This window comes from Streptomyces hygroscopicus (assembly GCF_026168105.1).
GTDB lineage: Bacteria > Actinomycetota > Actinomycetes > Streptomycetales > Streptomycetaceae > Streptomyces > Streptomyces hygroscopicus_D.
Genome location: NZ_LBMW01000003.1, coordinates 283,014 through 326,533, shown reverse-complemented (window position 1 = coordinate 326,533; position 43,520 = coordinate 283,014). Strand labels below are relative to the sequence as shown.

Here is a 43,520-nt window from a genome sequence, read left to right as displayed (position 1 = left end):
CGAAGGGAGTGATCGGGCCCAGTTCGATCCGGTCCTGGGACATGCCGACCATCACGAGGCGGCCGCGGTGGCCGAGCGCGCGGCCCGCCTGGGTGACGCTGATCCCCCGGCCGACGGCGTCGATCGCCACGTCGAGGCCGCGGCCGCCGGTGAGCCGCGCAATCTGATCCAGGGCGTCGTCGGCGGTCGGGTCGACCGCGTGGTCGGCGCCGAGCTCCAGGGCGCGCTGCCGGGCCGCGGGGAGAGGGTCCAGCGCGATCACCGGGGCGGCGCCGGCCATCCGGGCGGTCTGCACGGCGTGCGTGCCGATGCCGCCGAGACCCCAGACGCCGACGGTCTCGGCGGGGCGCACGGCCGCGGTGTCGACGACCGCGGCATAGGGCGTGGACACCGGCACCAGCACGTACTCCGCCCAGGCGCCGTCGAAATCGAACGCCATGATCTCGATGCGTTCGCAGTCGTCGAGTGCCGCTCCGGAGACGCAGGCTGCACAGGTCCGACAAGCCCGTCCGGCGTGCAGCACGACGCGGTCTCCCACCTCCCAGCCCGGAGTAGGGCCGCCCAACCGCGCGACGGTGCCCGCGGCCTCGTGACCGGGGGTGATCGTGGGCAGCTCGGTGCGGAAGATGCCGTTCAGCAGGCTGAGGTCGGAGTGGCAGATGCCGCAGGCGGCCACCTTCACCAGGGCCTGACCCGGTGCGGGTGAGGGTGTCGGCACGTCCTGGACGGTGAGCCGACGGGTGGCAGGGTCGAAGCGCGCGGCGCGCATGGTGTTCATCGCTGGTCTCCTCAGTGCCCCGGGCAAGGGGCTCGAGCACACTTGTTGAGCAATGCTCAATACCGTTGTACGGCCTCTATTAAGCAACTGTCAACAAGGGTCGGGGTGTGCTCGAACACAGGTGCCCGCGCTGTCGCAGCCCTCGCGGGGACCGACCGGGGTCCGTGATCGTTCCGGTCGCGCGGGCTCATAGACTGCGTGCATGCCCGGCAAACGCATCACTCGTCTCAGCCCCGAACTGCGCAGACAGCAGCTCGTCGGCATCGGGCTGGAGATGCTCGCGGAACGCTCCCTGGACGAACTGTCCACCGACGAGGTCGCACGCCGGGCCGGTATCTCCCGGGGACTGCTCTTCCACTACTTCGACTCCAAGCGGGACTTCTACCGCGCGGTGGTCCGTACGGAGTGCGAACGGTTCATGACGGCCGTGGAACCGGACAGCCTGCTGGAACCGGAGGCCTGGCGACGGGAATTCATCTCCGGTTTCGTCGCGTATGTGCTTCGGCACCGCCAGGTGTACCTGTCGCTGGTGCGAGGTGCCGCGGGCAGCCATCCCGCGGTCGAGGACATCGTGAACGAGACCCGGGAGGCCGTCGCCCGGCGCGTGATGGACGGTGCGCTCCGCCTCGGGATGCCCGACACGCCGCGGCTGCGCACCGCCACGCGCGCGTGGATGGCCTTCGCGGAAGAGGCGATGACGAACTGGCCGGTGGACGAGGCAGGAGCGCGGGACGAACTCCGTGTGTTCCTCGACGCCAGCTTCGTCAGCCTGCTGGGCATCCTCGACGACGGGCGGCCTTCTCCCGTGGCCGAGGAGTGATGGGCCGCCCCCCGTCTGAGCGGCGGAACAGGCTCGTGGTCGTCATGTTGTTGTCGTAGGGCACAGCCGTGAACTGATCAACCCGCCAGCCTTCCGCTTCGACCGCTTCGATCATCTCGGCGACGTCTGCGACCGGCCGGGACAGTTTCGGTGAGTGCGACACCGCGCCACGGAACTCGGCCACGAATGCCTTTCGCCCCTCGGCCGCCGCACCCTCAGGAGGCCAACGGATGCAAGCGCCCTCTCGTCCGCCGCTGCGGACACGCTCCTGGCGTCCTCACCCCCCGAGGACCAGGTTCAGGCCGCCTGACTGGCCAGCCTGTGCAGGGACCGCGCGGCAGATGATCCGGGGTCGGCCGTGATCAGGACGACTTCCTGGTCGTCCTCGGGCACGAGCAGGACGTCGCAGTTCAACCGCAGCGTGCCGGCCTGCGGGTGGTCGAGGGTCTTGGTGCGGTGCCCGGGAGCGTGGACGGGACGCGTCTGCCAGATCTGCCGGAACTCCTCGCTGCCTGCGTGCAGTTCGGCCAGCAGGCCGGTCAACTGCAGGTCATGCGGGTAGCGGTCGGCGGCCCGGCGCAGCCGCGCCACCACGATGTGCCCGAACTCCTCGGCGCTGGAGCTCTCGTACATCCGCCCCAGGCCCAGGAAGCGGCGCCGGGCCAGGTTCCGCGTCCCGCCTGCGAGGTCGCCGCCGAGCAGTGCCTGGGCCAGGGGGTTCCAGGCGACGACGCCGTACGCCGCGTCCGTGACGATGGCGCCGGTCTCCGGGAGCCGCTCCAGCATCCGGGCCACGTGCGGGCGTACCCGCCGCACGGCGCTGATGCCGGGCGGCGCGCTCGAGCCCGCCAGGTGGAACAGGTGGCTGCGCTCGGCCGGCGTGAGCCGCAGCGCCTGGGCCAGCGCGTCCAGGATCCGGGCCGATGGCCGCGGTCCCCGGGCCTGCTCCAGCCGCGTGTAGTAGTCGACCGACATATGGGCGAGCTCCGCCACCTCCTCGCGGCGCAAGCCCGGCGTACGGCGAGCGGTGCCCGTCGCCGGCAGCCCGATCTCGTGCGGCCGCAGGCCCGCCCGGCGGTCCCGGAGGAAGCGGGCCAACTCCTGCCGCGCCATGCCACCTCCTGCCACTGCCTGGTACAGGCTGTCCCTGGCAGGGCGCCCACAGCCAGGGAACCGTAGTTGCCATGAACGATCGCACAGCTCTGGTCACCGGCGCCAACAAGGGTATCGGCAAGCACATCGCCCGGCTGCTCGCTGCCGAAGGCCTCATGGTGTACGTGGGCGCCCGCGACCCCGGGCGCGGACAGCGGGCCGTCGAGGAGATCGGTGCCGGCGCCCGCCTGCTGATCCTCGACGTGACGGATCCCGACGGCATCGCACAGGCCGCGGCTGGGGTGGACCGCCTGGACGTGCTGGTCAACAACGCCGGCATCGCACCGTCACTCGCCCCGCCGGCCGACACCGGCGTCGAGGAGTACCGGCACACGTACGAGACCAACGTGTTCGGGGTGGTGGCGGTGACCAATGCCTTCCTGCCCGCCCTGCGCCGGTCCCCGGACCCGCGCATCGTCAACATCTCCAGTGGCACCGCATCACTGACCTGGAGCACCAACCCCAACCCCCAGTTCACTCCGGGAAGCGGTGGTGCCGCCGCCTACCGGTCGTCCAAGGCCGCCCTCAACGCCCTCACCGTCCTCTACGCCCAGACGCTGGCCGAGGACGGCTTCAAGGTCAACGCGCTCGCCCCCGGCCTGCGGGCCACCGATCTCAACCCACGGGCCGCCGCTGCCGGCGGCGACCCGGCCGAAGCCGCCCAGGGTGCCCTCCGCCTGGCCCTGCTGCCGGACGACGGTCCCACCGGTGGCTTGTTCTCCTGGGACGGAACGCCCGTGCCCTGGTGAGCGCCGGCATCCGGAAGCGCTCGGCGGGGCGCCTTCACCGCGCGCGGCGTAGCCACCGTCGACCAACTGGAGGCTGCTGCAGACGCCGCGCGGCCGGACAGCAGCGCTCATGGCCGCTCAGCGACGGTGTGTCGACGAAGCCGGGGGGCGACGGCGTTGACTCGTACTCCCCGGGAGGCGTACTCCAGGGCGGCCGTCCTCCTCAGGCCGACGACACCGTCCTTGGCAGCAGAGGAACACCGGCCCTTCCGTTTCAGCGGTGCGACTGAGCGTCAGGCCGCCTGCTGGGCCAACTCGCGCACCGTCGCGGCAAAGGCGTCAGGCTTGGCGGCGTTGGCGGTCGTTGCATGGGGCGTGAGTTCTCGTCGTCCGTACCGCAGTGTCGTGTCCGACACCCGCCGGGCTTTGATCGAACCGGTCTTCACCGCCTGGCGGGCGCGACGGACCGGACCCGGCACGGCGGCCCGGGTGCACGACCTACGAGAGATCGTCAACGCTGGCCACGTCCGGCCCCTTGCTCTCGGCGTTCACGTGGGCGACGGAGCACGTGCGCTGTGCCTGCCAGGCCGCGCACCCGCCGGTCAAGCTGAGCGGCCGGCGTTGCAGCGCTCCTTCTTGCCGCGGCATCACCTGTGTCCCAGGGGGAACCCAAGAAGCAGGGGTAGTCCGAGGCATGTTCTCCGGTGACGGGAGGCAGTCCATGATGGGCTCGGGTGGTCCTCAGGAGGCGGTTGCCAGGGCACTGGAGGCCCTCGGCACGGGCGCTTACCTGGTGGACGAGCAGGGCTCCATCGTCGCCATCAACACGCGCGGTGAACGACTCCTGGCGCGCCCCGCCTCTGGTCTGGTCGGCCAGAACGCCCACGACCTGCTGCACCGCACCAGCTCCGGGGAACACGTGCCGAGGGCTCAGTGCCGGATGCTGGAGAGCATCCTCGGCGGGCGCACGGAGCAGGGTGGCGACGAGTGGCTCGAGCGCGGCGACGGCACGCTGCTGCCCGTGTCATGGCTGGCCACTCCCTGCGACATCGGTATCCGTCCGTCAGCCACGCTCGTCCTCTTTCACTCCGCTGGACGCTCCGCGCCACCCGCTCAGCGGCCACCGGCCAGCGGACGGCTCTCCGAACTGGAACGGCTCGCGCTCCTCGCCGAGACGACCACCCTGCTCACCTCGACTCTGGACATCAACGAGGCGCTGCGCCACCTGATCAACCTCGTCGTGCCCCGCCTCGCCGACTGGGCCGTCATCGACCTGATCAGCGAGCGGGACGAAGTATGGCGCTTCGCCGTCGCCCACGCCGAGGGCGACACCGTGGTGTTCCGGGAGGATCTTCAGGGGCCCATGCCGCCAGTGCCGCAGGACTCCTCGCGGCCCCTGTCCCGCGCCCTGCGCGGCGTGGCGTCCTCCCTCGCCGGTCCCGAGACCTATCAGGGCCCGCCCGACTCCGGCATCGCGGTGGAGCAGCGGCGCTTGTTCGAGGCGACCGGCATGCACTCCGCATTCATGGTCCCCCTTCGCAGTCTGCACGACATACTGGGGGCCCTCACCCTCGGCCGCGCCGACCAGCCCGAGCGGTTCACCGCGACCGACACCGCCCTGCTGGAGGACATCGCCCGCCGCGCCAGCCTCGCCTTGGAGAACGCCCGCCTCTACCAGCGCCAGCGCAAGGTCGCCGAGACCATGCAGCGCCATCTCCTGCCGAAGCTCCCGCGGACACCCGGCCGCGGCATGACCGCCCGCTACCAGCCCGCGCCGGACGCCTCCCAGGTCGGCGGCGACTGGTACGACGCGTTCACCTTGCCGGACGGCGCCACCGCCCTCGCCATCGGCGACGTCGTCGGCCACGACCTGGACGCGGCAGCCGGCATGGCCCAGCTGCGCAACATGCTCCGCGCGTACGCCCTGTCCCAGCACAAGCCTCCGAGCAAGATCGTGGAACGGCTCGACCGGGCGGCCCTGGAGATCACGGAGGTCTCCATGGCAACGCTGATCTTCGCTCGCATGACGGAGAACGACGCCGGCCAGTGCGAGCTGTCCTGGACCAACGCGGGCCATCCACCTCCGCTGCTGGTCACCCGCGAGGGCGTGGCCCGCTACCTGACCGACGGCCACGGGATCCTGCTGGGCGTCGCGCCTGGACAGGCCCGTCCCGACGCGACGGCGGAGCTGCCGCCCGGAGCGACCCTGATCCTCTACACCGACGGTCTGATCGAGTCCCCCGGTCACACCCTGGACGAGGGCCTGAACCGCCTGCGGCGGCATGCCGCATCCCTGGCCCACCGCCCTCTGGAATCCTTCACGGATCAGTTGCTGGCACGGGCGCGCCCACCTGACAACGACGACGACGTGGCCCTGCTGGCCGTGCGGCACGTGACCAGCTCGTCTTCTTGAGGCCTTCGGGCAGTGCTTCGTCACAAGGCACAGGGCCGTCTCGGCGCCCGTGGACAGCAACTGGCGTTCATCGTCAGTCAGTTCCCAAGGCGGCGGCTCCAGCAGCAGTCGGCCGCCAGCTCTTGATACCGCACCCTGCTGTCCCGAACCTTCTCCACGCCCTCCGAAGCCGGGTCCGCAGAGTACGGCGTGACGCTCTCGGGTGGGCAATGGCAGCGCCTCGCGCTCGCGCGGGCGCTCCTGCCCGAGCGTCACGAGTTCGTGATCCTCGACGAACCCTCCGCGGGGCTCGACGCGGCGGCGGAGCAGGAGATCCACTCCTGCCTCAGGCAGCATCGAAGCGGGCGCACAAGCCTGCTCATATCGCACCGGCTCAGCGCCGTACGCGACGCGGACTTGATCATCGTCCTTGGGGACGGCCAGGTCATCGAGCACGGTGATCACCGGTCCCTCGTCACGTCCGGCGGCGCGTACGCCCACCTCTTCGCCCTGCAGGCCGACGGCTACGGGCCGCGGGAGACGGCCACGCCGGTGGACGCACCCGCGCTGGGGCGACCGTGACCACTGGGTACGGCCGCAGGGCACTCGTCGGGCTGTGCTGCCTGGGGGCCGCGTGGGCCGTGCTGCGGCGCAGCATCATCCGCGTCACCGTGCTCGGCGCGAGCATGGAGCCGACCTATCATGACGGCGATCGCCTGCTGGCACGGCGCGGTCAGCCACTCCTTCCGGGGCAGGCGGTGGTCGTGGAACAGCCCCGTCCGGATGGGCGTTGGCCGAGGCCGCCCGTCTCCTGGCGCGACGGTCCGGCCGAGGTGCGCAAGCGCACCTGGATGATCAAGCGCGTCGCGGCTCTCCCGAGGGACCCCGTGCCACGCAACGAGTTCCCGGCCCTGTCCGGCGCGACGGCGGGCCGGGTACCGCCGGGCGCGCTGCTCGTGCTGGGGGACAACCGGGAGTTCAGCGTCGACTCGCGGGTGATGGGCTTCCTCCCGGTCGAACGCGTGCTGGGTGTCGTCCACCGGGCGCGCGGCCACACTCGCCTGGAACGATGGCTCTCCGCGGCCGGCGCTCTGCAAATGCGTCAGCGGAACCCGCGTGGTATCCCCGCCCGGAACCACCACACCTCTGGCAGGAGTCCGTCAGGGCTTCCTGCCGGGCCTGTTCAGGGGCATGCGGCGGACCACCCGAGATCGAACATGCCACACGCCTCGCAACATCCCGGCTCAACGCCCGAGCACGACCCTGGGTACGGGGAAGACCCGCACCACCAACCCGCCTGCTACGACGCCGATATGTGTACACCGTTTGAGGCATCCAGCACTACGCGGTTCCGAGGGCGTTGCGCAGGAACGCGGTTGCCTGGTCGATGGCTCCGCGTGCGGCTTTGGACCGACTCAGCGAGTTGAGCATCATGAAGTCGTGGACCGTGCCGTCGTAGCGCACCGTGGTCACCGGAACGCCGGCTGCTCGGAGCTTGGCGGCGTACGCCTCGCCCTCGTCGCGCAGCACGTCGGCCTCGTCGACGATCAGCAGAGCGGGCGGCAGGCCGGAAAGCTGCTCGATGGTGGCGTGGTTGGGAGACGCGGTGATCTCGGCGCGTTGGTTCGGGTCGGTCGTGTAGGCGTCCCAGAACCATTCCATCAGCTCGCGGCTCAGGTAGTAGCCGGTGGCGAACTGGTCGTAGGAATCGGTGTTCATGGCGGCATCCGTGACCGGGTAGTACATCGACTGCTGTACGAACTTGAGGTCACCGCGCTCCTTGGCCATGAGGGCGAGTGCGGCGGTCATGTTCCCGCCGACCGATTCCCCCGCCACTGCCATGCGCTGTGCATCCAACCCCTTGGACGCCCCCTCGCGGACGATCCACTGCGCGGTGGCGTAGCCCTGCTCGATGGCCACAGGGTAGTGCGCCTCGGGAGACGGTGTGTACTCCACGAAGGCCACTGCCGCACGGGCGCCGACCGCCAACTCGCGCACCAGGCGGTCGTGAGTACCGGCATTGCCGAGCACCCAGCCACCGCCGTGCATGTACAACACGACAGGCAGCGTTCCGATGGCGCCCTGCGGCTTGACGATGCGTACCCGTACATCGCCCACGGCTGCCGGAACCGTGACCCACTCCTCGTCGACCGGCAGCTTGTCGACCGGCGCGGCCTGGAGGTCGTCGAGCACCTTGCGCGCTGCGGTCGGATCCAGCTCGTACAGGAACGGATGTTGCGAGGTTGCGTCGGCGAGCTCCTGCGCCTCGGGCTCAAGGACGATTGAGGCGATTTGACCAGCCATGGGAATGCTCCCTGGGAAATCCGAGAAGCGCAGGGTGACGAGCACGCGGCGCTGAAGAGCGCCGCTGTGCGCTCGCGCTGCGGGGCGGCCGGCAGAGCCTCCGCCCTTATTCCAGCCCGTGACGGGAATATGTCCATATTAGTTGCCCATCCCCGCAGATGCATTCCAAGGAACCGCCCACTTCGTCCCGCGCCAGGGCTCGGCTCGGTGACGACACGGCCCCCTCGGCGACACGCTCACCGACGAGCGGATACGCCGACCGACCGTCACTGGCGCCGCGTGGGATCCAACTGTCTCCCCGTCGTCTCCCCGTCGTAAGGGAGCGCACCGACTCCGACCCGGGCTCCCGCACCCCTCACGCTGCCCTCCTCAACACCCTGACGGACGGATGAGTTCGGTGAGATCCATGTGCGGGTCGCACCTCCACAGCAAGTGGCGAATCGCGGCCCGCACACGGGGCTCGGACCGGTGAGGCAGTCGCCCGGCATCGGCCCCACCGAACAGGCCACGCTCGTCGAACAGCTCGCCTCTCGTCTCGTTGCGGGGACCTGCGGTGCGCCGACTGCTGGTCTTGCGGCGTGAGCAGAAGCTGACGGCCTGCCATGTGCGGTTGATGGCAGAGCCGTTGGGGGTGACCGAGCACACGGTGTGGCGTGGTCGGCTGTTGCCGAGCGTGATGAGGCCGCGGCCGACGAGCCCGGGGCGCAGGCCCGGACCAGGCAGGAACCGGTCAGTCGTCACCCTGGGTGGGAGCGCAGCCCATATAGGACCCGGATTCGTAGGCCGCCCTGTCGCTGTCGCGGTCACGGAGGGCCTCGACGAGGCGTGAGTGGTCCTGGAACTGCTCGGGGCGTAGTTCCTCACCGAAGTGGTCCAGGAGCGAGGCCCGGATCACTTCGCCCAGGTCCGCGTGCAACTGGGCCAGGACCGTGTTGTGGGACGCGGCGACGACAGCCAGGTGAAAGGCCACGTCCGAGTTGACGAAAGCGACCCGGTCCCCGTCCGACCAGGCCTTGTCCCGTTGGGTCAGCAGGGCGTCCAGCCGCTCCAGGTCCTCCAGCGTGCGGCGTGCGCAGGCCAGGCGGGCCGCGCGGACTTCCAGGGCGCCGCGCACTTCGGCGATGTCGTCCGTGTGCGCCTTCTCGAAACGGGTCCGCATCATTCCGGCCAGTTCGCTGGTCGCTCGGACATACGACCCGGAGCCGTGGCGGATGTCCAGCAGGCCCGTATGGGCCAGGGCCCGCACCGCCTCGCGCACCGTGTTGCGCGCCACACCGAGCTGCTCGACGAGCTCCGTCTCGGTGGGGATGCGCGAGCCCACGGGCCAGGTGCCGGAGGTGATCTGCCGTCGGAGGCGGGCAATCACCTGGTTTGACAGTGGTTCACGGCGAACGGGATCCATAGTCATCCCATCATCATATGAGCCTGCATGAAAGTTGTATGAATCACTAGACCTAGAGTCATGGGATGAGTCTATGATCTGCCGTGTGACGAAGGAAGAGCTCAAGAACACCGTCTTACGCACCGGCCCGGCGGCGTACCCCGACCGCTCACAGCGGGTGCGCAGACTGACGCTCGTGGCGCTTGTGATCGCGGCGCTGAACCTGCGCCCGGGCGTCACCAGCCTTGGGCCCGTCCTCGAAGAGGTCCGTCACAGCCTTGCCATGAGCGGCACGGTCGCCGGGCTGCTGACGTCCATCCCGGCCGTGTGCTTCGCCCTGGTCGGCTCCACGGCTCCCGCCCTCGCCCGGCGGTACGGCGCGAGCGGCGCGATCGCGGCCGGTGCCGCGTTGGTGACGGCCGGGCTCGTGACACGTCCGTTCGCCACCGACGCCGCCCTGTTCGTCGCGCTGACCGCCCTGTCACTGGCCGGCATCGCCATCGCGAACGTGCTGCTCCCGGCCGTTGTCAAGCATCGCTTCCCCGACCGGGTGGGCGCGGTGACGGGGCTGTACTCCATGGCACTGAACGTCGGCGCCTCGACCGCTGCCGCCGTCACCGTGCCCCTGACCGAGGCTTTCGGCCACGACTGGCGATACGGCCTGGGGGTCTGGGCCATCCTGGCCGCGATCGCCGTTCCGCCCTGGCTCGCCGCCGCCCGCCTCCAGGGACGGGCGGCGGCAGGTGCGGCGGACGACGGAGGCGAATCGCAGACACATCCGCGAAGCCGGATCTCCCGCGACCCCACCGCCTGGGCGCTCACCGCCTACTTCGGGCTGCAGGCGAGTTCCGCCTACGTCATCATCGGCTGGCTGCCACAGATGTTCCGCGATGCCGGACTGTCCGCACAGAGTGCCGGCCTGTTGTTCTCCGGCACCTCGCTCCTCGGCGTACCGCTGTCCTTCGCCCTGTCGGCCGCGGCCGGAAAGCTGCGCAGCCAGAGCGGGATCGCGGCGGGAATCGGCCTGTGCGGCCTGGCTGGATTCGCGGGGCTGTGGGCCTCCGCCTCCACCACGCCCTGGCTGTGGGCGTTCCTGCTCGGCGTGGCCAACTGTTCCTTCCCACTGGCCCTGACGATGATCAGCATGCGCGGCCGCGACAGCGCCACCGTCGTCCGGCTCTCCGGGTTCGTGCAGAGCTTCGGCTACCTGCTCTCGATTCCCGGCCCCCTCGTCGTCGGCGTCCTCTACGGCCACACGGGCGGCTGGCGTGCGCCCCTGGCCTTCATCCTGGTGATGACCCTGATGCAGATCGGAGCCGGTCTGCTCGCCGGCCGCAACCGCCAGATCGGCTGAGCAGCTCTCGTCGCCACAGCGAATTTCACACCGGCTCGACCTCCGTCAAGGGACCGAAATAATTGTTCCCTTGTTTCCCGCCCTGCCATGCAGAGGGCGTGAATTTGCTTCGCCATGCCCGGAATTAACAGCCGCGCTCGCGCGGTGAATTCCCGAAGAAGTCGGGGTCAATTTCCGCGAACGCGCACAGAATTTATTGACCTGGCCGGAAAATTCGTCCTAGCCTTCCATCAGCGATGAGCTCAGGGCACCACAAGTGCGCGAGTTCCCGGGAAATGCCCGCTACTGCGGAAAAGAGAGGTCCATGAGCCCCCACGTGATTCCCCATACTCAACGTGGTGACGTCTGCCTGACCGCGCTGCTCGCCGAACAGGCGAGTGCCGCACCACATCGGACCGCCGTGGTCCACGAGGACCAGAGCCTGACGTTCGCCCAACTGCTGGACCACAGCCGCTTACTGGGAGCCCGCCTGAGGCGCGCCGGAGTGACCAGAGGCAGCCGTGTCGGCGTGTTCATGGAACCCTCGCTGGAGCTGATGACGAACGTCTGGGGAATCCTCTGGGCCGGCGGTTCGTATGTCCCGCTCTCCCCGGAATACCCCGAGGAGCGGATCGCGTACATGATGGCGGACGCGGGGGTGGAAGTCGTCCTTACCCAGGAATTCTTGCGTTCCCGCCTCCAGGAACTGTCGCCGGCCGGAGTCCGCACCATCACTTCGGATGAAGTTTTCCATTCGGTGGAGAGTGCCGACGAGGAAATTTCGTCAGCAGGTTTGGAATCCTGCCAAGCCGCCCGTCCAGAAGACCTCGCGTACGTCATCTACACGTCCGGCAGCACCGGAAAACCGAAGGGGGTGATGATCGAGCACCGTAGCATCGTCAGCCAGATGCGCTGGCTGACGGAAGCCTGCGGAATCGACGGCGGAAGGACGATCCTCCAGAAGACCCCCCTGAGTTTCGACGCCGCCCAGTGGGAGATCCTCGCCCCCGCCTGCGGCAGCACCGTGGTGATGGGTGCCCCCGGAATCTACCGGGACCCCGAGGCGATCGTGGCCACCATCCAACGGCACGGTGTGACCACCCTCCAGTGCGTCCCCACGCTCCTGCAGGCACTCCTCGACACCGAGACCCTCGCCGGGTGCGGCTCGCTGCGCCAGGTATTCAGCGGGGGCGAGGCGCTGTCCCGCAGCCTCGCCGCTCAGTTCCTCGACACCATGCCGGACTGCTCGCTCGTCAACCTCTACGGCCCGACCGAGTGCACCATCAACGCCTCCGCCTTCGTCGTGGACCGTACCGCGGTGGAGGACGGCCCCCGGGTCATGCCGATCGGCACGCCGGTCAGCGGCACCACCTTCCACGTCCTGGACTCGGCCGGACGGGAGGCGACGGTCGGCGAGGTCGGCGAACTGCACATCGGCGGCATCCAGGTGGCCCGCGGCTACCTCGGCCGCCCCGACCTCACGGCCGAGAGGTTCGTGCAGGACACCTTCTCGTCCGTCCCCGGCGCCCGCCTGTACCGCACCGGCGACCTCGCCCACTTCAACGCCGACGGCACGGTGCAGTTCGTCGGGCGGACGGACAACCAGGTCAAGCTGCGCGGCTACCGGGTCGAGCTGGACGAGATACGCCAGGCGATCGAGACGCACGACTGGGTCCGCAGCTCGGCCGTCCTGCTCAGGGACGACGAGGCCACCGGCTTCCAGAACCTGGTCGCCTTCGTGGAGCTGAACCCCAAGGAAGCCGCCCTGATGGACCAGGGCAACCACGGCGCCCACCACCAGTCCAAGCGCAGCAGGCTCCAGGTCAGGGCCCAGCTGTCTCACGCGGGCTGCCGTGACGCCGCGGACCTGGCCGGCCGCTCGGTGACCGCACTCCCCGGCGCCGAGGCCACACCCGAGCAGCGGGCCCGGGCCTTCGCCCGCAAGACGTACCGCTTCTACGAGGGCGGACAGGTGAGCCGGGAGGACATCCTGCGCCTGCTGGCCCCGCCCGGCCGGCCGGGCGTCGCCCCGCGCAACCCGGGGAGCCTGAGCCGGGCCGAACTCGGCGGGATCCTGCGGAACTTCGGCCAGTACCTCAGCGACCAGCGGCTGCTGCCCAAGTACGCCTACGCCTCGCCCGGCTCTCTCTACGCCACCCAGCTGTACCTCGAACTCGACGGCATCGGCGGCATCGGCCCGGGCCTGTACTACTACCACCCGCTCCACCACCACCTGGTGCTGATCGGCCCCACCCCCCGGCAGTCCGGCCCCCGGGCGAGTATCCACCTGCTCGGCAAGCACAGCGCGATCGAGCCGGTCTACCGCAACAACATCCGGGAGGTCCTGGAGATCGAGGCCGGGCACATGGTCGGCCTGTTCGAGGAGGTGCTCCCCGACTACGGCCTCGGTATCGCCGCCGAGTACCGGCCCGCGGTCCTGCACCGACTCGAGGGCGCCGAGGAAGACCACTACTTGGGCACGATCGATCTCGTACCGTACGACGCGAACGAGAGCGCCGACGAGTTGGACATCTACGTCCAGGCGCACGCGGGCCGGGTCGACGGCCTGCGGGCCGGGCAGTACCGGTACGCCGACGGCTCCCTGGTGCGCATCTCGGACGACTTGGTGCTCAAGAAGCACGTCATCGCCATCAACCAGCGGGTCTACGAGCGGGCGGGCCTCGGCATCAGCCTGGTCGCCACCGGCCCGGACTCCTGGCGGCACTACCTCGACCTGGGCCGCAAGCTGCAGCGCCTGCAGATGAACGGCCTGAACCTCGGCTTCATGTCCTCGGGCTACAGCTCCAAGAGCGGCAACGACCTGCCCGCGGCCAAGCGGCTGAACAGGATCCTCACCGACTGCGGACTGCCCACGGGACCGTCGTACTTCTTCGTCGGCGGGCGCGTCAGCGACGAGCAGCTGCGCGGCGAGGACATGAAGGAGGACGTGGTCCATATGCAGGGACCGGCCGAGCTGATCAAGGAAGACCTCGCCGGACTGCTGCCCCGCTACATGCTGCCCAACCGGATCGTCGTCCTGGACAGGCTGCCCCTGACCGCCAACGGGAAGATCGACAGCAAGGCCCTGGAGGCCTCGCAGCAAGCCGACCTCGCACTGGCCGCACGGACGTTCATCGCCCCCCGCACCCGCGTCGAGCGTCGCGTCCGCGATCTCTGGCAGACCGTCCTCAAGCAGGAGCAGATCTCTGTCAGGGACGACTTCTTCGAGCTGGGCGGCAACTCCCTGCTCGCCGTGGCGCTCGTCAACCGGATGAACAAGGCGTTCGAAGGAACGGTTCCTCTCCAGGTGCTGTTCGACGCCCCTACCGTCGAGAAGCTCGCCGCCCGGCTGGACGCCGAGCCGTCAGGGCCCCTCACCCGGCTCGTCCCGCTCCAGCCGGAGGGCACCGGCACGCCGATCCACTGCTGGCCCGGCCTCGGCGGCTACCCCATGAACCTGCGCCCGCTGGCCGCCGCCCTGGGCAAGGACCGGCCCGTCCACGGCATCCAGGCACACGGCATCAACCGCGGCGAGGACCCCTACGCCACGGTCCGCGAGATGGCGACGGCGGACGTCGAGGCCATCCGCAGCGCACAGCCCGAAGGCCCCTACATCCTGTGCGGCTATTCGTTCGGCGCCCGGGTCGCCTTCGAGGCGGCCCGACAGCTGGAGCAGGCCGGCCAGCGGGTGGAACACCTCTTCCTCATCGCCCCGGGCATGCCGCGCCTGCGCGAGGAGGACACGGCCGGCCCGACGGGCCGGGCGGACTTCGCCGACCGGGCCTTCGTCGCCCTCCTCCACTCCGTCTTCGCCGGGACCCTCAGCGGCCCGCAACTGGACGACTGCCTGCGCACCGTCACCGACGAGGACAGCTTCGTCGACTTCGTCACCAGCCGCTTTCCCGGCCTCGGCACGGAACTGGTCCAGGCCGTCACCGGCATAGTCAAGCGCACCTACTCCCCGACGTACGAGTTCCACGAGCTGACCGGACGACGTCTGAACGCCCCCGTGACCCTCGTCAAGGCCAACGACGACAACTACTCCTTCATCGAGCACCAGGACGCCTTCTCCGTCCGGCCGCCGTCTGTCCACCAACTGCCGTCCGGCCACTACGAACTGCTGCGCGAGCCGCACGTCACCGAACTCGCCGCGCTGGTCAACGACCGGCTGCGCACCGCTGCCGGGTCACCGTTTCCGGGCCAGGTGTCCCTGTCCCGCGTCATCTCCCAGGAGGCCGGAGTGCCCCACATCAACATCAAGCACTTCCCCGTCGCCCTCAGCGAGGCACAGGAGAAGGAACTCCTCGCCGCACTCACCTCCGCGGTGAGCAACGCCTTCGGATGCAAGGAGGACGTCGTCTCCATCGCCATCGAGCCGGTCGAGCAGGAGGCCTGGCACGAGCGGGTCTACGAGCCCGAGATCGTCCGCCGCCAGGACCTGCTCCGCAAGACGCCCAACTACTGACCGCCGCACCCCGGTTCCTGGAAGGAAACCCATGACCACACGAACACCCGGCCCGCATTCCGTCCCCCTGGTCTTCACGGATGAGGTGGCCGCGGCCCTCGCCGACGGCGAGCCGGTGGTGGCCCTGGAGTCGAACGTCATCACCCACGGACTCCCTTACCCGGACAACGCGGCCACCGCCCGCAAGGTGGAGGAAGCCGTAAGGGCCGGCGGCGCGGTACCCGCCACCATCGGCATCGACGACGGCCGGATCCTGATCGGGATGACCGACACGGACATCGAGCGCTTCGCCTCGACCCCCGGCATCCCCAAGGTCAGCAGCAGGGACCTGCCGGCCGTCCTCGCTTCCGGCGGCACGGGCGCCAGCACCGTCGCCTCCTCGCTGGTGGCGGCGGAACTCGCCGGCATCACCTTCTTCTCCTCCGCCGGCATCGGCGGCGTCCACCGCGGCGCCGAGACCACCATGGACATCTCCTCGGATCTGATTCAGTTCACCCGCTCCAAGGTGGCGGTGGTCTGCGCCGGCGCGAAGAAGATCCTCGACCTCCGCCTGACCATGGAGTTCCTGGAGACCCACTGCGTTCCCGTCATCTCCTACGGCTTCGACGACTTCCCAGCCTTCTACTGCCGTTCCAGCGGGCTGCGCGCCCCGCACCGGCTGGACGACGAAACTCAGATCGCCAGGGCCGTGGACACCCACTGGGCCCTGGGCAACCCCGGCGGTGTCCTCATCACCAGCCCCACCCGCGAGGAGGACGCCATCGACGGGGACGACATCGAGGAAGCCATCGCCGCGGCGCTGCGCGGTGCCGAGGCCGACGGGGTGCGGGGCGGCGCCGTGACGAAGTACGTCATGCGCGCCGTGGACCGCGCCACCGAGGGCCGCTCCGCCACGGCCAACATGGCCGTCCTCATCAACACCGCCGAGGTCGGCGGCCGGCTCGCCGCCGCCCACGCCCGGCTCCGACGCGAGGAGACGCCGTGAGCACCGCCAGGGAAACGGAGAGGGAAGAGGCAGCTGTGACACACGTGGCGATGTTCGACCTGGACGGGACGCTCGTCGACTCCCCGCGCGCGATCGTCGAGACCTTCGCCGCGGCCTTCGAGGCGCTCGGCGAGAGCCCCCGGGACGAGGCGGACGTCCGGGCCACCATCGGCCTCCCACTGGAGCAGGCGTTCGCCAAGCTGCTGGGCGTCCCGCAGGACGACCCCCGCGTCGCCGACGGCATCGCGCGCTACCAGGAGGCGTTCCGCACCGTCATCCTGCCCCGCGCCCGCTCGCTGGTCTTCCCCGGCGTCGCCGAGGGACTGGCCGAACTGCGGCGCCACGGCCTGACGTTGACGGTGGCCACGAGCAAGTTCCACGCCAGCGCCGACGCCCTGCTCACCGCGGCCGGACTGCGTGACCACTTCGCCGTGCTGATCGGCGCGGACGACGTCACCCACCCCAAGCCGCACCCCGAGTCGGGGCTGCGCATCCTCCAACAGCTGGGCGCCCGCCCCGAGCACGCCGTGATGGTCGGTGACACCACCCACGACCTGAAGATGGCGCACGCGGCCGGGACCAGATCGGTCGCGGTCACCTACGGAGTGCACGGGCGGGCGGAACTCGCGTCGGCCCGGCCGTCGTACACGGCCGAGACCTTCCCCGAGGTCGTGGCGTACATCACCGGCACGCTGCCCGACAGCGACGTGGTCGACCGGCTGCTGAACGACCGCACGTACCACATCGAGTTCAACGGTCACCTGACCAACCACGTCAAACACGCCGTCGTCGCGCTCGCCGGCCTCGGCGTCGCGCCGGAGCGGATCAAGGACTATCACGACAACTACATCAGGATGACGCCGTACGGCTGCGCGGTCGAACCGGCCAGGGCGCCCGGGCGGACCATCGACGACGACAACTGGCTCCAACTCGTCGGCAGGCGCCAGGACTGGGCCGCCTACTGCGAGTTCTTCGACCGGCGCGAGCGGGAGCTCGGGATGCCCGAACTGCTGCGCCGCTACCTGCCGCACCTGCTCCCCGGCTGGGCCGGAGCGCTCCAGCACGCGACCATCCACCTGGGCTGGGCACTGGCCGCCCACCACCGGTGGATGGCCATCGAGGGCATCTCCTACCTGGCCTTCTCCTCTGTGAGTTGCCACCCCGAGCGCTCAGTCCCCTCGGGCGCACACGGCGCGGAAGAGCCGAAGGAGTCGCTGCTGCGCATCGCCGGCCACTGGGAGGCAAACCAGCCGCAGCTCGGCGCATGGGTGGAGAACCTGGTCGGCGAGACCTCGCCCGAGATCCACCCGGAGCTGCTCAGGTCCGGACTCCAGTACCGGATCGCCCGGGTGCTCGGCGAGGGCCACCCGCTGATCCACGACACCCCCGGCTGGATCGAGGGACAAGACCCTGCTGACAGTTGGGACCAGCTCGCCTACCTGGTCACCCTGCTGTATCTGGCGGAACCAGGGGACTTCCTGCTCCTGCACCTCATCACCGCACTGCACGCGATGCGGGCCATCTCGGACGCCCTCCCCGCCGCCCAGCGCCCCGACGTGGTCAAGGTCTACTGGACCGGCATCCTGGGCGTGCTGTTCTCCCGCGGACACTTCTCACGCCCCGGAAAGCTGACCGCGCTCGACGACCTCTTCGACACCGCGACGGACGACGTCTCCGACCCCCGCTGGGCCCGCGAATGGGACTGGCACATCGCCAGGGCCGTCGAGGAGGAGGAAGAGCACAACCCCAAGCTCGTCCACGTGATGCGCGAGCTGTGGCAACGCACGGGCGGCAGGTCGATCTACCGGGTCGCCGCGGGCCAGTTCACCGCGACCCCGGAGCTTCCGCCCACCTTCGAACAGCCGCCGGCCGACTGACCACCCTCCCCACGCAAGGACCACAGATGACCAGCGCACTCCAGCAGACCACCGACGTGACCGCGTGGACCGGCCCCGCGCCCGTCGCCTCCATCGAGCAGTACCTCGGCCGCAACGTCCACCTGCTGCCCCAGACGAACCAGCTGCGCGCCCTGCACACCGTCATCCGCAACCGTGAAGCCAGCCGTCAGGACTTCGTCTTCCACGCCGGCCGGATCATCCGCCTCCTGACCGAGGCCGCCCTCGACCTCCTGCCCTTCGAGCCGTACGACGTCCGGACTCCCGTCGGCAGCACGTACCACGGGCTGCGCTTCACCGACGGGCTGCTCGCAGTGCCCATCGTGCGTGCCGGGGAGAGCATGGAGAGCGAACTGCGCGCGGTGATCCCGGGGATCAGGATCGGCAAAATCCTCATTCAGCGGAACAAAACGACCAAGCGACCGCACCTGTACTACCAGGCGCTCCCCGACGACATCGCCGACCGCCACGTCCTCCTGCTCGACCCGATGCTGGCGACCGGCGGCACGGCGGTGGCCGCCATCGAGCTGCTGCTCGAACTCGGCGTGCCCGAGGAGCACATCGTCTTCGTCAACTTCATCACCGTGCCGGAAGGCATCACGGCAGTGTGCGAGCGCTTCGGCCGGGTGCGGATCGTGACCTCCGCAATCGAGGAGAGGCTCAACGAGAACGCCTACATGGTGCCCGGCATCGGCGACTTCGGAGACCGCTACTTCGGAACGGACCGATAGCCCACGCACGAACATGTCCTCGCGCCGCTGCACGGCACCGGGCAGCGGCGCGAGCCCGTCACGCCACCGGTGGACCGGCACAGGCACCGGGAGCACCCATCGCTGCCTGAACAAGGCTGCCGACGTCCTGGCCCCAGTACCCCGTCCCTGCCCGAGGCTCCTCGAGCCGACCACCGCGGCCATCGGGTCCGCACCCCACTCACGAAGACGACGCACAGGATGGTCTCGACGGCCCGATCCCCGCACTCTCCTCGAAGAACTCCCGACGAAAGGATCTCCGAAGCGGTGGGACCGCTCCGGGATCCGCCGCAGGAACTCGGCTCCGGCCCGGGCAAGGCCTGTGGCGCCGTCCGGTTCACCGCCCCACTCCTGCTCGTCGTCCCGCCGCCACTCCCCCAGTGGATCTGCGACACCGACGCCTCCGGCCACGCCAAGGGCCCTGTCCCGCGAGATGTCCCGGCACAGCTCCGGTTCTGCGCATGCCCCCAATGACGCGCCGTTCAAGGCGGCCCGTGGAGGGACCAGCTGAGGACCGTGAGCAGCGTCATGTGGTCCCACAACGGCTTTCTTCGGCCCTGAGGTCGTCTGGGCTGCAGTCCGTCACTCGTCGACTTCGGCGCCCCGTGTCTGTGCGGGCGTCGTCCGCGGCCGCCGGGTCCTGCCGCGCTGGGCGTCGTGCCGGGCGAGGACGGACAGGAGAGCCGCCACGGTCAGACCGGCTTCGACCTCCGCGGGATGCCTGAGGGTGGCCCCCTTTTCGATGCGGTAGGCGTTGGAGCGTCCCTGCCGGGTGTGGGAGAGGTACCCGTCCTGCTCCAGGTCGGAGATGATCTTCTGGACGGCACGCTCGGTGAGCCTGCAGTGCGCCGCGAGATCGCGGATGCGCGTGTTGGGATCGTCGGCGATCGCAGCCAGCACGCGGGCGTGATTGGTCAGGAACGTCCAGCCTGTGTGTGTCTCCGGCACTGCACCCATGCACCCGAGGATAGGGCCTGGCATTCACGTAAACAAAAAGGTGAAAGTTATTTCATGTAAGACTTGACGGGTGACATGCGGGAAGCCGAAGCTGAGACAGGAAGGAGCGGAGACGTGCTTCAGGAGCGGCAGCCATGTCCGAACAAGCACCTACCGTGCAGCTCAGAGATCCAGGCGCCGTTGGCGCCCAGCAGGTCTGCCCGGCCCGGCCCGAGCTGCCCGGCCTGCTGGTCGAGACGTACCCGCACGGTGAGCGGATACGTGCGGTGGTGTCCGGGGAGATCGACCTCCAAACCGACCAGCTGCTGGACCATGCCCTCCAGGCTGCTGTCAGCCGATCGCACAGTGGCGTCGACCTCGATCTGAGCGGCGTGGAGTTCTGTGACTGCACCGGACTCAACGTCCTGCTGCGGCTGCGCCGGCATGCGCTGAAGGACGGCAAGACCATCACCATCCGGAAGATCAGCCCCATCGTGATGAGGGTGCTGACAGCCACCCGCACCCTGCCCCTGTTCACCCTCGACCGGGACACATCGCCGACCATGAACCGCCCCCCTGTGCCCCAGGAGACACAGTCCGACGAGGACGCGGAGCACGACCTGCACACAGAAGTCGTCCAACTGCGCCGGGCCATGCAGACCCGCCCGATCATCGATCTCGCCCGAGGAGTCCTGATGGCCTCCTTCCGCCTCACCCCGGAAGAGGCCTGGAACGTCCTGGTCGCGGTCTCCCAGCACACCAACACAAAGCTTCACCGCCTGGCCCGGGACGTGCTCGCCACCATCGACGGACAGCCCCTGCCCGAAGCAGTGCAACAGCACCTCAACGCCGCGGTCGCCGGCCTCGACACGCTGCCGGCCGTACCCGCCCCCTCCGACTCGAAGGCCTGACCTTGTCCTGATGAAGGGCGTGGCCGCCGTCATGCCGGGCAGGCCGCGTGCGAAAGTACGGTGCGGCACGAACAGCATGCCCGCCGTATGACGACACCGGCGAAAGGAACCTCGCAGCCTGGGCACGAACAGTCCGCGTCGCAGGTCGTTTCCGAGCCCACGCCGCCTTACGACTCCGACAGGCAGAAGCAGCCCGGCTGGCCCCGGTACCGGGCCTGATGCGACTGTGTGGCCGGGATGCGTGGCTGTCCACCGCGGGTGACGCTGGTGCCATGCCCGAGCACCGCATCATCGTCTACCCGCCGACTGCGACCGGTGGCCGCAGGGTGCGCTTCGGCGATCGGATCCTGGGCACCGCGTACAGCCTTCACGAGCTGACCGGGTTCCTGCAGAATGCCGGCCTGACTGGCTGGAACGAACTCGATGTCATTGAGTCGGATTTTGTCGAATGGCATGAAGGCGGGCCCGAAGTGTGGAGCTGAACGCACGAGCACCCGCCGCGTGGCTTTGTTCGGTTCTGACGACGGCGTCTGCTGACGACATTGGACGTCAGTGATGGTGCCGTCAGGCGGTGGGATATCCATCGGAAGTGACAGCACCTTCGGCCGACAGGTGTGTCAGAGGGTGGCGGCCAGGTAAGCGTTGCGCGACCGGACGAGCCTGGGCATGTACCAGTTGAGGACGGTCACGTCGGCGAGTCGGCCGAGGGGGCCCAGTGGCGAGGCGAAATCGATGACGTCGGTCATCAGGGTGTCGCCTTGGCCATGCGGCTCGAAGTGGTGAACGTGTCGCCAATACTGGAACGGCCCGGCTTCTTGCTCGTCGACAAAGGAGTGCGGGGGGTTCCAGGAGGTGATCCGGGCGGTCAGCTGCCAGGTCACCCCGAAGTGGCGGGCCTGGAAGGTGACCATTTCGCCCACGGCGAGCCTGCCCCGGGTGTTGCCGCCAACTGCACGTTCTCTCGAAGACGCCATCGATCGCGTGTGTGCTTCAACGTCCAGACAGGCGTCGAAGACCTGGCTCGGAGACGCCGAGAGCACGGTGGTGATCTCGAAGTGCGACACGACGCCCCCCATCCAATTCCGGCGATCTTCCCTCACTGTAAGCGGTCCTCTGTCGGGCGAGCGCCGGGGTGTGGAGCGGGCCGCCCTGGACACTCTGCTCGAGGCTTGAGCTCAGCCGACCCGACTGGCTGTTCGCTTCGTGCTCGGGTGGTGGCCAGACGGTAGGAGTCCGTGCCCGTTTCGATGATGGTGGTTCTCGGTGTCAGGTCCGAAGTCACCGTTGATGGTGAGGCCGAGCAGGCACTGCACCTGGGCAGCAATGCGCGAAGTTGCAGGGGGAACACATGGCTGACCGACTGATCGTTTCAGGATGAGTCGATGTGGCGGCCGGGATTTGGAACACCCGTCGGGCAGGGTCTGACGCGTGGTTGACGATCTTGTTCTTGATGACCTGTGGGAGCGGTGGCCCCGCTGATCCCACCCCGGCCGCCGCGTCGGCACCGATTCCCCGGCCAAGACCCGTTGGACTACCGGATCGGCCCGGCCGGCATCGTGTACGTGCTCCGCAAGGACGCCGCCCCGACGCGACGCTGACAGCGTCGCCACGTGGTTACGCGAGGACTCCGGTGTCGAGATCCATACGCGAGTACGCCCGCGCGCCCAGCCCATAGGCGATGCTGAACGGCCAACGGCGGAACCGGATCAGCAAGCTCAACACGTTCAAGCCCTACCTCGAAAAGCACCCATTGCCCACAGCAATCGCCGATCCTGACGAGACGACTCGCCGTGGCTGGTCACCACAGACCACCATCAGGCGAGACCTGCCGAGGTTGCCGTTGAAGGCGAGCAGTGGACGGCGCGGTGCTGGACTTGCCCAGCTGACGGCCACAGGCCGGGCCCGGTGTACGGCGTGGGCGCAGCACCAACTCCAGCCAGTCGGTGGCATGATGGCCGGCTGGATCAACGTCAGGTAGGCAAGAACGTGAGGCTGGCGAAGGTGGAAACAAGGCGCCAAGTGAGGGCCGACAGCACACCGAAGTCGTTGCTGGGCCACGTCTGGCTGGTGCTGGCGATGCTGTTCATTGGGGTGTTGTTCAGCGCCCTCGGGGTCGGCGGAGCAGTAAGTCTCACCGACGGCCTGAAGTACTCGATACGTGCTTCCGGCACCCCAGGGCTGCTGAAGATATATGCCTGCACTACTTCGGGCACCGGCAAACAGCGCCACACAGACTGCTTCGGCGCCTTCCACTCCGACGACCACCGTGTGGTGGACCAGTCCGCGTCCATCGGCGGTTCCTACAAGCAGGGAACGGTGCTGCCGGTCCAGCGGGACGCGCGCGGTGACTGCTACACGGTCGGGGTGGCCCCGACGGCCGGGCGGCTGGCCGGGATCTGCGCCTGTGTGGTGGGACTCATTGCTGGCCTGGGCGCCTTGTGCGGTGCGTTCTCCACCGCAATGCCACGGCTGGGCAGCCGGATCGGCGCCGCGTTGTGGTCACCGGGAGCGGCCCGGATCGTGGGCCGGCTGTGCAAGGCGCTCGGGATCGGCTTCGCCGTCTTCGGCGTGGTCGGCATGATCGGATGGCTGGCCATGCCCTGACGGTGATTTTGCCCCCCAACAGAGTGTCTCTGAATCGGACCCGGTGTTCCCCGGCGCCTGGCTGCTGCAACTCGACTGCATGAACCGCTAGTTCAAGACATCAGACGTTCAGATTCCAGAATCTCCGATATCGCGCGCTGCGTACCGATCGTAAGGGTGGACTGGCAAAGAGATCAGGCTTCTCACCAGCACAGTGCAGCCGTCACACTTTCCGCCCGCCCGCCAGCGGGCGAGCGTTCGCACCCCACAGCCGCGCCAGTCCAGCCAGTTCCCTGAAGCCGTTATCCGCGGGTTGCGGACTCGAGGAAAGCGCTCGCGCGTGTCACTACAACCACACACGCCACGGCAGAGGAGGAGCCGCTTCTCACTTGGGTTCCCGGGCAGCGTGGCGCAGCCGGTAATGGTGCATCCCGAGCGGCGTGCGAACGGGCGCGGGACCGCATTCCCTGCCGTCCTGTCCGAACAGGGCATGCGAGGCTCCGTCATTCGTGGGCGTCAGGTTCGGTGCGGCTGGCGCAGTCCCGCGAGGAGGAGTGCGATCAGTCGGCGTGCGTCGTAGCGGGGGTCGCTGTCGGTGCCGATGCAGAGGTTTCCGATGCCGCGCATGAAGTGGTAGGCATCGAGGTCGGGGCGGATCTCGCCGGCGGCGGCTGCGGCGTCGAGGAGCTGGCTGCACACCGGCACGAGGCGGTCGAGGAAGTGGGCGTGCAGCGCCTCGAAGCCGGTGCTGTCTGCCTGCATCGCGGCGGCCAGGCCGTGTTTGGTGACCAGGAAGTCGACGAAGAGGTCGACCCAGCGTTCGAGGGCGGCGAAGGGTGTCGGCCCGGCCGCCAGCAGGGCCGGGCCCGCTTCGGCGCAGTTGTCGACCTGGTGACGGTAGACGGCGATGACGAGGTCGGCCCGCGTGGGGAAATGGCGGTAGAACGTGCCCAGCCCTACGCCGGCCTCGGCGGCGATCTCGCGTACCGGTGCGTCCACGCCTGAGGTGACGAAGACTGCGGCGGCGGCGTCCAGCAGGGTCTGCTGATTGCGGCGGGCGTCCTTGCGCTTGGAGGCGGCCGAACTTCCCTGGCGCGGACTGCTCTCGTTCACCGGGGCACTCCTTTGACGACTGGTCTTGTAAAACGGAACTGCGTTCCGTATCGTAGGTGGAACAAGGTTCCATTTCATTCATGATGCCAGGCCCGGGGGGCCGGCGGCCAGGCCGTCGCCTCCACGGCCCGCCGGAGAGATGGAAGAAACCCGGGCATGGATGCCCGCGCGTGACAAGCGGGCTGCCCGCTCCCTTCGCGGCCGGCCCCGCGGCGCCGCCGACCACCTGGCCCCACCAACCCAAGCGTTGAAGACACCGATCGGAAGGCCCTCCCATGCCTGACTCCAACACCCTGAACGCGCAGAATCCCGCGGGCAGCCCCACCTCGGTGGTGTCCGTGAAGCCGGTCGTCCTGCCCGCCCCGGGTGGCCGTGGCGAGCACCTCCAGGTCCGCGTGTCCGCCCCCGCGACCGGCGGCGATCTGCCCGTCGTCGTCTTCTCGCATGGCTTCGGCTGGTCGATGAACGGCTACGCCCCGCTGGCCGACCACTGGGCCGCCCACGGCTTCGCGGTCGTCCAGCCGACCCACCTGGACTCCCGGACACTCGCCATCCCCGCCGAGGACCCCCGCATCCCGCGGATCTGGCGCTACCGCATCGAGGACATCACGCGCGTACTGGACGGACTCGACGTGCTGGAGGCGGCCGTCCCCGGCCTCGCCGGGCGCGTCGACCCACGCCGCATCGCCGTCGCCGGCCACTCCTGGGGAGCCCAGAGCGTGAGCGCCCTGCTGGGCGCACGCGTCCTCGACGCCGACGGCGTACCCGGCGAGGACATGTCCGACCTCCGCGTCAGGGCAGGGGTGCTGCTGGCGCTGACCGGCCTGGGCGATGACCTGACCCCGTTCGCCGCCGAGCACTTCCCGTTCATGAAGCCGTCGTTCGACACCATGGCCACCCCGGCCCTCATCGTCGCCGGCGACAACGACCAGTCCCACCTGTCCACCCGCGGACCGGACTGGTTCACCGACCCCTACACCTACAGCCCGGGCGACAAGAGCCTGCTCACTCTGTTCGGGGCCGAGCACTCGCTCGGCGGCATCCCCGGCCACGAGGTCGCCGAGACCACCGACGAGAACCCGGCGCGCGTGGCCCTGATCCAGCAGCTCACCACGGCCTTCCTGCGCAGCGCCCTCCAGGGCGACGACGCCGGCTGGAAGGCGGCGGCCGCCTCCCTGAAGGAGGACCCCGAGCCGCTCGGGACCCTGCGGAGCAAGTGAAGACCCGCCGCCACCGCCAACGACCGATATAGAAATACGTAAGGACTTGTGATGATCCTCGTCACCGGAGGCTTCGGCTTCATCGGATCCCACACCGTGCGCGCCCTGCTCAACCTGGGCGAAGACTGCGTCGTGGTCCAGCGCCGCGCCCGCGAACTCCCGCCCGTACTCGACGGAACACGAGTGAAGGTCGAGCAGGCGGACATCACCGACCGCGACGCCCTCCTCGGCGTCGGCCGCCGTCACGACATCACCGGCATCGTCCACCTGGCCGGCTCCTACCCCTGGCAGCCCGTCCCCGACGTGCCCGTCGAGGCGACCCGGCAGGCGCTCGGCGGGCTGCTGAACGTCGCCGAGGCGGCACAGGAGTGGGGCGTACGGCGCCTCGGCATCGCCAGCACGATCGGCGTCTACCTCGGAGCCGCCGGCGACGGACCGCTGCGCGAGGACGCCCCGCTGTCGATGACCGCACACGCCTCCATCCCCACCTTCAAGAAGGTCGGCGAACTGCTGGGCGGGTTCCTCGCCGAGACCACGGGCCTCGACATCGTCAACTGCCGCATCTCCGGCACCTGGGGCCCGCTCGGCCACCCCGACCCCTTCTTCGCCGCGCCCGCCCTCGTCCACTCCGCCGCCCACGGCACCGCCCCGGACCTGTCCCACCTCGTCCACCCGGCGTTCGCCGAGGACGGGCTCGACCTGACCTACGTGAAGGACACCGGGCGGGCGATCGCCCTGCTCCAGCTCGCGGACAAGCTGAACCACCGCACATACAACGTCGGCTCCGGCCGGGCCACCACCAACGCCCAGATCAGCCAAGCGATCAAGAATTCGGTACCCGACGCCCAGGTCGACCTCCCCACCGGAGGCGCCACGCCGCACCTCGTCCTCGACATCAGCCGCCTGAAGGAAGACACCGGCTACCACCCCGAGTACGACACCGAACGAGCCGCCGCCGACTACATCGCCTGGCTGCGCGCCGGCAACGACAATTGAACCGAACCCTCCCCGGCATGGCCCCGTCCATGCCGGGGAGGGTTCGGCAAGCCGCCGTCCTGCCCCATGCGACCCCTACCCGGAGGCAACCGCCGATCCCGGACCGGCCTTCATTCCGCACGCCGAAGAACACCGGGCGCTTCAGGGTCTCGCAGCGGTCTCAGAGTTCCGCCGGCCGGGACGGTCGCGGTGACGCTGTAGCGGCCGAGCACGTTGATTCCTGTGCTTGAACGGGGAGAGCCGGGCCACGTCCTCGTCACGGATCTCGCGGCCCTCGGCGCGGAGCTGGTCGACGGCGGCGTCGATGTAGAGGGTGGTCCAGAGCACGACGGCGTTGAGGACCAAGCCGAGCTGGTCCTCCATGCCGTCGCGGTACGCCTGGTGGATGGTGCCGCACTTGCCGTGGCACACGTCCCTCGCCAGCCTGTGCAGGGACTCCTGCACGGTGAGCTGCCGGTTCATTCGATACGGACACGGGCTCCCACTCGCGCCACGTCGCCAGCCGGGACCCGTACTCGGCGGTCGCGACGGCGAGTGGCCCGTCACCGAGGAAGATGCGCTGCGGCGGGTGGGCCGCGACGACGACCTTCAGTACGGCGGCCCGCGCACGGCGTCGGGGGTAACCTGCGCGCGCTGTCCTCGCCCTTCCCGAACGACCCGCGCGTTACGCGGATCGTGGGCCAACTGCCCCTGCTCAGCCCGGCGTTCGCGACACTGCGGGCCAAGTACGAGGTCCGGCCCCGCACCAGCGAAGACAAACGTCCGTTCCACCCGCAGGTCGCATCCTGGCAGGTGATGCGGACCAGCCCCACCAGGTCGTCGATGTCGTCGGGGTGCTCGGTCACGCTGGATGCGCCTTCGTGGCCTGCCACCACCACGCTATTCCGCGCTGCGCGGCGACAGCCGCCGTGTGATCCGGTTGAACAGCTCCGTCAGCGGCTCGCCGACGTCCCGGCCGAACTCGGTCAGCCCATAGGTGACCTTGGGCGGCGTCGTCGGCTCGACCTCCCGCCAGACCAGACCGTCCTGGACCAGTGCGCGCAGGGTCTGGGCGAGCATCTTCTCGCTGATGCCCTGGATGCTCTCGCGCAGCTCGTAGAACCGGAGGTCGTTGCTCCGCAAAGAGATCAACACCCAGACGCCCCACCTGCTGGTCACATGGTCGACCACATCGCGCGCGCGGCAGTCGGTGTGAAACACCTCATACCGCTCCCCCGCTCCGGTCTGCATGAGCTGCGCACCTCCCATCATGTGATGAGCTTACCTCCAGGTATGTCCTTACCAAGAGTTAGCCCCGACTCCTAGCGTCAAGGCCGCAGAGAAAGAGGCCGCAGAGGAATCGGACAAGGAGCTGATCATGATCGTGGTGACCGGGGCTACCGGGAATGTGGGCCGGCCGTTGACGCGGGCGCTGGCCGAGGCGGGCCGGCGCGTGACGGCGGTGTCGCGGCACGCCGCGGCGGCACCGGACGGTGTCCGCCACGTGGCGGCCGACCTGGCCGAGCCGGCCAGCCTTGAGCCCGCGCTGGCCGGGGCGCAGGCGCTGTTTCTGCTGCTGTCCGGCGACATGCACGCCGCCGGAGCCAGCCCGGCCGACATCATCGGCCAAGCCGCGGCCAGCGGGATCCGCCGGGTCGTCCTGCTCTCCTCGCAGGGCGTGGCGACCAGGCCCTTCGGCCCGACACGTATCGCGATGCGAGCGGTGGAGGACGTACTGCGGGTGTCCGGCCTGGAGTGGGCCATCCTGCGGCCGGGTGGCTTCGCCTCCAACGCCCTGTGGTGGGCCGAGTCCGTCCGCGCGCAACGGGTCGTCGCCGCGCCCTTCGGCGACGTCGGGGTGCCGATCATCGACCCGGCGGACATCGCCGAGGTCGCGGTGGCCTGCCTGCTGGACGACCGGCACACCGGCGGTGTGTACGAGCTGACCGGCCCGGAGGTGATCACGCCGCGCCAGCAGGCGGAGGCCATCGCCGCCGCGCTGGGCTCGCCAGTGCGGTTTCACGACCTCACCCGCGACGAGGCCAAGGCCGCCATGGCCCAGAGCATGCCGGTGGAACTCGCCAAGGACACCCTGGACATCCTCGGTTCCCCGAGCCCGGCCGAGCTGCGCGTCAGCCCGGACGCGCAGCGGGTCCTCGGCCACGCCCCGCGCCCGTTCTCCGACTGGGCCGCCCGCAATGTCGCCGCGTTCCGCTGAGACTGGTCAGCGCCGCTCGAACTGCTCGGCGTACTCGGCGATCCACTGCTGACAGTCGAGGAACCTGATCCGAAGTTGACGTTGGCGCTGTGGCCCGGGACTGACACTCCAGAGGACCAACTTCACGCGCTTCAGAGTCTCTTGCAGTCGAGGGGTTACTTGAGGCGGCGTGTGGTGGGGCGGGTGTCGCAGCGGTGGCTGTGGCGGGCCGCCTGGGTGAGGCAACGGACGGTGACGAACGCGGCGGCGAGGTGGACGTAGAAGCCGACGATGACGCCCTTCCCCGTGCGCGCGACTCACCCCCGCGCGACCGCGCGCACCGCGGCTTCGGTCAGCGTCGCCGCCGTGCGTACCGCGCTCGCGACGGCGGCGTCGGGGGCGAGCCCGCACAGGTCGGTGAGGGTGAACAGGGCTTCGGCGCTGACGACCACGGCCAGGTCCCGCTTGAGCTGGGAGAAGGCTTCGGGATCCGTCACCCCCAGCGTTCCCTCCAGAGGGGCGAGCGCGTGGTCGATCAGCCCGAAACGGACACCGGGTCTCGCGGCCGCCGCGTCGGGGCGGGTGATGGTGGCCGCGATCACGGCACGCACCGCGCCCTGGCGGAGGAGCACGCCGCGCAGCAGGAACTCGCAGGCGAAGGCGATCCGTTCGGCGGGGTCGGTGGAGTCCGCGACCGGCGCGAGCGCCTCGGCGGGGGGCGGCCAGGCACCGGCCAGAGCCTCACTGATCAGCGAGGGGAGGTCGGGGAAGTAGCGGTAGGCGGTGGCCTCGGAGACCAGGGCGGCGCGCGCGATCGCGGGCATGGTCACCTCGCCACCCGAGGCGATGAGTTCGCGAGCGGCTTCGACGAGGGCCGTACGCGTGCGCCTCTTCTGGTTGCTGCGGCCGGTGTCGGTCTGCGTCGTCGCCATCGGTCCATCCCCTTTCATGCCCGTGTGTCCGTAGCCACTTTATCACTGCCCACCCTCATCATGAGAGTTCACTTGCATAAAGAGGACCGACTCTCTACGCTTCTCGTGAGAGCTGACTCTCACGAAGGAGAGGGCAATGAACGAGGCTTCCCTGATCGGCCCAGACGACGGCGAGACGATCCGCCTGGGGCCGGCGCAAATCCGCATCCTTGAGGACGGCAGCACCACCGGGCACCGCCTCGGGATCGGCGAGATCACCCTCGCCCCGCACACCGAAGGGCCCCCGCAGCACCGCCACGCCCAGCACGACGAGGGCTTCTACGTCGTCTCCGGCACCGTGCACTTCACCGTCGGCGAGACGACCCACGTCGCACCGGCCGGCACGCTCGCGATGATCCCGCCCGGCGCCCCGCACACCTTCGCCAACCCCGGTGACGAGCCCGCGGTGATGCTCAACACCTTCACGCCCGACCTGTACGTGCAGTACTTCCGCGACCTGCGGGACATGATCGCCGGCGGTCAGGATCTGACCCCGCAGGCGACGGTCGAGGCGATGAGCCGGTACGCCACCGTTCCGGCCACCGGCTACGCGTAACGGCTCACGTCACCGACCCCACACACCGGTAACCGATTCGGAGACCTCCATGACCAGCACCGCCCGCACCATCACCCTCACCCTCGACTCCGGCGACATCGACCTGGCCTTCAGCGTCGACGAGCGGGGCAAGGGCCACCCATTCCTGCTCCTGCACGGCGGCGGCGGCCCGCAGACCGTCGCCGGGTTCGCCGGGCTCCTCGCCGACCAGCGGCCGGCCCGCGTCATCACCCCCGTCCACCCCGGCTTCGGCGGCACCGCCAGGCCCGACTGGCTGACCGACGTTCCCACCCTCGCCCAGGTCTACAAACGGCTGCTGGACGAACTCGGCCTGAGCGACGTCACCGTCGTCGGCAACTCCATAGGCGGCTGGATCGCCGCCGAGATGGCCCTGCTCGGCAGCGACCGGATCACCAGCGTGGTCCTCGTCAACGCCGCCGGCATCCACGTCCCCGAGCACCCGGTCGCCGACCCCTTCACCCTGACGCCCACCGAGCTGTCCGCTCTCTCCTTCCACGATGCCGAGAAGTTCCGCATCGACCCCAGCACGTTCTCCGACGAGCAGCGCGCGGCGGCGGTCGCCAACCGGGCGGCACTGCAGGTCTATTCGGGCCCGCACGCCATGGCCGACCCCAGCCTCCGCGAGCGCCTGGCCAAGGTCACGAACCCGGTCCTCGTCGCATGGGGCGAGAGCGACCAGGTCGTCGACACCGCGTACGGACGCGCGTACGCCGCCGCCATCCCCGGCTCCCGGTTCGAACTCCTCCTTCGCACCGGCCACATGCCCCAGATCGAGACCCCCGAGCAACTCCTCTCGACGGTATGGGACTTCGCCGACCTCCACGCCGCCAACCGGCCAAACGATTGAGCAGGGGAACCTCCATGCCAGTCCCCGGACACGGACGGCGCGCCCCGGTCCTGGCCGTCTGCTGCCTGAGCGTCCTCCTGGTCAGCCTCGATGTCACCATCCTCAACGTCGCCCTGCCCTCGATGCAGCGGGACCTGAGCTCCTCCGTCTCCGGCCTGCAGTGGACGCTCGACGCGTACACCATCGTGCTGGCCTCGCTGCTGACCCTCGCCGGTGCCACCGCCGACCGCGTCGGACGTCGGCGGATCTTCCGGCTCGGCCTCGTGCTGTTCACCGTCGGGTCCGGCTTGTGCAGCCTGGCGCCCACCACGGGGTGGCTGGTGGTCTTCCGTACTGTGCAGGCGGTGGGCGGCAGCATGCTCACTCCCGTCGCCATGGCCATCCTCGCCAACACCTTCACCGAACCCCGGGATCGGGCACGGGCCATCGGCGTGTGGGGCGGGGTCGTCGGCCTCAGCATGGCGGCCGGGCCGGTCCTCGGCGGCGTGCTGGTGGAGTCAGGCGGGTGGCGATCGGTGTTCTGGCTGAATGTGCCGATCGGGCTGGCCGCGCTGGCACTCACCGCACGGTACGTCCCGGAGTCCCGCGCGGGGCTGGTCCGACGGGCCGACCCGGTCGGCCAGTTGCTGGTGACCGTCCTGCTCGGCACACTGACGTACGCGATCATCGAGGCGCCCGCCGAGGGCTGGACCTCTCTGCCGATCGTGGCCTGCCTGGTCGCCGCGGCGGGCGCGCTGGCCGCCTTTGTACCGTATGAGAACCTGCGTGCCGAACCGCTGATCGAACCGCGGCTCTTCGGCAGTGCACCCTTCAGTGGGGCCACCGCGACAGCTGTGTTCGCGTTCGCCGCGCTCGGCGGCTTCCTCTTCGCCAACACCCTCTATCTGCAACGGGTGGTGGGGCTGAGCGCCCTGGACGCAGGGCTGCACCTGCTGCCGATGGCGGTGCTGTCCCTGGTGTGCCCGCCGCTGTCCGGGCGGATCGTGGGCAGCCGCGGTCCGCGGATTCCGCTCCTGCTCGCGGGGACCGGCATCCCCGCCGGCGGTGTACTGGCCACAGCCGCCACGCGCTCCGCCCACCCGTCCGACACCCTGCTGTATGTCACTTACGCCCTGTTCGGTCTCGGCTTCGGCTTCGTCAACGCACCGATCACGTACACGGCGGTGTCCGGCATGCCGCGCGCCCAGGCCGGGGTGGCCGCCGCGGTCGCCGCCACCAGCCGGCAGGTCGGCTCCTCCCTCGGCATCGCGGTGATCGGCGCCACGGTCGCCTCCGGGGCCCGCCCGGCGTCCTGGTGGATCATCGCCGGCTGCGGAGGGGCCATCGCGATCCTCGGCATCGTGACCTCCAGCCGCTGGGCCGCCGCCACCGCCGAACGCGTCGCCGCCCGCCTCGCACCCGACCCACCACACGCCACAGCGAACGCCCCCGGATGACCGCGAGCACCCCCCGCTCGCCGAGCCCGGCAGGCCGGCCACACCCACCTACAGAGGAGCGGCGCTGGGCTCAGGGGTGGCAGCGCTCGTCCATCTCGGGTCGGCCTGCTGGTGGCTGCGGGTCATGACGATCAGATCACGGTACTGGCGCCAGGACGACGCCTTCGGCTCGCCCCGGCGGGTCCGCGCGGCCCGCGACCCGGCAGCCCCAGCCCCCTGGCCGTTGCGCGGGACGACACGGCCGGCGCGGCCGCCCCTGCTCCTCGCCGAGCATCCCACCAGCGGCCCCGCCGACACTGATGTTCAAATCGTCGCCCCCGTTCACACCATGCACTTACCGGCCTGCGCAATAGGGCAAGTAATTCGGCTGGGCCTGCACCGGGCTCCCGCGCGACAGGCTTGTACTCCCGACGCACACATAGCAGGCGCAGTCCCACCGGCGCCGAAGAACCGCTTGAGCCATCCATGCCGACGCCCAGGGCGCCAAGCCCGGGCGGGACCACACGAACCGGTGAGGACTTCTTACCAGCGGGCCTTAGGGTGCCGCGCCATGACTCGAACACGACTCTACCGCGGCGGAAACCTGGTCCTGGAAGACTTCCCGACCGCCGACATCTCCGAATACGTGAATGATCCCGACGTGGCGGTCTGGCTCGACCTGTGCGACCCGTGTTCCGCCGACTTCGCCATGATCAGCGAAGAGTTCGGTCTGCACGAACTCGCGGTGGAGGACGCACGTCACGAGCACCAGCGACCCAAGCTGGACCGCTACCGCACCCACGCCTTCCTCAGCGCATACGCCGTGAGCACGGACAAGAGCAGCGGCCGGCTGACGGCGAGCGAGTTGTCAGTGTTCATCACGCCCACGGCATTGATCACCATCCGCCCGGACGACCGCTTCGACATCGAGAAGGTCGTCGAACGCTGGGACAACAACAGCGATCTTGCCAAGTACGGGGTGGGGTTCCTCCTGCACGGGCTCCTGGACCACATAGTCGACGGCCATTTCGACGCCGTCCAGGACCTGGACGACCGCATCGAAGCAGTTGAAGACCTACTCTTCGACGAGGGACGCGAGCAGATGGACTCCGTCCAGCGTGACTCCTACGCACTGCGCAAGAACCTGACCAGGCTACGTCGCGTGGTCCTGCCGATGCGGGAAGTCGTCAACAGTCTTCTGCGGCGCGACCTGCACATCGTCGCCGAGCCGCTGCTCCCCTACTACCAGGACGTCTATGACCACGTCCTCAGGGCCACCGAGTGGACCGAATCGCTGCGGGACATGATCACCTCGATCATGGAGACCAATCTGACCGTTCAGGGCAACCGCATGAACCTGATCATGAAGAAGGTGACCAGTTGGGCGTCGATCATCGCTGTGCCCACCGCCGTCACAGGCTTCTACGGACAGAACGTGCCATATCCGGGCTTCAATACCCATGCCGGCTTCCTCACGTCCACCGGCGTCATGGCTGTCGGATCTGTGGTGCTCTACCTGGTCTTCAAGCGCAAGGACTGGATCTGAGCTCAGACCTCCAACTGGTCCACCGCCCGGCCACGGTCCAAGGTCACCCGAGGCGGTCGGCTCCCGCACCGCCACCGTGGCGATGATCTTCAACTTCGCCGCGCCAGCCCAGCAGCGATGGCGGGCTGTGAACGCACCCCACCTCGTCGCCTCGTCCGCGCTGGTGCCTGCTTCGAACTCGGCCGCCTCTGAACGCCCCGAAGCCATCGTAGTTCGAGGACGAAGCCGAACTTCGGGGAGCATTTCCTTGGCCTCCCGGGAAGGCTCTCGGTCCCAGAACCCCTCACCGATCAGGACGCGGCCGCCGGGGGCCAGGCGTGTGCGGGCCGCTGCGAGTGTGGCGAGCAGTCCGCCGAAAGCATGCGTGGCCCCGACGCTGAGCACCAGGTCGAACGGCTGTGGGGAAACATGGGCTCCGGCGTCCTGGTGGTGAAGGACCAGGCGCTCATGGACGCCGAGGTGGCTGGCTGCCTGGCCGGCCTGCGCCAAGGCGTCCTCGGAGATGTCGACGCCCTCGGCGCGGCTGCCACGAGAACAACGGGCATGGCTCCTGGAGTTCATGTCCCCAGCCTTGCCTGATCTCGCCCGACCCGCAGGCGCCGCCCAAGTACAGTGGGTCACTGGGCAGCGTGCCCCTCACCGCGATGTTGCCGGTCCGGCTAGGGCGTGTATCGAAAGTGCCTGGTGAGGATGGCGGAGAGCCCATGTGTGATCCAGGATGATTGGATGGTCACGCTTGAGACTCCCCGTTTGATCCTGCGTCGCTGGCGCGAGGAAGACGTTGCGCCCATGGCTGCCATCAATGCCGACCCCGAGGTCATGCGGTGGATCCGTGACGGCAGCGTCCGTGACGAACAGCAGACTCGCGGCGGGGTCCAGGCATGGGAGAGCGAGTGGGAGTCACAGGGCTTCGGCCTGTTCGCCGTGGAGATACGGTCCACTGGCGAGCTGGCCGGGTTCACCGGCCTTTCGGTGCCCGACTTCTTGCCGGAGGTACTGCCGGCCGTTGAGGTCGGCTGGCGGCTGGGACGTTCCCACTGGGGGCAGGGCTTGGCCACGGAGGCCGCTGCGGCCGCTGTACGGTTCGGGTTCGAAGAGCGAGGGCTGGAGCGGCTCGTCAGCATCACTCAAGTGGGCAACGACGCCTCCGAACGGATCATGACCAAACTAGGGATGCATCCGGTCCGTGAGACCGTCAACCCCACCTGCGGTAGGCGAGTCCGGGTGTTCGCGTTGTCGTCGGACCAGTGTCCCAGGTGATCAGCTCCTTGGCATCCGCCCGGGCCTGCAACGCGGTGAAGGTCCGATGCCAGGCGCCGTCCCGCTGCCATCGACGGAACAGGTCGTACACCCGACCCCAGGGTCCGTACTCGGCGGGCATGTCCCGCCACGGGACACCGGTGCGGATCCGGAACCGTATGCCGTCGATCAGCTGGCGCCGAGCCCACGTCAGCGGACGGCCGGGGTTCTTGCCCCTCGGCAACAACGGCTCCAGCACCGCCCATTGCTCGTCCGTCAGATCTCCACGTGCCACGAACCAAGATCATCCCACGACTCACGACCTGGGGAGCGATACCGGTGACGGTTGGTGGGTCAGGGCCGTGAGACGTTGAGCGACAGATCGCGGTGGAAGACGGCCATAGCCCGGCCGGGGCCGTTGTAGTCGTCGACGATCTTCGTGCCGAAGCCGAGGCTGCGATGAAAGGCGATCGAGCCGGTGTTCTCAACTGACGTGATCGCCTTCAACTTCCGTGCACCTTGACGTTCCGCTGCTTCAGCGAACGCCGTGTACAGACGACGCCCGAGACCGGTGCCACGGGCATCATCCCGCGTGGCGATCAGATGCACGTACCCGGTGCCGTCCGGGGTGACGAACCCGAAGATGTACCCGCGGATTCCGTCCTCGGCCCGGGCAACCAAGCAAGTGGAACCGAACTCCTGCACCAGGGCCAGAAGGTGCAGCGACCGAAGGTCGCGTTCGCCCCAGTAACGGGAGTGATCAGTCAGGACCGAGTGGAAGTCGACCACCGCGGCCGGTGCGATGTTTATCCCCATGATGGCGATCATGGCAGGCGCCCTGGCCGTTACAGGCGAAGGTCCGCACGGGTTGGGCAAGTTTCAGCCACCCCCGCTCTCGATTTTGCCGCCCTGGAGCCGGACGGCACACCACGTGGTGCCGAGCACGGCGCTGGGAGTGCCGGTGGTGCGGTTCGACGGCCGGGAGGCAAAGCCAGGATCGATGCGGGCAGATGCGACTGCCGCCGGTGCGGGCTGCGGGCTCATGCCGATCGCCGTCCTTTTGCGGCCGGAGCAACCGTTGTGCACCGTGGCGCGCAAGGCGTCAGCGGCGGTCGCTAGGCGAGGGGTTCTCACCAGGTTCTGCAGCCGTTGCGGGCCGATCTTGCCAGTACGTCCGAAGTACGGTCCTTCGCAGGTGCACGACGGCGATCGGAGCGCGTGGTGCGGGCTGGAGCCCGCAGCGGCAGTGGCCCTCGCTCGCGCGGCGATGCGCAGTCATCAAGGCTGAAGCAAACCTGAATCAGCCCGATCGTGGTGACGGCCGTGGCGGCCCGTCAGGCGCGGTTCGGTGCCGGTTCCGGCTCGGGGAAATGCGCTGCCGCCCGTCGCGGGAGCAGCAGCGGGGTCGCCAGCAGGAGCACGCCGGCCAGGCCGATGGCCGTACGCGGGCCGAGCAGGCCGCCCAGCACGCCCCAGACGGCCGTCAGCAGCGCCGTCGAAGCCTTGGTCGTTACCGCCCAGGCGGACAGCGTGCGGGCGACCCGATCCGTCGCGGTGCGCTCGAGGCGGTAGGTGGTGTAGACGGGGTTGAAGACCCCGCAGCAGAAGATGAGTCCGAGCTCGACGCCCATTACCAGCAGCAGCCCCCTGGTGCCCGGTCCCAGGAAGGCCAGGCCGACGGGCCAGAGCGCGCGCAGCGTCCCGACCGCGACCAGGACCTGGTGCTGTCCGAACCGGGTGACGAGCGGTCGGGCCAGCCGCGAACCGAGCAGCCCGCCGATCGAGGGTGCGGCGAAGGCGAGGCCGTACTGCCACGGTGCGAACCCGAGTCGGCCGAGCATCAGGACGGCCAGCAGCGGCTGGGTGGCCATCACCAGGCCGTTGAACAGGGCGGTGTTGAAGAACAGCGGTCGCAGCGTCGCGTCGGCGAGGATGTAGCGCCAGCCGTCGAGCAGGTCCCGCGCCCGCATGCTCGCGGCTTCCCGACGCTCAGGCCGCGGCTCGTGCCCGCCCGTCGCGCGGATGCCCAGGGCCGAGAGCAGGTAACTGACCGCGTCCGCCACCACCGTTGCCACCGGACCGAGGAGCCCGATGACCGCGCCGCCCAGCGGCGGTCCGATGATCGTGGTCGTCCAGGCCGTGGACTCGAATCGGGCGTTGGCGACGAGCAGATCCTCGGCCGGCAGCAGCGTCTTCAGGTAGGCGCCGGAGGCGGCGCGGAAGGTGATGTCGGCGGCCGCGACGACGACCGAGACCAGCAGGAGCTGAAGGAAGGTGAGCACGCCGAGCGCGAACGCGGCGGGGATCGTCAGCAGCGCCGCGAACCGCACCAGGTCCGTCGCGATCAGCACCGGCCGCTTGCGGCGGAACTCCACCCACGGGCCGAGCGGCACCGCCACGGCCGCGCCCACCGCAGCCCCCACGGAGGAGAGCGCGGCGACCTCGGCCGGTCCGGCGTCAAGCACCCGGACGGCGATCAGCGGGAACGCGCCGAAGGCGAGCCACGTGCCGAGCGCGCTGGTCCCGTACGCTGCCCACAGCCACCCGAACTGCCACCCCAGCCGATGTCCGAGCAGATGTCCCAGCCGGTGCCCGCTCCTCATGCCCGCCGCCCCTCGCCGCTCGCCCGCACAACCGATCCGCGATCGGAAGCATCAAAGCGAGCACCATACCCGGGGGTCAAACAACCGCAGGGCCGCCTGGCCACAACCATCGGTTGTGCCCATAGGGTGTCGCTATGGACCTCGATACCGTCCGGACCTTCGTCGCCGCCGCCGATGCGGGTCAGTTCCAGGAGGCTGCCGCCGAGCTGGCGGTCACCCAGCAGGCTGTCTCCAAGCGCGTCGCCGCGCTGGAGCGCAGCCTCGGCGTGCGGCTGTTCACCCGCACCGCGCGCGGCGCCGAACTCACCATCGATGGGCAGGCGTTCCTGCCCCACGCGCGCGAACTGCTGCGCGTCGCCGAGCGCGCGGTCGCGTCCGTGCTCCCTGGCCGCCGTCCGCTGCGCGTCGACGTGATCGCCTCGCGCGGCGCGGCGTCGGGCCTGATGCGCGGCTTCCATCGCGCGCACCCCGAGATCGAGCTCGACGTGGTGTGGCTGTTCGACATCGAGACGGCCGTCACCGCCATCCGGTCCGGTGAGATCGACGCCTCCTTCCGCGCCGTCGCCGCGCCCGGCCGGCCCCTTCCCGAGGACATCGAGTCCGTCCGGGTACTCGACGAGCCGCTCCAGCTCCTCACCGGCCCCGCCCACGCGCTGGCGGGCGCCCGGTCGGTGACCGTCGCTCGGCTCGCCGGGCACCGGATCTGGATGCCCGGCATCGTCCCCGGTACCGAGTGGGCCGCCTACTACGAGGACCTCGTCGCCGAGTTCGGTCTCACCATCGAGGCGGCCGGCCCCAACTTCGGCTCCGACGCGCTCCTCGACACCATCGCCGACACCCCGGCCCTGGCCACCTTCATGGGCGAGCAGACCCGCCTCGTCTGGCCCGCCGACCACGGCCTGCGCCGCATCCCGGTGACCGACCCGACGCCCGTCTACCCGCACTCGCTCCTCTGGCACCGCGACAACCCCCACCCAGCGCTGGCCACCCTCCGCGCCCACCTCGCCGCCACAACCGCCGGGCGGGACGCCGCCGGGACCTGGGCACCGGGCTGGGTGATTGCGCGCTGAACGAAGGACGTCGAACTCCTGGTGCTGCGGCACCAACTCGCAGTGCTGCAGCATCGGGTCGGTCAACCGAAGCTGGAAAAGGGCTGACCGGGCCCTGTCGGCGGCCCGCGGAGGAGCCGCCCACGGCTGTCGGCTCGGGAGCGGGAGGAGGACGCCTGCGGCCGTGTGCTGTACGGCGGCACCTCAGGGCGGGCCGGGGACGCCGGTCGCCGTCGGGGGCGCGGACGTACCGGGACGCGCTGGGCGGAACCTCGACATGCCACCTGTCGCCGGAACGCCTCACGCTGCCGGGTCCGCACGCCCGGCGGGCCGGTTCCCGGGCTCGCGTCCGGGAACCGGCCCGCCGTCGTCAGCGCCTGCCGTGCCCTTACTTGCTGAAGCCGTAGGCGAACAGGTGGTCGGTGCCCGTCGCGCCCGTCACCGGCAGCGTGATCGACGCCACCTGCTTGGACGCATCCAACGGTACCTTCGTGGCGAAGACGTAGGTCTTCACGTTGTCCCGGCCCCCGCTGCCGGTGTTCCGGTAGGCCGTCGTGACGGCCGTCGTGTCACCCGGGAGCGGTTTGCTCGTCCCGGCGTTGAGGGTCCAGTCCGAGAAGCCGACCGTCGCCTTGGAGGTGGTGCCGTCGGTGTAGGTGACGGTCACCGTGCCCGAGACCCCGGTTCCGTCGGTCGGCGCGCCGGTCGCCGTACCCAGCAGGCCCAGCGACGCACCCGACGTGCCGGCCGGCATCGGGACGGTCTGGCCGGCCATCTCGAGGTTGTCCAGCTGACCGGACGTCACTGTCGGCCAGGCGTAGGAGATGCCGTCGACCGTGACGATGGAGCCGCTCGTGACTCCTGCTGCCGACAGCGCGTTCTGTGAGAGGGCCCAACCGTAGCTGTCGAAGCCGCCCGAGAAGGTGGCGCCGTCCGGGTAGATGCCCTCGTTGGTGTCGTACGGCCACAGCGCGCCGGCCTTGGCCACGGCCACGCGGAGAGTCGCCCCGCTCAGCGGCGAACCGGTGCTGTGGTCGGTCAGCGCGAAGGTGACCGGGTAGGTTCCCTCGTTCGCGCCCGCCGTCACGTGGACCTTCGCCTCAGCGCTGCCCGAGGCGGGCACCGTCATCGAGCCGGACGTCGTGTCGAGCGTGACGCCGGAGGGCGCCGTCGCCTTCCAGTCGACCGTGACAGCCTTGCTGTCGAGGTTGGTCAGGCCGAGTGTGCCGTTACCGGGCGCGCCCGGTTGGAGCACCAGGCCGTCGCTGGAGGGACCGGTGGCTGCCAGCACGCGGCCGCCGCCCGTGGTGTCCGACGGCGGCGCCGCCAACGGGTTAGACGCCCAGGACGTGTTGGGCTGGGTGCCGAGCGTGAAGTCGATGGTGCCCGCGCCCTTGAGCTGCTGGTACGTCAGCCAGGAGGTCTGCCACTCCTTGCCCCCGACGTCGAGCGACTGCACGTACGGAGCGTTGGGTGCGGCCTGCGGCGCGTTGATCCGCACCGACTTGCCGCCTGCGAAGGTCACCTTGGCCACCGGGAACGCCGGGCTGCCCAGCGCCAGAGTGTCCGTGCCCGGGGTCTCGGGGTACATGCCGAGTTCGGACCAGACGTACCAGGAGCTCATCGCGCCGAGGTCGTCGTTGCCGAACGAGCCGACCGGAGCGTTGAAGTACAGGCCCTGCTGGACCTCGCGGACGGCCGCCTGAGTCTTCCACGGCTGACCCGTGTAGTCGTACTCCCAGGGGATCTCCACGCTGGGCTCGTTGCTCAGGTTGGCGTTGGTGTTGCCAGGGTTCGTGATGTTGCCGAGCAGGCTGTCCAGGAAGGACGAGTACGCCTTGTCACCGCCGCGCGCCTGGATTAGCTGCTTGAGGTCGAACGGGACCATGGGCGTGTACTGGGCGGAGGTGCCCTCCACGAAGCCGTTCGAGGTGCCCGGGGTGAAACCGCCCGCGAACTGGCCGTTCTTGTTCTTGCCCTGCATGTAGCCGGTCTGCGGGTTGAAGACGTTCATCCAGTCGTTGGCGCGGGTGGCGAACTTCTCATAGACGGCCGTCCTGCCCAGCGACTTCGCGAAGGCGGCGAGGGCGTAGTCGGCGGAGTCGTACTCCAGCTGCGTGGAAACCGGGCCGTAGAAGTTGCAGCAGCCGTAGTCGTTCTCGTCCAGTGGGAGGTAGCCCATCGCGTCCCGCACCGACTCGCCGGGGCGGTCGTTGTTCGGGACCGTGGCCTCGTGCTCCATCGCGGCGAGCGCCTTCGCGGTGTCGAAGCCCTTCGCGCCGAAGGCGTAGGCGTCGGCGACGATGCCGGCTGCCGGGTCACCGACCATCACGTAACTCTCGCCGTTGTTCGAAGCCCACTTGGGCAGGAGGCCCGTCTGGTCGTAGCCGTTGAGCATCGAGGTGACGACGTCGCTTGCGACCTTGGGCTCGACCAGCGCCATCAGCTGGGTCTGTGAGCGGTAGGTGTCCCAGCCCGAGTAGTTGGCGTACTGGGCCTGCTGTCCTCCGGTCAGCTTGTGGACCTGGTTGTCCATGCCCATGTACTGGCCGTTGTCGTCCGAGAAGACGTTCGGATGCAGCAGCGTGTGGTAGAGCGCCGTGTAGAACTGCAGCTGCTGGTCCGAGGACCCGCCGCCGACCTGGATCTTGTTCAGCACCGCGTTCCAGGCGTCGTGGTTCGCCTGCTCGACGGCGTCGAGGTTCCAATTCTTGATCTCGGTGGTGAGGTTGTCCGCCGCGCCCGCGTCACTTGTGTACGAGATGCCGACCTTCGCACTCACCGTCGGGGTCGAGGAGGTATCGAAGGTCAGGTACATGCCATTCGCGCCCGTCGTGGGGGGCTGGGCCGCCTTGCTCGCGGCGGACGACCCGGGTGTAGCGCCGGCGCTCGGGGCCGGGGACGGCGAGCCAGAGGCCTTGCCACCGCTCCCGTGAATGGTCGGGGCCGGCTTCACCGGGACGGTGAAGTGCCTCTCCTTCAACGGGGCCGACTTGGACGCCTGCGGGGTCTGCTGGACCTTGCCCGCCTTCAGCGACGTCGCGCTGGGGTTGATGGTGCTGCCGACCCAGGTGCCGCTCGTGGTGAACGGCCGGTCGAACCTGATGTCGAAGTGCAGCGTGTACCTGTTACTCGCGCCGCAGAAGTGACCGCTGTCGATCGCGCCGCTGATTTCCTTGTTGTTCACCACCCGCACGCGGGTTCCGTCCACCTGCGTGGCACTGCCGCTGAGCTTGAACAGCAGGTTCGCCTGCAGGCCCGCGGGGAAGGTGAAGGTGCCCAGGCCGGCGCGGGTGGTGTCGGTCAGCTCGGTCTTGACCCCGTTCGTGTCGGTGACCTTGTAGTACCCGACGCCCGCCTTCTCGTCGTCGTGGCTGAAGCCGACGGACGCGTTGCCGAGGTTGCCCGACAGCGCGCCGGTCACCGGCAGGATGGGCAGGTCGCCGGCGACGGGGCAGCCGGGTCCCGAGAGGTGGGTGAGGCTGAAGCCGGAGATCTTGTTGTCGTTGTACTCGTAGCCGCCACCGTCAGGGCGGTCGGGCGTCGTGTCGGGACCCCACTGCACCATGCCGGCCGGCATGTCGGGGCCGGGGAAGGTGTCGACCGCACCGGAGGTCCCGATGAGGGGGTTGACGAGGGACGCGGGATCCTTCACGAAGGCCGGCGTCGCGGCGCCGGCGGCATGGGCGCTCCCGATCGCCGGGAGCGGGAGGGCGGCCATGCCCAGAATGGACACCACGGCCAGGCGTTGTCGGAATGTCTTTCGGTTATGTGGCGCAGCTGAAAGTCGGGGTCTCACCACAGGGTGCCTCCGCAGCAGTTCGTGCTTCGCACATCGGGTGCCGGCGCGCCGAATGAGCCGGAACGCCGGCGACAGGCAACAGTTCGGGTCGCTCCGACGGCCTGACAACGTTGCCATACACGAGTGTCGAGTGAAACGCGTGTGCTTACGGCATGTCAACGAGGCCAACAAGACTTTCCGAGCGCAAAGTTCACAGACGGGCTCGTTCTGCCGCCAGCCGGAATCGGCGCACGGCACGCGCGTCCTATGGGCCGGCGTGCGGCAAACGCGGCCCCGCACCCCTGACGGGTCCGCCGGCCAGCGCCGGCAGGCTCTCACGCACGAGACTCTGCGGTCGAGGACGCAGACCGCGCCCTGCACAAGACCAGCCAGGATCCGGGCCGACGCCGCGGGATTTGAAGGAAGTTGCGGGCTTTCGGCCGAGGCTCCTTGGCGCACCGCCGTCGGCATGCGACACCAACGACGCGTGCCAGCGGTTGGGTTTCCCGCTGCGACGGTACGTCATCCACGGCGCCTCCCGCCACGCCCGGCCCGACGCCCTCCTGCCCTCGGCC

At 69.4% G+C, this 43,520-nt stretch carries 35 protein-coding genes and 7 pseudogenes; 24 read left to right on the top strand and 18 right to left on the bottom strand.

Annotated features, from left to right (window positions below; genetic code table 11):
• Positions 1–778, bottom strand: a 778-nt coding sequence (locus AAW14_RS05380; protein ID WP_265560379.1) for an alcohol dehydrogenase catalytic domain-containing protein, incomplete at its 3' end; no start/stop codon positions are given.
• Between the two features lie 202 nt (positions 779–980).
• Here AAW14_RS05380 and AAW14_RS05375 point away from each other — a divergent pair.
• On the top strand, positions 981–1,598 hold the full coding sequence (locus AAW14_RS05375) for a TetR/AcrR family transcriptional regulator (RefSeq protein WP_265560377.1): 618 nt from the start codon (positions 981–983) through the stop codon (positions 1,596–1,598).
• A 297-nt stretch (positions 1,599–1,895) separates the two neighbouring features.
• Here AAW14_RS05375 and AAW14_RS05370 read toward each other — a convergent pair whose 3' ends face one another.
• Positions 1,896–2,711, bottom strand: coding sequence for a helix-turn-helix transcriptional regulator (locus AAW14_RS05370; RefSeq protein WP_265560375.1), 816 nt, complete (start codon positions 2,709–2,711; stop codon positions 1,896–1,898).
• Positions 2,712–2,782: 71 nt separating this feature from the next.
• Between AAW14_RS05370 and AAW14_RS05365 the strand changes: the two genes are divergently transcribed.
• The gene (locus AAW14_RS05365; RefSeq protein ID WP_265560373.1) at positions 2,783–3,499 is read left to right on the top strand and encodes an SDR family oxidoreductase; all 717 of its coding nucleotides are present in this window, start codon (positions 2,783–2,785) and stop codon (positions 3,497–3,499) included.
• Between the two features lie 118 nt (positions 3,500–3,617).
• Here the strand turns inward: AAW14_RS05365 and AAW14_RS05360 are convergent.
• Positions 3,618–3,729, bottom strand: a pseudogene (locus tag AAW14_RS05360) (SDR family oxidoreductase); the annotation flags it as partial.
• 42 nt (positions 3,730–3,771) lie between these two features.
• A complete protein-coding gene (locus AAW14_RS05355; protein ID WP_265560371.1) occupies positions 3,772–3,957 on the bottom strand; it encodes a hypothetical protein in 186 nt (61 codons plus the stop codon).
• A 242-nt stretch (positions 3,958–4,199) separates the two neighbouring features.
• Between AAW14_RS05355 and AAW14_RS05350 the strand changes: the two genes are divergently transcribed.
• The 3 genes from AAW14_RS05350 (at position 4,200) to AAW14_RS05340 (ending at position 7,297) form a co-directional block, all read left to right on the top strand.
• Positions 4,200–5,891, top strand: coding sequence for a SpoIIE family protein phosphatase (locus AAW14_RS05350; protein WP_265560369.1), 1,692 nt, complete (start codon positions 4,200–4,202; stop codon positions 5,889–5,891).
• A gap of 189 nt (positions 5,892–6,080) precedes the next feature.
• Positions 6,081–6,452 (top strand): ATP-binding cassette domain-containing protein, encoded by a 372-nt coding sequence (locus AAW14_RS05345; protein ID WP_322741011.1) that lies wholly within the window; start codon positions 6,081–6,083, stop codon positions 6,450–6,452.
• Positions 6,449–7,297, top strand: coding sequence for a S26 family signal peptidase (locus tag AAW14_RS05340; protein WP_265560367.1), 849 nt, complete (start codon positions 6,449–6,451; stop codon positions 7,295–7,297). Before AAW14_RS05345 ends, AAW14_RS05340 begins: the two co-directional genes overlap by 4 nt.
• Here AAW14_RS05340 and AAW14_RS05335 read toward each other — a convergent pair.
• Entirely contained in the window at positions 7,212–8,174 is a 963-nt protein-coding gene (locus tag AAW14_RS05335; RefSeq protein ID WP_265560364.1) for an alpha/beta hydrolase, read from the bottom strand. The two genes, AAW14_RS05340 and AAW14_RS05335, sit on opposite strands and share 86 nt — an antisense overlap.
• 730 nt (positions 8,175–8,904) lie before the next feature.
• Complete coding sequence (locus AAW14_RS05330) at positions 8,905–9,582, bottom strand: FadR/GntR family transcriptional regulator (RefSeq protein ID WP_416223256.1); 678 nt, start codon at positions 9,580–9,582, stop codon at positions 8,905–8,907.
• A gap of 79 nt (positions 9,583–9,661) precedes the next feature.
• Here AAW14_RS05330 and AAW14_RS05325 point away from each other — a divergent pair, with 79 nt between their 5' ends.
• From AAW14_RS05325 to upp, 5 genes are all read left to right on the top strand, one after another.
• Positions 9,662–10,909 (top strand): CynX/NimT family MFS transporter, encoded by a 1,248-nt coding sequence (locus tag AAW14_RS05325; protein ID WP_265560363.1) that lies wholly within the window; start codon positions 9,662–9,664, stop codon positions 10,907–10,909.
• A gap of 304 nt (positions 10,910–11,213) precedes the next feature.
• On the top strand, positions 11,214–15,353 hold the full coding sequence (locus AAW14_RS05320; protein WP_265560361.1) for an amino acid adenylation domain-containing protein: 4,140 nt from the start codon (positions 11,214–11,216) through the stop codon (positions 15,351–15,353).
• A gap of 31 nt (positions 15,354–15,384) precedes the next feature.
• Positions 15,385–16,338 (top strand): pseudouridine-5'-phosphate glycosidase, encoded by a 954-nt coding sequence (locus AAW14_RS05315; RefSeq protein WP_265560359.1) that lies wholly within the window; start codon positions 15,385–15,387, stop codon positions 16,336–16,338.
• A complete protein-coding gene (locus AAW14_RS05310) occupies positions 16,335–18,215 on the top strand; it encodes an HAD-IA family hydrolase (protein ID WP_265560357.1) in 1,881 nt (626 codons plus the stop codon). Before AAW14_RS05315 ends, AAW14_RS05310 begins: the two co-directional genes overlap by 4 nt.
• 26 nt (positions 18,216–18,241) lie before the next feature.
• Complete coding sequence (gene upp, locus AAW14_RS05305) at positions 18,242–18,964, top strand: uracil phosphoribosyltransferase (protein ID WP_265560356.1); 723 nt, start codon at positions 18,242–18,244, stop codon at positions 18,962–18,964.
• Positions 18,965–19,564: 600 nt separating this feature from the next.
• Here upp and AAW14_RS05300 read toward each other — a convergent pair.
• Complete coding sequence (locus AAW14_RS05300) at positions 19,565–19,939, bottom strand: helix-turn-helix transcriptional regulator (RefSeq protein WP_265560354.1); 375 nt, start codon at positions 19,937–19,939, stop codon at positions 19,565–19,567.
• Between the two features lie 134 nt (positions 19,940–20,073).
• On the opposite strand from AAW14_RS05300, the gene AAW14_RS05295 reads away from it, so the two are divergent.
• Entirely contained in the window at positions 20,074–20,829 is a 756-nt protein-coding gene (locus AAW14_RS05295) for an ANTAR domain-containing protein (protein ID WP_265560352.1), read from the top strand.
• A 272-nt stretch (positions 20,830–21,101) separates the two neighbouring features.
• Complete coding sequence (locus AAW14_RS05290; RefSeq protein ID WP_265560351.1) at positions 21,102–21,311, top strand: hypothetical protein; 210 nt, start codon at positions 21,102–21,104, stop codon at positions 21,309–21,311.
• Between the two features lie 135 nt (positions 21,312–21,446).
• Here the strand turns inward: AAW14_RS05290 and AAW14_RS05285 are convergent, their stop codons facing one another.
• Positions 21,447–21,893: an SRPBCC family protein gene (locus AAW14_RS05285; protein ID WP_265560348.1), complete on the bottom strand. Its 447-nt coding sequence runs from the start codon at positions 21,891–21,893 to the stop codon at positions 21,447–21,449.
• A 955-nt stretch (positions 21,894–22,848) separates the two neighbouring features.
• On the opposite strand from AAW14_RS05285, the gene AAW14_RS05275 reads away from it, so the two are divergent.
• On the top strand, positions 22,849–23,433 hold the full coding sequence (locus tag AAW14_RS05275) for a hypothetical protein (protein WP_265560346.1): 585 nt from the start codon (positions 22,849–22,851) through the stop codon (positions 23,431–23,433).
• Between the two features lie 495 nt (positions 23,434–23,928).
• Here the strand turns inward: AAW14_RS05275 and AAW14_RS05270 are convergent, their stop codons facing one another.
• Positions 23,929–24,525 (bottom strand): TetR/AcrR family transcriptional regulator, encoded by a 597-nt coding sequence (locus AAW14_RS05270; protein WP_265560344.1) that lies wholly within the window; start codon positions 24,523–24,525, stop codon positions 23,929–23,931.
• A gap of 275 nt (positions 24,526–24,800) precedes the next feature.
• Here AAW14_RS05270 and AAW14_RS05265 point away from each other — a divergent pair, with 275 nt between their 5' ends.
• Together AAW14_RS05265 and AAW14_RS05260 are read left to right on the top strand one after the other, a co-directional pair.
• Positions 24,801–25,745, top strand: coding sequence for an alpha/beta hydrolase family protein (locus AAW14_RS05265; protein ID WP_265560341.1), 945 nt, complete (start codon positions 24,801–24,803; stop codon positions 25,743–25,745).
• A gap of 51 nt (positions 25,746–25,796) precedes the next feature.
• Positions 25,797–26,741 (top strand): NAD-dependent epimerase/dehydratase family protein, encoded by a 945-nt coding sequence (locus tag AAW14_RS05260; protein WP_265560338.1) that lies wholly within the window; start codon positions 25,797–25,799, stop codon positions 26,739–26,741.
• A gap of 110 nt (positions 26,742–26,851) precedes the next feature.
• On the opposite strand, the pseudogene AAW14_RS05255 reads toward AAW14_RS05260, so the two are convergent.
• Positions 26,852–27,203, bottom strand: a pseudogene (locus AAW14_RS05255) (Tn3 family transposase); the annotation flags it as partial.
• Between AAW14_RS05255 and AAW14_RS39430 the strand changes: the two are divergent.
• Positions 27,123–27,524 (top strand): annotated as a pseudogene (locus AAW14_RS39430) (hypothetical protein); the annotation flags it as partial. The pseudogenes AAW14_RS05255 and AAW14_RS39430 overlap by 81 nt on opposite strands.
• Before the next feature lie 96 nt (positions 27,525–27,620).
• Here the strand turns inward: AAW14_RS39430 and AAW14_RS05245 are convergent.
• Complete coding sequence (locus AAW14_RS05245) at positions 27,621–27,992, bottom strand: winged helix-turn-helix transcriptional regulator (RefSeq protein ID WP_265560336.1); 372 nt, start codon at positions 27,990–27,992, stop codon at positions 27,621–27,623.
• A gap of 106 nt (positions 27,993–28,098) precedes the next feature.
• Between AAW14_RS05245 and AAW14_RS05240 the strand changes: the two genes are divergently transcribed.
• Positions 28,099–28,938 (top strand): SDR family oxidoreductase, encoded by an 840-nt coding sequence (locus tag AAW14_RS05240; RefSeq protein ID WP_265560334.1) that lies wholly within the window; start codon positions 28,099–28,101, stop codon positions 28,936–28,938.
• Between the two features lie 155 nt (positions 28,939–29,093).
• Here AAW14_RS05240 and AAW14_RS05235 read toward each other — a convergent pair.
• Both AAW14_RS05235 and AAW14_RS05230 read right to left on the bottom strand, forming a co-directional pair.
• A pseudogene (locus AAW14_RS05235) lies at positions 29,094–29,216 on the bottom strand (IS5/IS1182 family transposase); the annotation flags it as partial.
• An 18-nt stretch (positions 29,217–29,234) separates the two neighbouring features.
• Entirely contained in the window at positions 29,235–29,849 is a 615-nt protein-coding gene (locus tag AAW14_RS05230; RefSeq protein ID WP_265560332.1) for a TetR/AcrR family transcriptional regulator, read from the bottom strand.
• A 136-nt stretch (positions 29,850–29,985) separates the two neighbouring features.
• On the opposite strand from AAW14_RS05230, the gene AAW14_RS05225 reads away from it, so the two are divergent.
• The 5 genes and pseudogenes from AAW14_RS05225 to AAW14_RS05205 all read left to right on the top strand — a co-directional run.
• Entirely contained in the window at positions 29,986–30,444 is a 459-nt protein-coding gene (locus AAW14_RS05225) for a cupin domain-containing protein (protein ID WP_265560329.1), read from the top strand.
• Between the two features lie 49 nt (positions 30,445–30,493).
• Positions 30,494–31,312 (top strand): alpha/beta fold hydrolase, encoded by an 819-nt coding sequence (locus tag AAW14_RS05220; RefSeq protein ID WP_265560327.1) that lies wholly within the window; start codon positions 30,494–30,496, stop codon positions 31,310–31,312.
• Between the two features lie 14 nt (positions 31,313–31,326).
• Positions 31,327–32,748: an MFS transporter gene (locus AAW14_RS05215; RefSeq protein WP_265560324.1), complete on the top strand. Its 1,422-nt coding sequence runs from the start codon at positions 31,327–31,329 to the stop codon at positions 32,746–32,748.
• Positions 32,749–33,298: 550 nt separating this feature from the next.
• Positions 33,299–34,273, top strand: coding sequence for a magnesium transporter CorA family protein (locus tag AAW14_RS05210; protein WP_265560322.1), 975 nt, complete (start codon positions 33,299–33,301; stop codon positions 34,271–34,273).
• 9 nt (positions 34,274–34,282) lie between these two features.
• Positions 34,283–34,478: pseudogene (locus AAW14_RS05205) on the top strand (IS256 family transposase); the annotation flags it as partial.
• Positions 34,479–34,510: 32 nt separating this feature from the next.
• Here the strand turns inward: AAW14_RS05205 and AAW14_RS05200 are convergent.
• Positions 34,511–34,792: pseudogene (locus tag AAW14_RS05200) on the bottom strand (SAM-dependent methyltransferase); the annotation flags it as partial.
• A 207-nt stretch (positions 34,793–34,999) separates the two neighbouring features.
• On the opposite strand from AAW14_RS05200, the gene AAW14_RS05195 reads away from it, so the two are divergent.
• Complete coding sequence (locus AAW14_RS05195; RefSeq protein WP_265560319.1) at positions 35,000–35,533, top strand: GNAT family N-acetyltransferase; 534 nt, start codon at positions 35,000–35,002, stop codon at positions 35,531–35,533.
• On the opposite strand, the pseudogene AAW14_RS05190 reads toward AAW14_RS05195, so the two are convergent.
• The 3 genes and pseudogenes from AAW14_RS05190 to AAW14_RS05180 all read right to left on the bottom strand — a co-directional run.
• Positions 35,505–35,807 (bottom strand): annotated as a pseudogene (locus tag AAW14_RS05190) (transposase); the annotation flags it as partial. The gene AAW14_RS05195 and the pseudogene AAW14_RS05190 overlap by 29 nt on opposite strands.
• 59 nt (positions 35,808–35,866) lie before the next feature.
• The gene (locus AAW14_RS05185) at positions 35,867–36,340 is read right to left on the bottom strand and encodes a GNAT family N-acetyltransferase (RefSeq protein WP_265560315.1); all 474 of its coding nucleotides are present in this window, start codon (positions 36,338–36,340) and stop codon (positions 35,867–35,869) included.
• Between the two features lie 506 nt (positions 36,341–36,846).
• Positions 36,847–38,115, bottom strand: coding sequence for an MFS transporter (locus AAW14_RS05180; RefSeq protein WP_265560313.1), 1,269 nt, complete (start codon positions 38,113–38,115; stop codon positions 36,847–36,849).
• Positions 38,116–38,249: 134 nt separating this feature from the next.
• On the opposite strand from AAW14_RS05180, the gene AAW14_RS05175 reads away from it, so the two are divergent.
• Entirely contained in the window at positions 38,250–39,185 is a 936-nt protein-coding gene (locus AAW14_RS05175) for a LysR family transcriptional regulator (RefSeq protein WP_265560312.1), read from the top strand.
• A gap of 367 nt (positions 39,186–39,552) precedes the next feature.
• Here the strand turns inward: AAW14_RS05175 and AAW14_RS05170 are convergent, their stop codons facing one another.
• Positions 39,553–42,903, bottom strand: a complete 3,351-nt coding sequence (locus AAW14_RS05170; protein WP_265560310.1) for a lectin — start codon at positions 42,901–42,903, stop codon at positions 39,553–39,555.
• Positions 42,904–43,520: the final 617 nt, after the last annotated feature.

Bases quoted from the DNA above. Each gene is read 5' to 3' on its own strand.
- AAW14_RS05375 (WP_265560377.1), top strand. From the start codon at position 981: ATGCCCGGCAAACGCATCACTCGTCTCAGCCCCGAACTGCGCAGACAG.
- AAW14_RS05370 (WP_265560375.1), bottom strand. From the start codon at position 2,711: ATGGCGCGGCAGGAGTTGGCCCGCTTCCTCCGGGACCGCCGGGCGGGC.
- AAW14_RS05365 (WP_265560373.1), top strand. From the start codon at position 2,783: ATGAACGATCGCACAGCTCTGGTCACCGGCGCCAACAAGGGTATCGGC.
- AAW14_RS05350 (WP_265560369.1), top strand. From the start codon at position 4,200: ATGATGGGCTCGGGTGGTCCTCAGGAGGCGGTTGCCAGGGCACTGGAG.
- AAW14_RS05335 (WP_265560364.1), bottom strand. From the start codon at position 8,174: ATGGCTGGTCAAATCGCCTCAATCGTCCTTGAGCCCGAGGCGCAGGAG.
- AAW14_RS05330 (WP_416223256.1), bottom strand. From the start codon at position 9,582: ATGACTATGGATCCCGTTCGCCGTGAACCACTGTCAAACCAGGTGATT.
- AAW14_RS05320 (WP_265560361.1), top strand. From the start codon at position 11,214: ATGAGCCCCCACGTGATTCCCCATACTCAACGTGGTGACGTCTGCCTG.
- AAW14_RS05315 (WP_265560359.1), top strand. From the start codon at position 15,385: ATGACCACACGAACACCCGGCCCGCATTCCGTCCCCCTGGTCTTCACG.
- upp (WP_265560356.1), top strand. From the start codon at position 18,242: ATGACCAGCGCACTCCAGCAGACCACCGACGTGACCGCGTGGACCGGC.
- AAW14_RS05300 (WP_265560354.1), bottom strand. From the start codon at position 19,939: ATGGGTGCAGTGCCGGAGACACACACAGGCTGGACGTTCCTGACCAAT.
- AAW14_RS05295 (WP_265560352.1), top strand. From the start codon at position 20,074: ATGTCCGAACAAGCACCTACCGTGCAGCTCAGAGATCCAGGCGCCGTT.
- AAW14_RS05290 (WP_265560351.1), top strand. From the start codon at position 21,102: ATGCCCGAGCACCGCATCATCGTCTACCCGCCGACTGCGACCGGTGGC.
- AAW14_RS05265 (WP_265560341.1), top strand. From the start codon at position 24,801: ATGCCTGACTCCAACACCCTGAACGCGCAGAATCCCGCGGGCAGCCCC.
- AAW14_RS05260 (WP_265560338.1), top strand. From the start codon at position 25,797: ATGATCCTCGTCACCGGAGGCTTCGGCTTCATCGGATCCCACACCGTG.
- AAW14_RS05245 (WP_265560336.1), bottom strand. From the start codon at position 27,992: ATGATGGGAGGTGCGCAGCTCATGCAGACCGGAGCGGGGGAGCGGTAT.
- AAW14_RS05240 (WP_265560334.1), top strand. From the start codon at position 28,099: ATGATCGTGGTGACCGGGGCTACCGGGAATGTGGGCCGGCCGTTGACG.
- AAW14_RS05230 (WP_265560332.1), bottom strand. From the start codon at position 29,849: ATGGCGACGACGCAGACCGACACCGGCCGCAGCAACCAGAAGAGGCGC.
- AAW14_RS05225 (WP_265560329.1), top strand. From the start codon at position 29,986: ATGAACGAGGCTTCCCTGATCGGCCCAGACGACGGCGAGACGATCCGC.
- AAW14_RS05220 (WP_265560327.1), top strand. From the start codon at position 30,494: ATGACCAGCACCGCCCGCACCATCACCCTCACCCTCGACTCCGGCGAC.
- AAW14_RS05215 (WP_265560324.1), top strand. From the start codon at position 31,327: ATGCCAGTCCCCGGACACGGACGGCGCGCCCCGGTCCTGGCCGTCTGC.
- AAW14_RS05210 (WP_265560322.1), top strand. From the start codon at position 33,299: ATGACTCGAACACGACTCTACCGCGGCGGAAACCTGGTCCTGGAAGAC.
- AAW14_RS05195 (WP_265560319.1), top strand. From the start codon at position 35,000: ATGGTCACGCTTGAGACTCCCCGTTTGATCCTGCGTCGCTGGCGCGAG.
- AAW14_RS05185 (WP_265560315.1), bottom strand. From the start codon at position 36,340: ATGATCGCCATCATGGGGATAAACATCGCACCGGCCGCGGTGGTCGAC.
- AAW14_RS05180 (WP_265560313.1), bottom strand. From the start codon at position 38,115: ATGAGGAGCGGGCACCGGCTGGGACATCTGCTCGGACATCGGCTGGGG.
- AAW14_RS05175 (WP_265560312.1), top strand. From the start codon at position 38,250: ATGGACCTCGATACCGTCCGGACCTTCGTCGCCGCCGCCGATGCGGGT.